This is a genomic window from Mesorhizobium sp. CA5 (assembly GCF_020165105.1).
In the GTDB taxonomy this organism is placed as follows: domain Bacteria; phylum Pseudomonadota; class Alphaproteobacteria; order Rhizobiales; family Rhizobiaceae; genus Mesorhizobium.
Window position 1 is genome coordinate 1 of sequence record NZ_JAIUHJ010000009.1, and the last position, 55,903, is coordinate 55,903.

At 63.5% G+C, this 55,903-nt stretch carries 54 protein-coding genes and 1 pseudogene (1 of these 55 cut by a window edge); 27 read left to right on the top strand and 28 right to left on the bottom strand.

Going from position 1 to position 55,903, the window contains the following annotated elements:
• Positions 1-143: 143 nt before the first annotated feature.
• Entirely contained in the window at positions 144-956 is an 813-nt protein-coding gene (locus LB529_RS13455; RefSeq protein ID WP_224711347.1) for a VOC family protein, read from the bottom strand.
• Between the two features lie 199 nt (positions 957-1,155).
• Between LB529_RS13455 and LB529_RS13460 the strand changes: the two genes are divergently transcribed.
• Positions 1,156-1,713 carry an RBBP9/YdeN family alpha/beta hydrolase gene (locus LB529_RS13460; RefSeq protein WP_224525665.1) on the top strand — a complete coding sequence of 186 codons (558 nt, stop codon included), beginning with the start codon at positions 1,156-1,158 and terminating at the stop codon, positions 1,711-1,713.
• A gap of 150 nt (positions 1,714-1,863) precedes the next feature.
• Here LB529_RS13460 and LB529_RS13465 read toward each other — a convergent pair whose 3' ends face one another.
• Positions 1,864-2,637: an HpcH/HpaI aldolase family protein gene (locus LB529_RS13465; RefSeq protein ID WP_095765209.1), complete on the bottom strand. Its 774-nt coding sequence runs from the start codon at positions 2,635-2,637 to the stop codon at positions 1,864-1,866.
• Positions 2,638-2,856: 219 nt separating this feature from the next.
• Positions 2,857-3,177 (bottom strand): DUF1476 domain-containing protein, encoded by a 321-nt coding sequence (locus tag LB529_RS13470; protein WP_095765208.1) that lies wholly within the window; start codon positions 3,175-3,177, stop codon positions 2,857-2,859.
• Between the two features lie 274 nt (positions 3,178-3,451).
• On the opposite strand from LB529_RS13470, the gene purC reads away from it, so the two are divergent.
• The 5 genes from purC (at position 3,452) to LB529_RS13495 (ending at position 6,325) form a co-directional block, all read left to right on the top strand.
• Positions 3,452-4,246, top strand: a complete 795-nt coding sequence (gene purC / locus LB529_RS13475; protein ID WP_040995384.1) for a phosphoribosylaminoimidazolesuccinocarboxamide synthase — start codon at positions 3,452-3,454, stop codon at positions 4,244-4,246.
• 63 nt (positions 4,247-4,309) lie between these two features.
• Positions 4,310-4,549: a phosphoribosylformylglycinamidine synthase subunit PurS gene (gene purS / locus LB529_RS13480; RefSeq protein ID WP_040995386.1), complete on the top strand. Its 240-nt coding sequence runs from the start codon at positions 4,310-4,312 to the stop codon at positions 4,547-4,549.
• Positions 4,550-4,551: 2 nt separating this feature from the next.
• The gene (gene purQ / locus LB529_RS13485; RefSeq protein ID WP_224543855.1) at positions 4,552-5,220 is read left to right on the top strand and encodes a phosphoribosylformylglycinamidine synthase subunit PurQ; all 669 of its coding nucleotides are present in this window, start codon (positions 4,552-4,554) and stop codon (positions 5,218-5,220) included.
• Between the two features lie 39 nt (positions 5,221-5,259).
• A complete protein-coding gene (locus tag LB529_RS13490; RefSeq protein WP_224602529.1) occupies positions 5,260-5,670 on the top strand; it encodes a hypothetical protein in 411 nt (136 codons plus the stop codon).
• Positions 5,671-5,677: 7 nt separating this feature from the next.
• Positions 5,678-6,325 carry a Pr6Pr family membrane protein gene (locus tag LB529_RS13495; RefSeq protein WP_224543853.1) on the top strand — a complete coding sequence of 216 codons (648 nt, stop codon included), beginning with the start codon at positions 5,678-5,680 and terminating at the stop codon, positions 6,323-6,325.
• Positions 6,326-6,329: 4 nt separating this feature from the next.
• Here the strand turns inward: LB529_RS13495 and LB529_RS13500 are convergent, their stop codons facing one another.
• On the bottom strand, positions 6,330-6,671 hold the full coding sequence (locus tag LB529_RS13500) for a DUF1127 domain-containing protein (RefSeq protein WP_411962496.1): 342 nt from the start codon (positions 6,669-6,671) through the stop codon (positions 6,330-6,332).
• On the opposite strand from LB529_RS13500, the gene LB529_RS13505 reads away from it, so the two are divergent.
• The 4 genes from LB529_RS13505 (at position 6,670) to LB529_RS13520 (ending at position 11,417) form a co-directional block, all read left to right on the top strand.
• Positions 6,670-8,079: a PLP-dependent aminotransferase family protein gene (locus LB529_RS13505; RefSeq protein WP_224711348.1), complete on the top strand. Its 1,410-nt coding sequence runs from the start codon at positions 6,670-6,672 to the stop codon at positions 8,077-8,079. The two genes, LB529_RS13500 and LB529_RS13505, sit on opposite strands and share 2 nt — an antisense overlap.
• A 149-nt stretch (positions 8,080-8,228) precedes the next feature.
• Positions 8,229-10,460 (top strand): phosphoribosylformylglycinamidine synthase subunit PurL, encoded by a 2,232-nt coding sequence (gene purL, locus LB529_RS13510; protein ID WP_224711349.1) that lies wholly within the window; start codon positions 8,229-8,231, stop codon positions 10,458-10,460.
• A 93-nt stretch (positions 10,461-10,553) separates the two neighbouring features.
• Entirely contained in the window at positions 10,554-11,081 is a 528-nt protein-coding gene (locus tag LB529_RS13515) for a hypothetical protein (RefSeq protein ID WP_224525647.1), read from the top strand.
• 102 nt (positions 11,082-11,183) lie between these two features.
• A complete protein-coding gene (locus tag LB529_RS13520; protein ID WP_040995401.1) occupies positions 11,184-11,417 on the top strand; it encodes a BolA/IbaG family iron-sulfur metabolism protein in 234 nt (77 codons plus the stop codon).
• Positions 11,418-11,714: 297 nt separating this feature from the next.
• Here the strand turns inward: LB529_RS13520 and LB529_RS28985 are convergent.
• Positions 11,715-12,028: pseudogene (locus LB529_RS28985) on the bottom strand (DJ-1/PfpI family protein); the annotation flags it as partial.
• 460 nt (positions 12,029-12,488) lie between these two features.
• Here LB529_RS28985 and grxD point away from each other — a divergent pair.
• Positions 12,489-12,824 carry a Grx4 family monothiol glutaredoxin gene (gene grxD / locus LB529_RS13530; RefSeq protein WP_059185116.1) on the top strand — a complete coding sequence of 112 codons (336 nt, stop codon included), beginning with the start codon at positions 12,489-12,491 and terminating at the stop codon, positions 12,822-12,824.
• A 188-nt stretch (positions 12,825-13,012) separates the two neighbouring features.
• Entirely contained in the window at positions 13,013-14,236 is a 1,224-nt protein-coding gene (locus LB529_RS13535) for a multidrug effflux MFS transporter (RefSeq protein ID WP_411962504.1), read from the top strand.
• 45 nt (positions 14,237-14,281) lie between these two features.
• Here LB529_RS13535 and LB529_RS13540 read toward each other — a convergent pair whose 3' ends face one another.
• The 3 genes from LB529_RS13540 to rpsD form a co-directional block, all read right to left on the bottom strand.
• Positions 14,282-15,109: an inositol monophosphatase family protein gene (locus tag LB529_RS13540; protein ID WP_224711350.1), complete on the bottom strand. Its 828-nt coding sequence runs from the start codon at positions 15,107-15,109 to the stop codon at positions 14,282-14,284.
• Positions 15,099-15,983: a tRNA 2-thiocytidine(32) synthetase TtcA gene (gene ttcA, locus LB529_RS13545; RefSeq protein WP_224525720.1), complete on the bottom strand. Its 885-nt coding sequence runs from the start codon at positions 15,981-15,983 to the stop codon at positions 15,099-15,101. Before ttcA ends, LB529_RS13540 begins: the two co-directional genes overlap by 11 nt.
• A gap of 112 nt (positions 15,984-16,095) precedes the next feature.
• Positions 16,096-16,713: a 30S ribosomal protein S4 gene (gene rpsD / locus LB529_RS13550; RefSeq protein WP_140840172.1), complete on the bottom strand. Its 618-nt coding sequence runs from the start codon at positions 16,711-16,713 to the stop codon at positions 16,096-16,098.
• Between the two features lie 364 nt (positions 16,714-17,077).
• On the opposite strand from rpsD, the gene LB529_RS13555 reads away from it, so the two are divergent.
• Positions 17,078-17,281, top strand: coding sequence for a hypothetical protein (locus LB529_RS13555; RefSeq protein WP_140542642.1), 204 nt, complete (start codon positions 17,078-17,080; stop codon positions 17,279-17,281).
• A gap of 64 nt (positions 17,282-17,345) precedes the next feature.
• Here LB529_RS13555 and LB529_RS13560 read toward each other — a convergent pair whose 3' ends face one another.
• On the bottom strand, positions 17,346-17,528 hold the full coding sequence (locus LB529_RS13560) for a DUF3008 family protein (RefSeq protein WP_224711351.1): 183 nt from the start codon (positions 17,526-17,528) through the stop codon (positions 17,346-17,348).
• A gap of 162 nt (positions 17,529-17,690) precedes the next feature.
• Here LB529_RS13560 and LB529_RS13565 point away from each other — a divergent pair, with 162 nt between their 5' ends.
• A complete protein-coding gene (locus tag LB529_RS13565) occupies positions 17,691-19,082 on the top strand; it encodes an RNB domain-containing ribonuclease (RefSeq protein ID WP_224711352.1) in 1,392 nt (463 codons plus the stop codon).
• A 3-nt stretch (positions 19,083-19,085) separates the two neighbouring features.
• Here LB529_RS13565 and murI read toward each other — a convergent pair whose 3' ends face one another.
• The 3 genes from murI to LB529_RS13580 all read right to left on the bottom strand — a co-directional run bounded on the left by murI (position 19,086) and on the right by LB529_RS13580 (position 21,596).
• Positions 19,086-19,886, bottom strand: coding sequence for a glutamate racemase (gene murI, locus LB529_RS13570; RefSeq protein ID WP_224636376.1), 801 nt, complete (start codon positions 19,884-19,886; stop codon positions 19,086-19,088).
• 174 nt (positions 19,887-20,060) lie between these two features.
• Positions 20,061-20,666: a hypothetical protein gene (locus tag LB529_RS13575; protein WP_224711353.1), complete on the bottom strand. Its 606-nt coding sequence runs from the start codon at positions 20,664-20,666 to the stop codon at positions 20,061-20,063.
• 81 nt (positions 20,667-20,747) lie between these two features.
• Positions 20,748-21,596 carry an RNA methyltransferase gene (locus LB529_RS13580; RefSeq protein ID WP_224525623.1) on the bottom strand — a complete coding sequence of 283 codons (849 nt, stop codon included), beginning with the start codon at positions 21,594-21,596 and terminating at the stop codon, positions 20,748-20,750.
• A gap of 207 nt (positions 21,597-21,803) precedes the next feature.
• Between LB529_RS13580 and LB529_RS13585 the strand changes: the two genes are divergently transcribed.
• Positions 21,804-23,015, top strand: a complete 1,212-nt coding sequence (locus LB529_RS13585) for an NADP-dependent isocitrate dehydrogenase (RefSeq protein WP_095765188.1) — start codon at positions 21,804-21,806, stop codon at positions 23,013-23,015.
• Between the two features lie 79 nt (positions 23,016-23,094).
• Positions 23,095-23,721: a glutathione S-transferase family protein gene (locus tag LB529_RS13590; protein WP_224711354.1), complete on the top strand. Its 627-nt coding sequence runs from the start codon at positions 23,095-23,097 to the stop codon at positions 23,719-23,721.
• Positions 23,722-23,998: 277 nt separating this feature from the next.
• On the opposite strand, the gene alaS is transcribed toward LB529_RS13590, so the two are convergent.
• Positions 23,999-26,668, bottom strand: a complete 2,670-nt coding sequence (gene alaS, locus LB529_RS13595; protein ID WP_224711355.1) for an alanine--tRNA ligase — start codon at positions 26,666-26,668, stop codon at positions 23,999-24,001.
• 426 nt (positions 26,669-27,094) lie between these two features.
• Complete coding sequence (gene recA, locus LB529_RS13600; RefSeq protein ID WP_095765184.1) at positions 27,095-28,192, bottom strand: recombinase RecA; 1,098 nt, start codon at positions 28,190-28,192, stop codon at positions 27,095-27,097.
• Between the two features lie 282 nt (positions 28,193-28,474).
• Here recA and LB529_RS13605 point away from each other — a divergent pair, with 282 nt between their 5' ends.
• Both LB529_RS13605 and LB529_RS13610 read left to right on the top strand, forming a co-directional pair.
• Positions 28,475-29,413 (top strand): carbohydrate kinase family protein, encoded by a 939-nt coding sequence (locus tag LB529_RS13605; RefSeq protein ID WP_224711356.1) that lies wholly within the window; start codon positions 28,475-28,477, stop codon positions 29,411-29,413.
• A gap of 42 nt (positions 29,414-29,455) precedes the next feature.
• Entirely contained in the window at positions 29,456-30,373 is a 918-nt protein-coding gene (locus LB529_RS13610) for a pseudouridine-5'-phosphate glycosidase (RefSeq protein ID WP_224711357.1), read from the top strand.
• Positions 30,374-30,455: 82 nt separating this feature from the next.
• On the opposite strand, the gene LB529_RS13615 is transcribed toward LB529_RS13610, so the two are convergent.
• Positions 30,456-30,779 (bottom strand): TfoX/Sxy family protein, encoded by a 324-nt coding sequence (locus tag LB529_RS13615; protein ID WP_224711358.1) that lies wholly within the window; start codon positions 30,777-30,779, stop codon positions 30,456-30,458.
• An 89-nt stretch (positions 30,780-30,868) separates the two neighbouring features.
• Between LB529_RS13615 and LB529_RS13620 the strand changes: the two genes are divergently transcribed.
• Together LB529_RS13620 and LB529_RS13625 are read left to right on the top strand one after the other, a co-directional pair.
• Positions 30,869-31,366, top strand: a complete 498-nt coding sequence (locus LB529_RS13620) for a GFA family protein (protein ID WP_224711359.1) — start codon at positions 30,869-30,871, stop codon at positions 31,364-31,366.
• Between the two features lie 78 nt (positions 31,367-31,444).
• Entirely contained in the window at positions 31,445-31,903 is a 459-nt protein-coding gene (locus LB529_RS13625; protein WP_140647786.1) for a RidA family protein, read from the top strand.
• Between the two features lie 20 nt (positions 31,904-31,923).
• Here the strand turns inward: LB529_RS13625 and sufA are convergent, their stop codons facing one another.
• The 7 genes from sufA to LB529_RS13660 all read right to left on the bottom strand — a co-directional run bounded on the left by sufA (position 31,924) and on the right by LB529_RS13660 (position 39,133).
• On the bottom strand, positions 31,924-32,304 hold the full coding sequence (gene sufA / locus LB529_RS13630) for a Fe-S cluster assembly scaffold SufA (RefSeq protein ID WP_224602555.1): 381 nt from the start codon (positions 32,302-32,304) through the stop codon (positions 31,924-31,926).
• A 96-nt stretch (positions 32,305-32,400) separates the two neighbouring features.
• Positions 32,401-32,793 (bottom strand): SUF system Fe-S cluster assembly protein, encoded by a 393-nt coding sequence (locus LB529_RS13635; RefSeq protein ID WP_140840200.1) that lies wholly within the window; start codon positions 32,791-32,793, stop codon positions 32,401-32,403.
• Between the two features lie 5 nt (positions 32,794-32,798).
• The gene (locus LB529_RS13640; RefSeq protein WP_224711360.1) at positions 32,799-34,040 is read right to left on the bottom strand and encodes a cysteine desulfurase; all 1,242 of its coding nucleotides are present in this window, start codon (positions 34,038-34,040) and stop codon (positions 32,799-32,801) included.
• Positions 34,041-34,138: 98 nt separating this feature from the next.
• Complete coding sequence (gene sufD, locus LB529_RS13645; protein WP_224706601.1) at positions 34,139-35,410, bottom strand: Fe-S cluster assembly protein SufD; 1,272 nt, start codon at positions 35,408-35,410, stop codon at positions 34,139-34,141.
• Positions 35,411-35,435: 25 nt separating this feature from the next.
• Positions 35,436-36,191, bottom strand: coding sequence for a Fe-S cluster assembly ATPase SufC (gene sufC, locus LB529_RS13650; RefSeq protein ID WP_224711361.1), 756 nt, complete (start codon positions 36,189-36,191; stop codon positions 35,436-35,438).
• A 26-nt stretch (positions 36,192-36,217) separates the two neighbouring features.
• Positions 36,218-37,735: a Fe-S cluster assembly protein SufB gene (gene sufB, locus LB529_RS13655; RefSeq protein WP_224706602.1), complete on the bottom strand. Its 1,518-nt coding sequence runs from the start codon at positions 37,733-37,735 to the stop codon at positions 36,218-36,220.
• A 237-nt stretch (positions 37,736-37,972) separates the two neighbouring features.
• Positions 37,973-39,133 carry a cysteine desulfurase family protein gene (locus LB529_RS13660; RefSeq protein ID WP_224711362.1) on the bottom strand — a complete coding sequence of 387 codons (1,161 nt, stop codon included), beginning with the start codon at positions 39,131-39,133 and terminating at the stop codon, positions 37,973-37,975.
• A gap of 267 nt (positions 39,134-39,400) precedes the next feature.
• Between LB529_RS13660 and LB529_RS13665 the strand changes: the two genes are divergently transcribed.
• The gene (locus tag LB529_RS13665; RefSeq protein ID WP_095765174.1) at positions 39,401-40,075 is read left to right on the top strand and encodes an alpha/beta hydrolase; all 675 of its coding nucleotides are present in this window, start codon (positions 39,401-39,403) and stop codon (positions 40,073-40,075) included.
• 26 nt (positions 40,076-40,101) lie between these two features.
• Here LB529_RS13665 and LB529_RS13670 read toward each other — a convergent pair whose 3' ends face one another.
• Positions 40,102-40,965 (bottom strand): phosphatase PAP2 family protein, encoded by an 864-nt coding sequence (locus LB529_RS13670; protein ID WP_224711363.1) that lies wholly within the window; start codon positions 40,963-40,965, stop codon positions 40,102-40,104.
• A 42-nt stretch (positions 40,966-41,007) separates the two neighbouring features.
• Positions 41,008-42,651: an ArnT family glycosyltransferase gene (locus LB529_RS13675; protein ID WP_224711364.1), complete on the bottom strand. Its 1,644-nt coding sequence runs from the start codon at positions 42,649-42,651 to the stop codon at positions 41,008-41,010.
• Between the two features lie 289 nt (positions 42,652-42,940).
• Here LB529_RS13675 and tyrS point away from each other — a divergent pair, with 289 nt between their 5' ends.
• Positions 42,941-44,194, top strand: coding sequence for a tyrosine--tRNA ligase (gene tyrS / locus LB529_RS13680; RefSeq protein WP_224711365.1), 1,254 nt, complete (start codon positions 42,941-42,943; stop codon positions 44,192-44,194).
• Between the two features lie 11 nt (positions 44,195-44,205).
• Here tyrS and LB529_RS13685 read toward each other — a convergent pair whose 3' ends face one another.
• A complete protein-coding gene (locus tag LB529_RS13685; protein ID WP_224525569.1) occupies positions 44,206-47,628 on the bottom strand; it encodes a DUF3971 domain-containing protein in 3,423 nt (1,140 codons plus the stop codon).
• A gap of 95 nt (positions 47,629-47,723) precedes the next feature.
• Here LB529_RS13685 and LB529_RS13690 point away from each other — a divergent pair, with 95 nt between their 5' ends.
• Positions 47,724-48,191 carry a peroxiredoxin gene (locus LB529_RS13690; RefSeq protein WP_140840217.1) on the top strand — a complete coding sequence of 156 codons (468 nt, stop codon included), beginning with the start codon at positions 47,724-47,726 and terminating at the stop codon, positions 48,189-48,191.
• A 41-nt stretch (positions 48,192-48,232) separates the two neighbouring features.
• Here LB529_RS13690 and LB529_RS13695 read toward each other — a convergent pair whose 3' ends face one another.
• Together LB529_RS13695 and LB529_RS13700 are read right to left on the bottom strand one after the other, a co-directional pair.
• Complete coding sequence (locus tag LB529_RS13695) at positions 48,233-49,369, bottom strand: GNAT family N-acetyltransferase (protein WP_224711366.1); 1,137 nt, start codon at positions 49,367-49,369, stop codon at positions 48,233-48,235.
• Entirely contained in the window at positions 49,366-50,367 is a 1,002-nt protein-coding gene (locus tag LB529_RS13700; protein ID WP_224711367.1) for a sterol desaturase family protein, read from the bottom strand. The genes LB529_RS13695 and LB529_RS13700 overlap by 4 nt, the downstream gene beginning before the upstream one ends.
• Before the next feature lie 298 nt (positions 50,368-50,665).
• On the opposite strand from LB529_RS13700, the gene LB529_RS13705 reads away from it, so the two are divergent.
• A complete protein-coding gene (locus tag LB529_RS13705; protein WP_224711368.1) occupies positions 50,666-51,946 on the top strand; it encodes a M23 family metallopeptidase in 1,281 nt (426 codons plus the stop codon).
• Between the two features lie 89 nt (positions 51,947-52,035).
• Here LB529_RS13705 and LB529_RS13710 read toward each other — a convergent pair whose 3' ends face one another.
• Positions 52,036-53,214, bottom strand: a complete 1,179-nt coding sequence (locus LB529_RS13710; RefSeq protein ID WP_224711369.1) for a M24 family metallopeptidase — start codon at positions 53,212-53,214, stop codon at positions 52,036-52,038.
• Between the two features lie 182 nt (positions 53,215-53,396).
• Between LB529_RS13710 and LB529_RS13715 the strand changes: the two genes are divergently transcribed.
• The 3 genes in view from LB529_RS13715 to LB529_RS13725 are tightly spaced (at most 2 nt apart) and all read left to right on the top strand, a layout consistent with a single transcriptional unit that may run on beyond the window.
• Positions 53,397-54,833, top strand: a complete 1,437-nt coding sequence (locus LB529_RS13715; protein WP_224711370.1) for an FAD-binding oxidoreductase — start codon at positions 53,397-53,399, stop codon at positions 54,831-54,833.
• Positions 54,830-55,564 (top strand): FadR/GntR family transcriptional regulator, encoded by a 735-nt coding sequence (locus LB529_RS13720; protein WP_140840225.1) that lies wholly within the window; start codon positions 54,830-54,832, stop codon positions 55,562-55,564. The genes LB529_RS13715 and LB529_RS13720 overlap by 4 nt, the downstream gene beginning before the upstream one ends.
• 2 nt (positions 55,565-55,566) lie before the next feature.
• Positions 55,567-55,903, top strand: the 5' portion of a protein-coding gene (locus tag LB529_RS13725; protein WP_224711371.1) for a VOC family protein. Its footprint extends 98 nt past the window's final position; the window shows 337 of its 435 coding nt (coding positions 1-337); it begins with the start codon at positions 55,567-55,569; the stop codon falls past the right edge of the window.

Here is a 55,903-nt window from a genome sequence, read left to right on the forward strand (position 1 = left end):
CCAAGCACAATAGACTTCGCGGCCAAAACCCCTCTGCGAGCCTGTTCTCGCTAACTGCGCAACAGGCCCCTTGTGGGAGAAGGTGGATCGGCGCGCTAGCGCCGAGACGGATGAGGGGTGCTCCAGCTTGACGCAGGCGTCGCTCAAGCCTTCCCAGGCACCGTCCTGATCACCGTGCCCCAGGGATCCTCACGGCTCGTCTCCTCCTTCACATTGTCCGAGCGCATCTCGATCCAGGCGAGGCCCGAGCGCGACGGATCGCGGCGGCCGGCGCCGGCGCTCTGCCAGGCATTGGCGCCGATATGGTGGTGGTAATGGCCGGACGACAGGAACACCGCCTGGCCGCCATATTTGGCGACGGTGTCGAAGCCGAACTGGTCATGCCACCAGGCCTCCGCGTCCTCCGGCCGACCGACGCGCAGATGCACATGGCCGACAATGGTGTTTTCCGGCGCGCCCTGCCAGCCGGCATCGCCCGCCGGGACGCTGCCCACCACCGCCTGCAGGTTCAGCCGCTCGGTCGCCATGGCAATTCTGTCGCCGTTCCATTTCCAGTCCTGCGGGCGACGATCCGCATAGATCTCGATGCCGTTGCCCTCTGGGTCGGTAAGATAAAGCGCCTCGCTGACCAGATGGTCGGAGGCGCCCTCGATGCCGATGCGATTAGCGGCGGCGTGGCTGATCCAGCGGCCAAGGTCCGCACGAGACGGCAAAAGGAAAGCGGTGTGAAAAAGGCCGGCGCTACGCGGATCGTCGGGCTTGGCCGACGAATCCTGTTCGAGCACCAGCAATGGCCGATTGGCTGCGCCGAGCGTGATCGCGCCGTCGGCGCGGCTCAGTTCCTGCAGGCCGACGACGGCGCGGTAATAGGCCGCCAGGCTTTCGGCATCGCGCGCCTTTAGCCCGACACGCGACACGCTGACCGGGGTGGTCGCGGCAAAAGGCAGTTCGCTCATCAAACTCTCCGTTCGGGCAGCGCTTATCCCAGCATGGGATTGTCGTGGCCGCCAGCCATTGTTCCTTGTTCCCCTCCAAATCGTCGATTGCGATCGTTCACACAAGAGAGCAAGAATCGAACAAGTTGTTCACAATTGTGATCGCCCCGAATTTTCCGACAGGGTTGCAGCCAAGAAGGCCGCTCGCTACATCGGCGCCATGAAAGTCAAAGACGCAGATATCCTGATCGTGCCGGGCTACACCAATTCCGGCCCCGAGCACTGGCAGACCCGCTGGCAGTCGAAACTGTCGACGGCGCGCCGGGTCGAGCAGGCGGAATGGACCAAACCCGTGCGTGAGGACTGGACGGCGAGCGTGGCCAACGCCGTCAACGAGGCAGAGCGGCCGGTGGTGCTTGTTGCGCACTCGCTGGGCGTGACGGCGGCGGTGCAGGCCATCCCGCAATTCAAGAAGCCGGTCGCCGGCGCGTTCTTCGTCGCGCCGCCCGACGTCTCCAATCCGGAAATCAGGCCAAGGCATTTGATGACCTTCGGCCCCTATTCGCGCGATCCCCTGCCCTTTCCGTCCATCGTGATCGCCAGCCGCAACGATCCGTTCTGCGCCTTCGAGGTCGCCGAGGACATTGCCGCCGCCTGGGGATCGCTCTTCATCGACGCCGGCGAGGCAGGCCATCTCAACCACGACGCCGGCTTCGGCCCGTGGCCCGAGGGTTCGATGACTTTCGCCAAATTCCTGACGGAACTGAAGCAGCCCTGAGACGGCCCAAGGTGTGTTGAGATTCAGGTCAGGCTGAGTCGAAAATGGTGGATTCCGAGAACCGGAGCGGAGCGTACTTAAAGTACGTGAGCACCGGAAGCGCAGGAAACCGCCATTTGCAGGCCGGCCTCACCTGAATATCAGCACACCTTAGGAGCCGATTGAATCCCGCATGCTTTTCAGCAGCGTTTTCGCGCCGAGCGAGATCAGCGTGTGGTCCGAGCCCATGGCGAGCAGCCGAAAACCCATCGACACGACGCGCCCGGCAATCGCCGGTTCGATGACATAGATCGCCGCATGCTTGCCGGCCTTGCGGGTCCGCTCGGCGATCGACGCGACCGTCTCCATCATGCTTTCCAGCGTCGAGTTGATGGTGGTGCCGTTCGACCAGGCGATCGAGAAATCCGACGGACCGACGAAGATGCCGTCGATGCCGGGCGTATCCAAAATACCGTCCAGCGCCTCGAGGGCAGCCCGCGTCTCGACCATGGCGAAAGCCATGGTGCGCTGGTTCGTGTCGCGCAGCCATTCGGCATGGTCGCCCTTGCCATGGCGCGGGAAAGCATAGGTCGGGCCCCAGGAGCGTTCGCCCAGCGGCGGATATTTCATCGCGGCGGCGAACTGCCTTGCATCGGCAACGGAGTTCACCATCGGCGCGATCACCGCCTCGGCGCCGAAATCGAGCGCGCGGCTCGCCATGTCGAAGCGTCCGACCGGAATGCGCACCAGCGCCGGCTTGTTGGCGGCGAGCACCGGCACCAGGCCGCGCAGCACGCTGTCCTCATGATGGCCGCCATGCTGCATGTCGAGGGTGACGGCGTCAAAGCCCTGCTTGGCGATGATTTCGACCGTCAGCGCGTCCGGCACGCCCGACCAGGCAGTGAACAGCGTTTCGTCGGCGGCCAGGCGGGACTTGAGCGACATCGAAAGTTTCCTTGTGAACAATCCGCAGTTTTGGCCGGAAACGACGCGAAGGCAAAGAAAAACCGCCCGGTTGGGCCGGGCGGTCGATTGGTCCAGTCAGAGCAATTCCAGGAAAAGTGTGTAACGGTTTTCCGTCCGGAATTGCGTAAAAACAAAGAGATAGGGGATGATGCCGAAACGCGCAAAGCGGTTCTCGGACGACACCATGTCCGCACAGCCTCAGCTGTTCTTGATCTCCTCGATCGCCTGCGCCATCAGCTCGTCCATGGTGCGGCGGATCTGATGGTCGGACTGGGCGACGCCGGCCGCGTCAAAATCCGTGCGTATCTTGCGGAAAACATCGTGGTCGCCCGCTTCCTCGATATCGGAGACCACCACTTCCTTGGCATAGGCTTCGGCATCGGCGCCGGATTTGCCCAGTTTCTCGGCGGCCCACAGACCAAGCGCCTTGTTGCGGCGCGCCGCGGCCTTGAAGCGAAGCTCCTCGTCGAAGGCGAATTTGCGCTCAAAACCCTCTTCGCGGTCTTTCATGCTGCTCATGACGTCCCTCCGATCAATCCGATTCGCTTGGCGGTGAATATGTGTGGTGGGCAAGCACAAACCAAAAGGCCGCGGGCCGGTCAATATGCTTCGTCGCATGCTGCGCTGCGGCATTTCAGTCCCGAAAGCGGTTGATTCGCGGGATTTGCGGATTGAGCAAACAAGACGATTGCGATAACACCGGCATTGAACGCCGCCTTCGCCATACTAATTTAGGCAGACGGGCAGGAACCGGTCACTCGCCGCTTGCCCGCAGATCCAGAGAAAAAATCAAATGAAAAATCGCCGCCGCATTTACGAAGGCAAGGCCAAGATCCTCTATGAGGGCCCTGAGCCGGGGACACTGATCCAGTTTTTCAAGGACGATGCCACCGCTTTCAACAAGAAGAAGCATGAAGTGGTCGATGGCAAGGGCGTGCTCAACAACCGCATTTCCGAGCACATCTTCAACCACTTGAACCGGATGGGCATCCCCACCCACTTCATCCGCCGGCTCAACATGCGCGAGCAGTTGATCAAGGAAGTCGAGATCATCCCGCTCGAGGTGGTGGTTCGCAATGTCGCCGCCGGCTCGCTATCCAAGCGCCTCGGCATCGAGGAAGGCACGGTGCTGCCGCGCTCGATCATCGAATTCTACTACAAGGCCGACGCGCTCGACGACCCGATGGTGTCGGAAGAGCACATCACCGCCTTCGGCTGGGCAAGCCCCCAGGAAATCGACGACATCATGGCTTTGGCCATCCGCGTCAACGACTTCCTGTCCGGCCTGTTCCTCGGCGTCGGCATCCAACTCGTCGACTTCAAGATCGAATGCGGCCGCCTGTTCGAGGGCGACATGATGCGCATCGTCGTCGCCGACGAGATCTCGCCGGATTCCTGCCGCCTGTGGGACGTCGCCACCCAGGACAAGCTCGACAAGGACCGTTTCCGCCGCGACATGGGCGGTCTGGTCGAAGCCTATCAGGAAGTTGCCCGCCGTCTCGGCATCATCAACGAGAACGAGCCGCCGCGCCCCACGGGCCCCGTGCTCGTCGCCTCTTCCGAGGCGCCTAAGGGCCTGAAGCACTGAATATTGACGGGCCTGCCGGACAATGGCAGGCCTCCCTAACTGACGATCTGCCCAGGAGCATCGATGAAAGCCCGTATCACCGTGACCCTCAAGAACGGCGTCCTCGACCCGCAGGGCAAGGCGATCGAGCACGCGCTCTCCGGGTTGGGCTTCGACGGCGTCGGCCAGGTGCGGCAGGGCAAGGTGTTCGACATCGAACTCACCGGAACCGACAAGGCCAAGGCCGAAGCCGACCTCAAGGCCATGTGCGACAAGCTTCTGGCGAACACGGTGATCGAGAACTACGCGGTGGAGATCGCCTGACAATGAAATCAGCCGTCGTCCTCCTGCCTGGCCTCAACCGCGACCGCGACATGATCGCGGCGCTGACCAAGATTTCCGGCCATGCGCCGGCGACCGTCTGGCAGACCGACACTGAAATCCCCGATGTCGACCTGATCGCTATCCCGGGCGGCTTCTCCTTCGGCGACTATCTGCGCTGCGGCGCCATCGCGGCGCGCATGCCGGTGATGCGCGCGGTCGCCGAAAAGGCGGCCAAGGGCGTGACCGTTATCGGCGTCTGCAACGGCTTCCAGATTCTCGTCGAGGCGGGATTGCTGCCCGGCGCTCTGATGCGCAACGCCTCGCTGAAATTCGTCTGCCGGCAGGTGAAGCTCGAGATCGCCAACGCCAACACCATGTTCACCCGCGGCTACCAGCCTGGACAGGTGATCCGCTCGCCGGTGGCGCATCATGACGGCAACTATTTCGCCGATGCCGAGACGCTTGCCCGGCTCGAAGGCGAAGGCCAGGTGGTGTTCCGCTATGCGGAAAACACCAACCCCAACGGCTCGATCAACGACATTGCCGGCATCGTCAACGACAAGGGCAATGTGCTCGGCCTGATGCCGCATCCGGAAAACCTGATCGAGGCGGCGCATGGCGGCAATGACGGACGGGCGCTGTTCGAAAGCGCGCTCGGCATCGCTGCCTGATCCTTTAACATCCTATCGGAACGCGGGGGCGGACTGACCATGAGACTGACGATCGCTCGCCTTGCTCTCCTGGCCGCCGCCGGGCTCGCCTTGGCTTCCTGCCAGTCCAGCCCCAAGACGACGCCGATTCCCTCGGGCAAGAGCGCCTCGCTGCTCGCGATGGAACAGGTTGCCATCGCAGCGCATAAATGCTGGATCGCCAGCAAGGACCCGGCCTTCAAGCCCTACCAGATGGCCAATGAGCTCAATTCCTACAGCGGCACGCCGCGCTTCCTGCTGGTGCCCGCCAAGCATTATGGCGGCAAGCCGCTGCTGGTCGTGCAGGCGCAGGGAAATTCCCGCCGGGTCGACGTGTTCGGGCCGCTGATGAACGAGCCGCTCGGCGCGCGCATCGGTTCCGACATCGCCCGCTGGCAGGCCGGCAATCCGTCCTGCGCGGCTGCCGCCTGAGGTTGTCATGGCCCGGTTCCTGCAGACCGCGGGACTGGCTGTCGGGCTGATTGCGCTTGTTCTGCAATTCGCCATCACTATCCCGGCATCGATGGCCGCAGGCCGCGGCCTGCTCAGCTCGATCGTCTTCTATTTCAGCTTCTTCACCGTCCTTACCAACATCGCCGCTGTGATGGTGCACGCCTCGCTGCTGTCACCCGCCGGCTATGCCTGGTTCCCGGCCTTTGCCGGACCGCGGACGCGGACTGGCGTCGCCGTGGCCATAACTTTGGTTTTCATCGTCTACACCACAGTCTTGGCGAAGCTCTGGCAGCCGCGGGGTTTGTTCCTGCTCTGCGACGTCCTCTTGCACTATGTGACGCCGGCGCTGTTCGTGCTGTGGTGGCTGGTGGCGGGCGCCGATGGCAGGCGGCAGTGGAGCGACATCGCCTGGTGGATGATCTATCCGGTCGCCTATCTCGCCTACGCGCTGGTACGCGCGCCCTTCGCCGGCGAAGTACCCTACCCATTCCTCGACGTCGCCAAGAACGGCGCCGCCAACGTTGCCGTTTCGGCGCTTGGCGTCACGGCCCTGTTCATCGCATTGAGCGTGCTCGCCGTGCTTGTCGATCACGGTATCGGCCGGTTGCGAAGAAAGCCCGCAACCCGAAGATAGACCATCATTCCCAAAATGGCCTGATGCCTTCGCGATGGGCGTCGCAGCGCGAGACGCCGATATCCTTGAGCTGCTCGTCCGTCATCTCCATGAGCGCGAGGCGGCCGCGCCTGCGCTCCAGCATCCGGTCGATCTGCCTTACGAGGGAACGGAGCACAACCGCCGTGCGGCCGACGAAGCCACGATGGGCCAAGGGATCGACCTGCGCGCCAGAAGCCGGGCGAGCATAGCGAATTGTCTCGATTGTATCCATTGTCATTCTGCCTTGTTCCGATTGTACCTTCCCAATCGCGAGATCGATATGAATTGACTCATCGCGCGGTGCAATATAGAAAATTGTCACCATGACAAATTGGCTCCCCGATCTTTCCTCTGGCTCCGGTCCGCTCTATCAGCGCCTTGCTGACAGCATTGAGTCAGATATCGACAAGGGCGTTATCGACGCCGGTGCAAAACTGCCGCCGCAACGCGACCTCGCCTACGACATCGGCACGACCGTCGGCACCATCGGCAGGGCCTATCAGCTGCTGCGCGAGCGCGGTCTGGTCAGCGGCGAGGTCGGCCGCGGCACCTATGTGCTCGGCCAGCGCGCCGCAGACCCGAAGCCGGAATTGGAACCTGCCATCCAGGGCACGCGTCCCATCGATGCGCCGAGCGGCAAGCTGCGCTTCGACAGCACCGCCGCGCCCGATGTCGGCCAGGGCGCGGTGATTGCCGACATGCTGGCACGCACGGCGCAGGAGCATCCGCACGACATTTCGAGCTATACGCGGGACTTTCCCGAACGCTGGTACGAAGCCGGAAGCCGCTGGCTGGCGCGCAATGCCTTCCGCCCCCCGCTCGATTCGATCGTGCCGACGCTGGGCACCCATGCTGCGGTCATGGCGGCGATCGCGGCGCTGACCATGCCCGGCGACTACGTGGTCTTCGAGCACCTCACCTATTCGCAGATCGCGCGCAGCGCCGGGCTGATCGGCCGCCGCACGGCGCTGGTTTTGACTGATGAGGGCGGTATCGACCCGGATGATTTCGAGCGCGTCTGCGCTCAGAAACATCCAAAGCTGATGTTCCTGATGCCAACCGCTAAGAACCCGACGCTGGTGACGTTGTCGGCGGAGCGGCGGCAGGCGATAGCCAAGATCGCACGTGAGTACAATGTCGCGCTGATCGAGGACGATCTCTACGGCGAACTCACCGACGACCCGACACCGCTGCTGGCCGAATACGCGCCCGAGCGCACGATCGTCGCCGGCGGCCTGTCAAAGTCGGTCGCGGCAGGTGTGCGCGGCGGCTGGCTTTCCTGCCCACCGGCCTATCGCCACCGCATCCGTGTCGCGCACAAGATGATGACCGGCGGCCTGCCCTTTCTGCTGGCCGAGGTCGGCACGAGGCTGGTGATGTCGGGCCAGGCGGGCGAGATCCGCAAGCGCTGCATTGGCGAAATCCAGGCGCGCCTCGCTATCGTGCGCGAAGTGTTGGCAGGTTTTGATTTCAAGGCGCGGGACAACGTGCCCTTCGTCTGGCTGACCTTGCCGGACCCGTGGCTGTCCGGCACTTTCAAGAACGCCTGCCTGGCGCAAGGCGTGCTCATCGACGACGAGGACGAGTTCAAGGCCGGCCGCTCCGAGCAGGTCTTTCACGGCGTGCGCTTTGGCGTGTCGCAGCCGCGGCAAAGCAAGGATGTCGCCGGCGGCGTCGCCGTCATTCGCCGCCTGCTCGACGAAGGCCGCGCCGGCTACGACAGTTTTTCCTGATCAAGCTGGCGAGCTCTAGGCCCTGGCCTCCGCCGGCAGGGGCCGTTTTCCGGCTTTTTTCGTCATCCGGTGGGGTGTATCGCGCGAAAGCTTGCGATAAGAGGAGACTCAAAGAAACTCCCCTCTTCCACGGACAAAAATCGCCGCTCATGACCATTTCCAATTCCGTGCCGATCACTCCCGAGCTCGTAGCCGCGCATGGGCTGAAGCCGGACGAATACCAGCGCATCCTCGATCTGGTCGGCCGCGAGCCAAGCTTCACCGAGCTCGGCATCTTCTCGGCGATGTGGAACGAGCACTGCTCCTACAAGTCCTCCAAGAAATGGCTGCGCACGCTGCCGACCAGCGGTCCGCAGGTCATCCAGGGTCCAGGCGAGAATGCCGGCGTGGTCGACATCGGCGACGGTGACTGCGTCGTCTTCAAGATGGAGAGCCACAACCACCCCTCTTACATCGAACCTTATCAGGGTGCCGCGACCGGCGTCGGCGGCATCCTGCGCGACGTCTTCACAATGGGCGCCAGGCCGGTGGCGGCAATGAACGCGCTTCGCTTCGGCGCGCCGGATCATCCCAAGACCCGGCACCTTGTCGCGGGCGTGGTTTCGGGCGTCGGCGGCTACGGCAATTCCTTCGGCGTGCCGACCGTCGGCGGCGAAGTCAATTTCGATGCTCGCTACAACGGCAACATTCTGGTCAATGCCTTCGCGGCGGGTCTTGCCAAGACCAACGCCATCTTCCTGTCGCAGGCCAAGGGCGTCGGCCTGCCGGTCGTCTATCTCGGCGCCAAGACCGGGCGCGACGGCGTCGGCGGCGCCACCATGGCCTCGGCCGAATTCGACGACAAGATCGAGGAGAAGCGTCCGACCGTGCAGGTCGGAGATCCCTTCACCGAAAAATGCCTGCTGGAGGCCTGTCTCGAGCTGATGGCGTCGGGCGCCGTCATCGCCATCCAGGACATGGGTGCGGCCGGTCTCACCTGCTCGGCGGTCGAGATGGGCGCCAAGGGCGACCTCGGCATCGAGCTCGACCTTGACAAGGTGCCGGTGCGCGAGGAGCGCATGAGCGCCTATGAGATGATGCTGTCGGAAAGCCAGGAGCGCATGCTGATGGTGCTGCGCCCCGAGAAGGAAGAGGAAGCCGAGGCGATCTTCCGCAAATGGGGCCTCGACTTCGCCATCGTCGGCAAGACCACCGATGACCTGCGCTTCCGCGTCATCCACCAGGGTGACGAGGTCGCCAATCTGCCGATCAAGGAACTGGGCGACGAGGCGCCGGAATATGACCGCCCCTGGATCGAGGCGAAGAAACCAACGCCGCTTGCCGCGAACGACGCACCGAAGGCCGACGTCGCCGACGCGCTGCTCAAGATGCTGGGGGGGCCGGATCTCTCCTCGCGCCGCTGGGTGTGGGAGCAGTATGACACGCTGATCCAGGGCAATTCGCTACAGCTTCCAGGCGGCGATGCCGGCGTCGTGCGCGTCGAAGGTCACCCGACCAAGGCGCTGGCCTTTTCCTCCGACGTCACGCCGCGCTACTGCGAGGCCGATCCTTACGAAGGCGGCAAGCAGGCTGTGGCCGAATGCTGGCGCAACCTGACGGCAACGGGCGCCCTGCCGCTTGCTGCCACCGACAATCTCAATTTCGGCAATCCGGAGCGGCCGGAGATCATGGGTCAGCTCGTCGGCGCCATCAAAGGCATCGGCGATGCCTGCCGCGCGCTCGGCTTCCCGATCGTGTCGGGCAATGTCTCGCTCTACAACGAAACCAATGGCCGCGGCATCCTGCCGACCCCGACGATCGGCGGCGTCGGCCTCATCGCCGACTGGTCGAAGATGGCGCGCCTCGGCTTTGCTGCCGAGGGCCAGATGATCGTGCTTGTCGGCGCGCCACCGACATGGGGCAGCCATCTCGGCCAGTCCGCCTATATGCGTGACATCCATGGCCGCGCCGACGGTCCGCCGCCGCCCGTCGACCTCGCGCATGAGAAGCGCGTCGGCGACCATGTGCGCTCGCTGATCGCTTCCGGCATCGTGACATCGGCCCACGATGTCTCCGACGGCGGCCTGGCGGTAGCGCTGGCCGAAATGGCTATGGCCTCCGGCATCGGCGCCACCATCCCCGGCCTCACCGGCACCGACCCGATTCCGGTCTGGTTCGGCGAGGACCAAGGCCGCTATCTATTGACGTTATCGATCGACCCGCAAAGCGGCGAATGGGACAGGATCCGCGAGGAGCAGAGCAAGCTCGGCATCTTCGCGCCATGGATCGGCACCACCGGCGGACGTGAATTGAAGCTAGGTGACGCACGGCCGATCCCGGTCAGTGAATTGACCGCCGCCCATGAGGGCTGGTTCCCGCGCTTCATGGATCAGGCCAGTTGACCAGAAGCATGTCTCCCGAAAGTGTGCAGCGGTTTCGGGAAAAAGACATGCCTACGACAAAAGACCTAAATCATGTCGCATAAATCCTTTTTTATGCGACATGATTTAACCGCCAGGGCGCTGGTCGCAGTCGTCTTCTGGCCGTCTCTGTTCTTCTTCTGGTTTCTCGGACCGTTCGCCCTGTTCCTGCTGTCGACGACCTCGAGCGAGGTCTGCCCCCGGCTAGAAACCCGCGCCGAGTTCCTGGCGGCGGCAAACGGCACGCTGCCGATGCTCATCGTGCAGAGCCTGATCTACGCGGTTCCAATCGCCTGCCTCGTGCTGTGGAACAGGTTTTCTCCGGAGCCGGCGCGGGCAAAGCACATCGCGACCTGCATCAAGCTCTTTGCCGTTGCCGCCGCGGTCGGGGCGGTTTGGGACTATGGCTCGTCCTTGATCTGCGACGGCTACGGTCAGGCCTTCTTCTCAACTGCATGGCGGATGACGAGCTATCTTCCCATCGTCGGCCTGCTGATCAACGTCCCGCTCTACGTGCTGGTCTTCAGCCTCGGCCGCGCCTATTCGACGCGCGATGACATCAGCGAGGACGGTGTGGTTCATCCGAGCCCGGATAATTCCTAGGCTTCCTTCTGCGACGGAACGGCTTCAATCCGGGCTGGAAAGGTTCTAGGCTCTACCCCGAGTCACACCACACAGCCTGCCCGCTTGAAACAGGATTTTGCCATGGCAATGGATGCCCACGACATCGAAAAACTGATCAAGGAAGGCATTCCCGACGCCAAAGTGACCATCCGCGACCTGGCCGGCGACGGCGATCATTATGCGGCCGAAGTGGTGGCCGAGAGTTTCCGGGGCAAAAGCCGCGTCCAGCAGCACCAGATGGTCTATGACGCGCTGAAGGGCAAGATGGGCGGTGTCCTGCATGCTCTGGCGCTGCAGACCAGCGTTCCGGACTAGTGCTTGAAATCTGACGGCTCGTATTGGAGTTGTAGGTCCCTTAGCGCGGAAATTTGCCGGGATGACCAATTTTTTGAGTCCTTCGCGAATCCCCGTGTAGGCCTTTTCGTTGCGTTGAACCATGAGCGCGATGGCCGCCTCGGATGCCTTGTCAGGGTGACCTGAATCAAAGGGAGGAGACGGGTCGTACTCGATCCCGAGTTGGATGGCTTGCGCGACCTCCGGTCCAGCAAGTTCGGCGACGATGCGGAATGCGAAGTCAATCCCCGAAGTGACGCCGCCCGAGGTGAAGACATTGCCGTCGCGCACTACCCGGCCCTTTTCGTGACTGGCGCCGACCAAGGGGAGCAGATCGACGTAGGCCCAATGTGTCGCAGCCCTACGTCCCTTCAACACCCGGCTGCACCAAGAAGAAAGGCGCCCATGCAAACAGAGGTTACATATTCTGCCTGCTCGCCCTGGCGGCGAATGAAATCGATCGTCTCGAAATCGGCGAGAGCTTCTACGACGCCTGCGCCACCGGGCAGGCAAATCAGGTCTAGTTGGGGACAGCTCTGAAACGTGCAGGTGGGCATGATGCCGAGACCGCGGTCGCTCGAAACCGGTAGCATGGTCTTCGCGACAACGTGGGTTCTCGATTGAGGGAACTTGCTGGCCGCAGAGATCGAGGCAGCGTTCCAAGCCGGCTCAAGACTTCAAACGGGCCAGTAAAGTCGAGTTGCGTGATTCCAGGGAAGATCACGAAGCCGATATCGAAACCGGACATGCCGCATTCGCCTCCAAATGCCCACACGCCGGCTTGGCGCAGTGGAGATCATCGCGCTTGGTGAAGATATGCGCAACGGGTCACAGCTCCGAGGGGGCAGATCTGGGCCGGGAGACGTCTTCCGCATCGGGCACCAAGCTCAGATTCATCACTACGAATCCACCGTCACTCGGTTTGGCCCAAACCGCGCCGACTTTTGCGCCATTGGGCCAGCGTCACGGCTAACGTCTTGTTTCAGCCAACCTATGGGTTTATTTGAAGGACATGCTTCGAGCCTGACTCCCACAGGCATGAAAGGATTGTCCATGACCGGCATCAACGACTACATCGATAATGAAGTGAAGAGCAACGACGTCGTGCTCTTCATGAAGGGCACCCCCGGCTTCCCGCAATGCGGGTTCTCCGGCCAGGTGGTGCAGATCCTCGACTATATCGGGGCCGACTACAAAGGCGTCAACGTGCTCGACTCGGCCGAATTGCGCCAGGGCATCAAGGATTATTCCAATTGGCCGACCATCCCGCAGCTCTATGTGAAGGGCGAATTCGTCGGCGGTTGCGACATCGTGCGCGAGATGTTCCAAGCCGGTGAATTGCAGGACTTCCTGGTCGAAAAGGGCGTCAGCGTCAAAGGCGCCGCCTGATCGGATTGCGTCGGCGACCGGCCGGCGGACACTAGCTTCCGGGGCTGCCCCCACCTCGGCATTGTAGTTCTCGGATTCGAGAACGAGACGAATGGATGCGCCGGTAATCCGGCGCATGTTCGTTTGAAGAATCGGATTTCGCGGTGGACAAGCAGGCAGCAGCGCAGCAATCGGCAACAAGCTTGCCCATTCCGCGCTGGGAATTCATCGCGCTCTGCGCGGCGCTCATGGCGCTCAACTCCCTGGCCATCGACATCATGCTGCCGGCGCTTCAGCAGATCGGCGCCTCGCTCGGCGTCGAGAGCGAGAACCATCGCCAATATGTCATCACCGCCTATATGCTTGGCTTCGGCGGCGGACAGCTTTTCTTCGGACCCATTTCGGATCGCTTCGGGCGCCGTGCGCCATTGGTCTTCGGCCTGGTCGTCTACGTCGCCGCCGCGGCTGCCGCCGCCGTCGCGCCGAGTTTCGCCCTGTTGCTGACCTGCCGCCTGATACAAGGCTTCGGCGCGGCGGCGACCCGCGTCATCGCCGTCTCGATCGTGCGCGACACGTTCGAAGGGCGGCGCATGGCCGAGGTGATGTCCCTGATCTTCATGGTGTTCATGGCAATTCCGGTGGTCGCGCCCGGCATCGGCCAGTTTGTCATGCTGTTTGCCAGTTGGCATTGGATTTTCGTCACCATGGCCATCGGTGCGCTGGTCGTGTCGGCGTGGGCGCTGTTGCGCCTGCCCGAGACGCTGCATCCGGAATATCGCCGACCGCTGACGGTAAGCTCCGTCGCCGGCGGCTTCCGCATCGTGCTCACCAACCGCCTCACGCTTTGCTACGCCTTTGCCAGCACCTTCATCTTCGCGGCCATGTTCGGCTTCATCAGCTCGGCCCAGCAGATCTATATCGACATCTTCCATGTCGGCGAATTGTTCCCGCTGATCTTTGCCGGCGTCGCCGGCGTGCTGGCTTTCTCGAACTATCTGAATTCGCGGCTGGTCGGACAGATCGGCATGCGCCGCCTGTCGCAAGGCGCGCTGCTTGTCTTCCTGTGCATCAGCCTTGCCTGGCTCGTCGTCTCGCTCGAAATGAAAATGCCGCTCTGGCTGTTCATCGCGTTTTTTGCCGGCGCGATGCTGCCCTTCGGCGGACTTGGCGCGAATTTCAACGCTTTGGCCATGGAGCCGCTCGGCGAGCTCGCCGGCACCGCCGCGTCCATCCTGGGCTTCATGCAGACCTTCCTCGGCGCCATCATCGGCGCGCTGATCGGCCAGGCCTATAACGGCACGGTGACGCCTCTGGCCGCCGGCTTCTGCACCGTCTCGGTCGCGGCTCTGCTGATGATCCTGATCGCCGAGCGGGGCAGGATGTTCCAGCCTCACAATCCCCCTGTTTCGGGGCACATCACCGATCTGCATTAAATGCTGTATGGCCGGCAGCTTTGCCGGCCAGAGCCGGCACGGCCCCTATTCCGCCCAGAGCTCGCGTCGCAACTCGTCCCAGCTTTGCTTGTCCGGCGCCACCAGCAGGCCGCCATCGACATGCGAGGGAAGGTAGGCGCTGCCGTCGACGCGCGCAACATGGCCGCCGGCTTCCTGGTGGATCAGCGCCCCGGCGAGATGATCCCAGGGCATCAGCTTGTTGTAGAGCACGAAATGGGCGTGGCCGCTGGCCAGAAGCCGGTATTCATGCGCCGCGCAGCGATAGGCGAATTGCGACAGCGTCTTGGTCTGGTTGCGGGCGAGCCGCGAGCGTTCGGGTTCTTGAAGAAACTGCCAGGAAACGGAACCGGTCATCTGCGACATCGGCACCGGCGCCGCGACGCGAACCTTCTCCAGCGCGCCATGCGCATGGCGGATATGGCTGCCGGCGCCCTTGGTCCCGATCAGCCAGTCCTTGCCGACTGGGTCATGGATGATGCCGGCGACGGTCTCGCCATTGACGACGACGCCGGCCATGACACCGAACAGCGGCACGCCGGAAGCGAAATTGAAAGTGCCGTCGACCGGATCGATAACGAAGGCAAGCGCAGCATCGCCAAGGCCAGACAGCAGCGCCGGGTTCTCGGAGCAAGCTTCCTCGCCGACCACCATGGCGTCCGGATAACGTTCAAGCAGCCTGGCGGTGATCAGCCTCTCGGCGTTGACGTCCGCCTCGGTGACGAGGTCGGCGGCGGATGTCTTCTGGCGCACGTCGCCCTCGCCCAGCCGGCGGAAGCGCGGCATGATTTCGGCGTTTGCGGCACCGGCGAGAAGCTCGGCCAGCCAGTCGATCGCATTATCGTCAAATCGCATCGGAAATGTCTTGTCCTGGGTTTGCATCGAGGCCCGCGAAGTCGAACAGCTTCCTGTCCAGGAGATGCGAGGGCCTTACATTGGCCATGGCGCGGATCATCGTGTCCTTGCGGCCCGGCATGCGCTTCTCGATGTCGTCGAGCATCGCCTTCATGGCGTTGCGCTGCAGCCCTTCCTGGCTGCCGCACAGATCGCACGGGATGATCGGGAATTTCATCGCGTTGGCGAATTTTTCGAGGTCGGCCTCGGCGCTATAGGCGAGCGGCCGCAGCACCATGACGTCGCCTTCGTCATTGAGGAGCTTGGGCGGCATAGCGGCGAGACGTCCGCCATGGAACAGATTCATGAAGAAGGTCTCGAGAATATCCTCGCGGTGATGGCCAAGCACCAACGCCGAGCACCCTTCCTCGCGCGCGATGCGATAGAGATGGCCGCGCCGCAGCCGCGAGCAAAGCGAGCAATAGGTGCTGCCCTGCGGCAGCTTGTCGGTCACCACCGAATAGGTGTCCTGGTATTCGATGCGGTGGGCGATGCCGTTGGCGTTGAGATAGTCGGGCAGGATGTGCTTCGGGAAATTCGGCTGGCCCTGGTCGAGATTGCAGGCAAGCAGTTCGACCGGCAGGAGGCCGCGCCATTTGAGGTCGAGCAAAAGGGCCAGCAGGCCGTAGGAATCCTTGCCGCCCGACAGCGCCACCAGCCAGCGTTCGCCCGGCTTCACCATGGCGAAATCCTCGATCGCCTGGCGGGTGAGCCTCAACAGCCGCTTGCGCAGCTTGTTGAACTCGACCGAGGACGGCACGTCGCGGAACAGCGGGTGGAAACCGCCGTCGGTCTCATCGTCGATCGCCTCGAGGGATTTGACATCTGGCAGCATATTCATGGCGCCGGCCCCATGGTTCTGTTGGCGCCCGGCTTAGCGGACCTGACCGCCAAAGAAAAGGCCGCCTCGAAAGGCGGCCTTGGATGCACCGGCTGATTGATGTCGATCAGCGCGAGTAGAATTCGACGACCAGGTTCGGTTCCATCTGCACGGCGAACGGAACGTCCGAAAGGCCGGGAACGCGAGCGAAGGTCGCGGTCATCTTGTTGTGGTCGGCTTCGATGTAATCCGGCACGTCGCGCTCGGCGAGAGCGACCGATTCCAGCACAATCACGAGCTGCTTCGACTTCTCGCGCACCTCGATGACGTCGCCCGGCTTGCAGCGATACGAGCCGATGTTCGTGCGCTTGCCGTTGACGTTGACATGGCCGTGGTTGACGAACTGACGGGCGGCGAAGATGGTCGGCACGAACTTGGCGCGGTAGACCACCGCGTCGAGACGCGACTCGAGCAGGCCGATCAGGTTCTCGGAGGTATCGCCCTTGCGGCGGTTGGCCTCTTCATAGACCTTGCGGAACTGCTTTTCCGAAACGTCGCCATAGTGACCCTTCAGCTTCTGCTTGGCGCGCAGCTGCAGGCCGAAATCGGAAAGCTTGCCCTTGCGGCGCTGGCCGTGCTGGCCGGGACCGTATTCACGCTTGTTGACCGGGGACTTCGGACGGCCCCAGATATTTTCGCCGAGACGACGGTCGATCTTGTATTTCGCGGATTCGCGCTTGCTCATCGCATTCCCTTTCAAAACAATATACCCGGAACCCCATGGCTCCGGGCGAAGGAAACGCGCCCTCCTCTGGCCTCCGTTTTCGAGACCTGACAGGGTTTTCCACGCAAAGCGACGGAAACCCACGGGACACGTCAAAAGAAACCACCGGGCGTCGCCACCCGGTGCTGGTGGGCCTGTTAAACAGAGATTTAACCGGTGTCAAGCTTACGGCTGGCAGCGCGGGTCGCAACCCGATAATTTCCCCGTGGCGTGCGGTGCCGGTTGTGGCGAAGGCCGTCGGCAGCAGAGCGGCTTGTGCTTTCAAGGAGCTGCCCTGCTCTGCCATCTTAAATGAAGGGACTGGAGCAGAGGAGTCCGAATTCCCATGAAGAAGTTCTTCCTTACCCTGACCGGGGCCGCTGTATTGGCGGGATCCATGGCGGTCATGACGCCGGAACCTGCCATGGCCAGGCATTGGAGCGGCCACAGGCAGATATGCCGCGTCGTGGTGACGAAAAGAGTGGTCTGGCGGCACGGCCATCGCCACGTCATCCGCTACAAGACCAAACGCTGCTGGTGGCGCCGCTAGCTCATCTTGCGCCAAAAGAGGTTGACGGGGGCCCGCGGCCGGCGCTGCGGGCCTTTCATTCGACCTATGACTTCTTGCTGGGCAGACTTTTGCGCTTGGTCTCGGCGAACTCCTCGAGCTGCTTTTCGCTCATCGATTCACACATTTCGCGCGAAGCGCCTTTGAGTTCGCTCTTCTTCGTCTCGCCGCGCTTGGCGGAAAGCGCTGCGCCGGCGGCCTTTTGCTGGGCTTGCGATTTGGCGGGCATGGCGATTTCTCCTTTGCTGCGGGAGAAACGCCGGGCTGAAGCGGCAGTTCCAGCAGTAGCGGCTCGGCTCGCCGGCCTGCTTGAGCCGGCCATTGGGCGGCCGACCTTGGCGGGATCCTGGCAAGCCTTCCCGCGTCCGGAATGCCAGTGTAGGACGGTTGCATGAAATCCCTGAATGATCCCTCACAGGCGCTTTCCACCGGCCTTGCGAAAATCCGCGCAGAATTCCACGTGCCGGATGGATTTCCGCCTGCGGTAACGGCCGCGGCGGAGGCGGCGGCAAAGCGTGTGCCCGACCAGCATGCCGACCGGACGGCAATGCCCTTCGTCACGCTCGATCCGGCGAGTTCCACCGATCTCGACCAGGCCTTCTCGATCGAGGCCAGCGGCGGCGATCTTCTCTTGCACTATGCCATTGCCGACGTGGCCTGGTTCGTCGAGGACGGCGACGCGGTCGATCTCGAAGCCTGGAACCGGGGCGAGACGCTTTATTTGCCGGATGGCAAGGCCGGGCTCTACCCGCCCCTACTTGCCGAAGCCGCGGCGAGCCTGTTGCCCGATGGACCGCGCCCTGCGGTCATCTTCACGATCCGCGTTGCCGGGGACGGTGCGGTGAAATTGGATGGCGCTGAGCGCGCCATCATCCAAAGCCGCGCCAAGCTCGCCTATGACAGCGTGCGGGCCGCCGACGTTCCGGCCGGCTTCGCTGAGCTGGCGCGGCGCATGGCGGCAAACGAAGAGCGCCGCGGCGCTTCGCGCGTCGATCCGCCCGAGCAGGAGGTGGAAAGGCTCGCCGACGGCACGTTCCGGCTTTCGTTCAGGCCGCTGCTGCAATCCGAGCAGGACAATGCGGCACTTTCGCTGGCCGCCAATATGGCGATCGCCGACGCCATGCTGGCCCACAAGACCGGACTGTTCCGGGTGATGTCGGGGCCGGACGCCTCCAAGGTGCAACGGCTGCGCAACGCGGCACAGGCGCTCGGCCTGTCCTGGCCGGCCTCCACCAGCTTGCGCGACTATCAACGCACGCTCGATCCGGCCGACCCGAAACAGGCGGCGCTGATGCTGGAAATCCGCCGCGCAGGCAACGGCGCATCCTACCAACCCTATCAGGAGGGCGTCGTCCCCTGGCATGAGGCGATGGCCGCGACCTATGCCCACGCCACCGCGCCGCTCAGGCGGCTGGCCGACCGCTACGTCCTGCGCTGCGCGCTGGCGATCGCCAATGGCCAGCCCGTGCCGCAGGCCGTCACCGACGCCTTCGCCAGACTGCCGAAGGTGATGGGGCGCGCGGATGCCCGCGCCTCGCAGATCAGCCACGCGGCAATCGACCTTGCCGAGGCGGTGATGCTCAAGGGACATGAGGGCGAGACGTTCGAGGCCGTCGTCACCGACTTCGTCGAGCGTGGCGTGCGCGTGCAGCTTGCCGACATGCCGGTGGTTGCCAGCGTGAAGGCTTCAGGGCTCAGACAGGGCGACAATCTCAGTCTGAAGCTTGTCTCGGCCGATCCGGATCAACGCAGCATCGTTTTCGAGACCGCTCAGCCGCTTTGAGCACTAAGGTGCGGTGAGTCCAAAACCCTGGATCAGCCGCCTCGTGGCGAAATCCACCTTGCCCGAGGTGAAAACGGCAAGATCCGGCTCGCTTTCAGCGGATGTCTCCCCAACGGGTTCAAGCAGCGACATGGCGCGCCGCGCGATCGCCTCGGCGGGATCTATCCAGTCGACCGGCCAGGGCGCGGTCTTGCGCATGCGGTTGGCGAGAAACGGGTAGTGCGTGCAGGCAAGCACGACGATGTCGGTGCGGTTGCCGTCGCGCTCGATGAAGCAGGGCGCAATTTCGGCGCGCACGGCTTCCTCGTCGACGAAACCCTGGCGCATATAGATCTCGGCGAGCCCCGCCAGCCGGTCGCTGCCAACCAGGCGCACATGGCATTTCTGCGCCCATTTGCTGATCAGGTCGCGCGTGTATTGGCGCTTCACGGTGCCCGGCGTCGCCAGCACCGACACCAGGCCGGAGCGGGTGCGTTCGGCCGCCGGCTTGATTGCCGGAACGGTGCCGACAAAGGGATGGCCGGGGAATTTATCGCGCAGCGCATCGATCACCAGCGTCGAGGCTGTATTGCAGGCAATGACCGAAATCGCCGGCTGGAGCCGGTCGAGCAATTTGCCGAACAGTGCAAGGATGTGTTCCTGGAGCGCCGGTTCCTCCCAAGCGCCATAGGGAAAAGCCGCGTCGTCGGCGACATAGACGAAGCGGCGGTCGGGCATCAGCACGCGCGCCTCGCGCAGCACGGTCAGCCCGCCGACGCCGGAATCGAACATCAGGATCGGGCGCTGGCTTGATCGATCGCTCATTGTCATCCGGTTATGAGAAACGACAGGCCCGGAATTGGACCGACGCGCTTCTATCGCGAATGATCGTGGTCTTGAAGAGGCGAATGCGAGCAGCTTTTGCGCAGTCGCTAGAACATGATGCCGAAAAGTGCCAAGCGGCTTTCGGACGACATCATGCCCTATCTCTAAAATCACTCATATGCCGCGCTTGCCGAAACCGGCCGGGCGCGGTCTGCCGAAAGGCTGCGGCGCAGGCGGGATGAGTGCGGCTGAAGCGCCAACCGCGGCGCGTGGAGCGGCCGGCACAGCGGTGCGTGCAGCGCGCGTCGATGCCGGCAGCGGGCCATCGAAGTCGAAAACATCGGTCAATTCATCGATGTTGCTGCCCGCGACGGGCTTCGCCCACCAAATCGTGCACCAGAGTCCGAATACCGAAAACCCAAGCAGGTTCAGCCCGCCCGGAATGCTCTCGGGGTCGCCGAATTTGACGACCAGCAGCACGCCTGCCTGCAGAAGGGCATAGACAGCCGAAAGGGCGATGTAGGCCCACAGGATCCAGCGGCGTCCGTTGGCGTCGCGGGTGCGGCGCGAGGCGATGTTGCCGCGCAGCGCGACAAAGATGAGGGAGGCGATGAGGACCGCGCCTGCCATGCCCTGGCGCGCCGGGCCGGGTCCTGAATTGAGCAGCCCTTCGAAGCCGATCGTGCTGACAATGCAGATGACGATCACCACGGTTTCGGCTACGGCGAGACCGAGAGAGTAAAGGAAAAAGCGCAGTCGACCAATATTGGACGTAAACATGTGCCACCCCCACTATTGCAGCAAGGATGATGCGCAACCGAATAAAATTCGGTTACTTCAAATGCTCACAGCTTACCGATCTTAACTTTCTTCGTCTTTGGCGCGACTGCGCGCGCCGGCCGGCAATCGTCTCGGATCGTCCCCGGGCGAGCCGTCGCCGCGCGGCATGGCCGGCGAAAACCTGTCGAGCGAGGAAATGATTCCGCGCAGCACCTTGAGCTCGGGCTCGGCGAAGCCCGGGCGCGTCAGCACTGCGCGCAGATTGTCGACCATCTTCGGCTTCTTTTCTTCGGGGCGAAAATAGCCGCGCGCTTCCAGCGCGTTCTCGAGGTAGGCGAACAGGCTGTGCAGCTGCTCCTTGGGCGCCGGCGCCAGCTCCGGCCCGGAGAAGTTGGTCTGCGTCTCGTCGGCGAGGCCGGACTTCATCCATTCATAGGACATCAAGAGCACCGCCTGGGCGATGTTGAGCGAGGAGAAGCCGGGGTCGACCGGGAAGGTGACGATCTCGTCGGCGAGGCCGACCTCGTCATTATAGAGGCCGAAACGCTCGCGGCCGAACAGGATACCGGTGCGCAGCCCGGCCTCGCTGCGCGCCCTTAGCGCCCTGCCTGCTTCCACAGGACCGCGCACCGGCTTGAAGCCGTCGCGCTCGCGCGCTGTCGTGGCGAAGACGAAGTTCAGGTCGGCGACCGCCGAGGGCAGATCGTCGAACACCCTGGTAGCGTCGATGACATGGTCGGCGCGACTGGCGGCCGCGCGCGCCTTCTCGCTCGGCCAGCCGTCGCGCGGGTTGACCAGCCTGAGCTCGGACAAGCCGAAATTCGCCATCGCCCGCGCGACCATGCCGATATTCTCGCCGAGCTGCGGCTCGACCAGGATGATCGCCGGTCCGGCGGAAGCGGTCTTGGTTGTGTCTTCTGTGGCTGGCATGGCTATGGGTAACCGGGGTTTGCGGCGTTTCGGCGTCCCCTGCCACATCCGGACCGGAAAATGAAGCATTCACAACAGCGGCACCCGTCTGCCCGGCGCGGATCGCGGTTTGCGCGCTGAAAAAGCCTTTGATATACGCTCCGCATCCCCGGCCGAAGCCATGTGGGCAAGGCCGTTCAGATCCCCCAGCAACGAGGCATTCTTTTCATGGCGAAGATCAAGGTGGCGAACCCGGTCGTCGAGCTCGACGGCGACGAGATGACCCGCATCATCTGGCAGTTCATCAAGGACAAGCTGATCCACCCCTATCTCGACCTGAAGCTGGAATATTACGATCTCGGCATCGAGCACCGCGACGCCACCAACGATCAGGTGACGATCGATTCCGCCAATGCCATCAAGAAATGGGGCGTCGGCGTGAAATGCGCGACGATCACCCCCGACGAGGCGCGCGTCGAGGAATTCAAGCTGAAGAAGATGTGGAAGTCGCCCAACGGCACCATCCGCAACATTCTCGGCGGCACCATCTTCCGCGAGCCGATCATCATGAAGAACGTGCCGCGCCTGGTGCCGGGCTGGACCAAGCCGATCGTCGTGGGACGTCATGCCTTCGGCGACCAGTACCGCGCCACCGACTTCCGCTTCCCCGGCAAAGGCAAGCTGACGATCAAGTTCGTCGGCGAGGACGGCCAGGTGATCGAGCATGACGTCTATGACGCGCCGGGCGGGGGCGTGGCCATGGCCATGTACAATCTCGACGAGTCGATCCGCGAGTTTGCCCGCGCCTCGCTGAACTACGGCTTGCTGCGCAATTTCCCGGTCTATCTGTCGACCAAGAACACCATCCTCAAAGCCTATGACGGCCGCTTCAAGGACATCTTCCAGGAGGTCTACGAGAAGGAGTTCGAGGCCGAGTTCAAGGCAAGGAAACTCTGGTACGAGCACCGCCTGATCGACGACATGGTCGCTTCCAGCCTGAAATGGTCGGGCGGCTATGTCTGGGCCTGCAAGAACTATGATGGCGACGTGCAGTCCGATACCGTGGCGCAAGGCTTCGGCTCGCTCGGCCTGATGACCTCGGTGCTGATGACGCCGGACGGCAAGACGGTGGAGGCGGAAGCCGCGCACGGCACCGTGACGCGCCACTACCGGCAGCATCAGAAGGGCGAGGAAACCTCGACCAATTCGATCGCCTCGATCTTCGCCTGGACGCGCGGCCTCGCCCACCGCGCCAAGCTCGACGACAATGCCGAGCTCAAGCGCTTCGCCGAGACGCTGGAAAAGGTCTGTATCCAGACCGTCGAGAGCGGTTTCATGACAAAGGACCTGTCGCTGCTGATCGGTCCCGACCAGCCCTGGCTCTCGACCACCGGCTTCCTCGACAAGATCGACGAGAATTTGCAGAAAGCGATGGGGTAAACCCACATTCGGCATACCGAAGGCTCCGGAAGGAGCCTTCTTTTTTGGTACTCCGACGAGCGGAGGGGAGCGCTGATCGATGGCCAAGCCAACTCTCTACGGCGCTGACTACAGCGTTTATGTGCGCATCGCACGCATGGCGCTGGAGGAGAAAGGCGTCAACTACGAGCTGGTGCCCCTCGACATCTTCGCCGCCGAAGGCATCCCGGCCTGGTATCTGGAACACCACCCTTTCGGCCGCATCCCGGCCTTCGAGCACGACGGTTTTCGACTGTTCGAGACCGGTGCGATCACGCGCTATGTCGATGAAGCCTTCGACAGTCCAGCGCTACAGCCGGCGGATGCGCGTGGCCGCGCCAGGATGGGCCAGATCACCGGCATGCTCGACGCCTATGGCTATCACGCCATGGTCTGGGATGTTGCGGTGGAGCGGCTGGAGAAAGCGGCACCGGATGAGGCGCTGATTGCCAGCGGGTTCCGCCAAGCTGAGACGGTGGTCAAGGTTTTGACATCGCTGAAGGCAAAAGGGCCTTGGCTGCTAGGCGACCAGCTGACACTGGCCGACCTGCACGCGGCACCGATCATCGCTTATTTCGTAAAGGTCGCGGAAGGACGCGATTTGTTGGCGCGGTTTGCGGATATGCGCGATTGGTATCAGCGCATCGCCGCTCGTCCGAGCTTTGCGCGGACTGAGAAGGTCGGTTGACTGGCGTTCGTCATCTCGGCGTGCGATGGCCTCGTAGATGATAATTATTGGCGCTGGCGCCGCCCCTCATTGCCCTGCCGGGCATTTCTCCCCGTAAACGGGGAGAAAGAAGCTGGTCGCGACGCCGGCGCTTTTCCTGCCCGTTGGTGATTGGCGAAAGCCTATGTGACAGCGCCCTTCTCCCCGTTCAACGGGGAGAAGATGCCGGCAGGCAGATGAGGGGCAGCGCCGCCTTTGGCAGACTGGAGTCGGCTCGAACTGGGCCGGTCTCGCTCCCTTAAGCCGCTTCCAGCGCCGCCTTCACCGCCGCAATGGCATCATTGGCCTTGGACGCGTCGGGGCCGCCGGCCTGCGCCATGTCGGGCCGGCCGCCGCCGCCTTGACCGCCAAGCGCGGCGGACGCGACGCGCACGAGATCGACGGCGCTGAAGCGGCCGGTCAAATCGTCGGTGACGCCGACGACCACGCTCGCCTTGTTGTCCTCGCCGGCGCCGACAAAGACGACCACGCCGGAGCCGAGCGTCTTCTTGCCGGCGTCCGCCAGCGGCTTCAGGTCCTTCGGCGCGACCCCGCTGACCGCCTTGCCGAGAAAGCCGACGCCGGCGACCGTCTCGTTGGCGGCCGGAGCATCGGCAACGGCCGAACCGCTGCCCAGCGCCAGCTTCTTGCGCGCTTCGCTCAATTCCTTCTCAAGCTTCTTGCGTTCTTCAAGCAATGTTTCGACGCGAGCCGGCACATCGGCCGGCGCGATCTTCAAGGTCGCCGCCGCGGCTTTCAGCCGCCTGTCCTGCTCGTCCAGATGCCTGCGCGCCGCCTCGCCGGTCAGCGCCTCGATGCGGCGCACGCCGGCCGCCACCGCGCTATCCGACAGGATGCGCACTAGGCCGATATCGCCGGTCGATTTCACATGCGTGCCGCCGCAAAGCTCGACGGAATAAGGCCGGTTTGCCTTGACGCCATGCAGGCCGGTGCCCATCGACACGACACGCACCTCGTCGCCGTATTTCTCGCCGAACAGTGCCATGGCGCCCTCGGCGATCGCGTCGTCGACCGACATCAGCCGCGTCGTCACCGGGCTGTTCTGCACGACGATCTCGTTGGCCATGCGCTCGACCTCTTCGAGCTCGTCGGCCGAGATCGGCTTGTTGTGCGAGATGTCGAAGCGCAGCCTTTCGGGCGCAACCAGCGAGCCCTTCTGCGCGACATGGGTGCCCAGCACCTCGCGCAGCGCCTCGTGGATGAGATGCGTCGCGGAGTGGTTGGCGCGCAGCCTCGAGCGGCGGGCATGATCGACCTTCAGCTCCACGGCATCACCTGTCTTGACCGTGCCTTTGGCCACCTTGCCGAGATGCACGAACAAACCATCGGCCTTCTTCTGCGTGTCGGAGATCTCGATTGAAAAACCCTCGCCGGAAATCACCCCGGTGTCGCCCATCTGGCCACCGGATTCGCCGTAGAACGGCGTCTGGTTGACGACCACGGCGACCGCATCGCCCTGGCTCGCGCTGTCGATGGTCTTGCCGTCCTTGACCAGGGCCTGGACAATGCCTTCCGCCTGCTCGGTCTCATAGCCGAGGAATTCGGTCGCGCCGGTCTTTTCGCGCACGGAAAACCACACCGTCTCGGTCGCGGCTTCGCCCGAGCCAGCCCAATGCGCGCGCGCCTCGGCCTTCTGCCGCTCCATCGCGTCGGTGAAGCCGGCGATATCGACCGAGATGCTGCGCTGGCGCAGCGCATCCTGCGTCAGATCGAGCGGGAAGCCATAGGTATCGTAGAGCTTGAAGGCCGTCTCGCCATCCAGCATGTCGCCGGCGTGCAGCGTCTCGGTCGCGTCCGAAAGCAGGCCGAGGCCGCGCACCAGTGTCTTGCGGAAGCGTGTTTCCTCAAGCTTCAAGGTTTCGGTGATCAGCGCCTCGCCGCGCACGAGCTCGGGATAGGCCTGGCCCATCTCGCGCACCAGGGCCGGCACCAGCTGCCACATCAGCGGCTCCTTGGCGCCCAGCAGCTGCGCATGGCGCATGGCGCGGCGCATGATGCGGCGCAGCACATAGCCGCGCCCCTCATTGGACGGCAGAACCCCGTCGGCCACCAGGAACGAGGTTGAGCGCAGATGATCGGCGATGACGCGGTACGACGCTACGTTCTCCTGGCTTGGCCCCTGCCCGAGCGCGGAGGACGCGGCGTCGATCAGATGCTTGAACAGGTCGGTCTCGAAGACGCTTTCGACGCCCTGCAGGATAGAGGCCATGCGCTCCAGGCCCATGCCGGTGTCGATCGAGGGACGCGGCAGGTCGATGCGCTCTTCCTTGGTCACCTGCTCGTATTGCATGAACACCAGGTTCCAGAATTCCAGGAACCGGTCGCCATCCTCTTCCGGGCTGCCGGGCGGTCCGCCCCAAATGTGCTCGCCGCGATCGATGAAGATTTCCGAGCACGGGCCGCAGGGGCCGGTATCGCCCATTGCCCAGAAATTGTCCGAGGTCGGGATGCGGATGATGCGATCGTCCGAGAAGCCGGCGATCTTCTTCCAGTAAGCCGCCGCCTCGTCGTCGGTGTGATAGACGGTGACGAGCAGCTTGTCCTTCTTGAGGCCGAAACCCTTGGTGATCAGGTTCCACGCAAGCTCGATCGCGCGCTCCTTGAAATAGTCGCCGAACGAGAAATTGCCGAGCATCTCGAAGAAGGTCAGATGGCGCGCGGTGTAGCCGACATTGTCGAGGTCGTTATGCTTGCCGCCGGCGCGCACGCTTTTTTGCGCCGTAGAGGCCCGTGTATAGGGACGCTTCTCCAGGCCGGTGAAGACGTTCTTGAACTGCACCATGCCGGCGTTGGTGAACATCAGCGTCGGATCGTTGCGCGGCACCAGCGGGCTGGAGGCGACGATCTCGTGGCCCTCCTTGCGGAAGTAGTCGAGGAATGTCGACCGGATGTCGTTCACGCCACTCATTGCATACTGCCTTTTTCGCAAGAACCGCCGGCCCGGCCGGCGGCAAATGGGCTTTGGTGTTTCAGAAGATAGATTGGCCTTTTAGCGATAGCTCTTGTGCCTGTCCAGAAACACGCAAAACAGGCGTGTCGCTCAAAACCGCGCAAGCGGTTTTGGGAAAACGACAGGCACAAGCATGGACCAAAGCGCATTGCCTGAATTCATTGCAGTGCGGCCAATCGGCCGACGAGCGGCGGCTCAACATCGCCCGCAAAACGCAAAACCGCCGGCGCGAAGGCCGGCGGTTCGGGTACGCAGTACTCAAGAACTCAATTACATAAGCACAAGCCGATAAACCAGGATTGTGGCCGAACTCCGGCTAAGCAAACCAACTGCTCTCGGGCGCCCTCGGACCACGCGGACCCCAAAATCCCCGGGGCACGCCCTTTACAAGGCGCCGGCCTCGTCCTCGAAACCGTCGTCGCCGCCTTCGGAGCCGCCATTCTCGAGGAATTTCTCGGCGATCAGCCCGGCATTCTGGCGCAACGCAAGCTCGACCTCACGCGCCGTGTCGGGATTGTCGCGCAGGAACAGTTTTGCGTTCTCGCGACCCTGGCCGAGGCGCTGGGAATTGTAGGAGAACCAGGCGCCCGACTTCTCGATGACGCCGGCCTTGACGCCGAGATCGATCAGCTCGCCTGTCTTCGACACGCCCTCGCCATACATGATGTCGAACTCGACCACCTTGAAGGGCGGGGCCAGCTTGTTCTTTACCACCTTGACGCGGGTCTGGTTGCCGACGACCTCGTCACGGTCCTTGACCGAGCCGATGCGGCGGATGTCGAGGCGCACCGAGGCGTAGAATTTCAGCGCGTTGCCGCCGGTGGTCGTCTCGGGCGAGCCGAACATGACGCCGATCTTCATGCGGATCTGGTTGATGAAGATGACCATGGTGTTGGAACGCGAGATCGAGGCGGTCAGCTTGCGCAGCGCCTGGCTCATCAGGCGAGCCTGAAGACCGGGCAGCGAATCGCCCATCTCGCCTTCGATTTCAGCGCGCGGCGTCAGTGCCGCCACCGAGTCGACGACCAGCACGTCGATGGCGCCCGAACGCACCAGCGTGTCGCAGATCTCCAGCGCCTGCTCGCCGGTGTCGGGCTGCGAGATCAAAAGGTTCTCGAGGTCGACGCCAAGCTTGCGGGCATAGACCGGATCGAGCGCGTGCTCGGCATCGACGAAGGCGCAGATACCGCCCTTCTTCTGGGCTTCCGCCACCGTGTGCAGCGCCAGCGTCGTCTTGCCCGAGCTTTCCGGCCCGTAGATCTCGATGATGCGGCCGCGCGGCAGGCCGCCGACGCCGAGCGCGATGTCGAGGCCGAGCGAGCCGGTCGGCACGGTTTCGATCTCGACCACCTGCTCGTTGGCGCCGAGCCGCATGATCGAGCCCTTGCCGAACGCGCGCTCGATTTGCGACAGCGCCGCGTCCAGAGCCTTTGATTTGTCCACTGCCTTATCCTCTACAAGCCGCAAAGAATTCTGAGCCATGATACATCACCCCTTGGTCGTCAATGAAGGCCGGACAATCCGTGATCCCTGCTTGTTTTGTACCTTTTTTGTTCTCATTTGGCAAGGGGCAACAAATATCTGAAAAATAATCAATATCTGGATTTGTTCTATTTTTGTCTCACCAGGGCTGGTGCGGAGTGCAACCACGGGTCCAGAAGAGATTTCGATACCCAGCCGTCCGAATCGCGACCCCGATTGCAGGGCGACGCGCAGAAACCTAGTGTGCGCGGCCGCACGATCAACGAAAGTCATCGACCCGAAATGCCGACATCCCCAACAATCCTGGCGCTTGGCGGCGCCCATATCGACCGGCGCGGCCAGGTCTCGGGCGTCTATGTGCCCGCGGCTTCGAATCCCGGCATCATGCGCGAAGACGTCGGCGGCGTGGTTTTCAACGCGCTGCGCAGCGTGGTGAAGCGCGGCGTGTCGGCCTCGCTGATCTCGGTGCGTGGCGGTGACGCTGCGGCGGACACAGTCGCCTCGGCGATCGACAACGCCGGGATAACCGACCTTTCGGTGGTGTTCCTCGACCGCACGACGCCGAGCTACACGGCGCTGATCGATGCCGAAGGCGAGTTGATCGTCGGGCTGGCCGACATGGCGCTCTACGACCTAGCCTTCCCCAAACAAATAAGGCGCGCCAAGGTGCGCGAGGCGATCGCCGCCGCCGACGCCATCCTGTGCGACGCCAACCTGCCGACGGCGGCGCTGGAGCGCCTGGTGGCGTTGGCCGGCGACCGGCCGGTCTTCGCCATCGCCGTCTCGCCGGCCAAGGTCGTTCGCCTGGCGCCGCTGCTCGACGATCTGTCGCTGCTCTTCATGAACCTTCGCGAGGCCGCCGCGCTGGTCGGCGCCGAGCCATACGGCAAGACCCTTGTCGACGCGCTCAGGCGGGTTGGCCTGAATGCCGGCGTGGTCACGTCCGGCAGCGCTCCGGTGCTGGGCTTCGACGATACCGGCATCTTCGAGATCGACCCGCCCGCGCCGCGCAAGGTGGCCGACGTGACCGGCGCCGGCGACGCCTTGACCGGCGCAACCGTCGCCGCCTTGCTGCGCGGCCTGCCGCTGCGTGCAGCACTACGCGAAGGCCTTGCCGCGGCGATGCTCGCCATAGAGAGCCCGCAGGCCGTGCCGTCCTTCACGATCGCCACCTTCACGCAGACGCTTGCCCTTGTGCCGGAGCCGCGGGAAGTGGCATAGGGCCACCACTGCCGAAGCAATCCCTTCGGATCGGAGACAGCCATGACGCCTGACACCGCCCGCCCCTTCGTCGATATCCATCCGCCGGTGTCCGAGGCGCTTGCCGCCGGCCGGCCCGTGGTGGCGCTGGAAAGCACCATCATCACCCACGGCATGCCCTACCCCGACAATGGCGCCATGGCGGCCAAGGTCGAGCAGATCATCATCGACTGCGGCGCGGTACCGGCGACGATCGCCGTGGTCGAGGGCCGCATCAAGATCGGCCTCTCCGACGGCGAGCGCGAATCGCTTGCCATGACGGGCGACGCCATGAAGCTGTCGCGCGCCGATCTCGGCTTCGCGGTCGCTCAAACGCGCACCGGCGGCACCACGGTTGCGGCGACCATGATCGCCGCGCATATGGCCGGCATAAAAGTGTTCGCCACCGGCGGCATTGGCGGCGTCCACAAGGGCGCTGAGAAAAGCTTCGATATCTCGGCCGACCTCGACGAACTGGCGCGCACGCCGGTCATCGTCGTCTCGGCCGGCGCCAAGGCGATTCTCGACATCGAAAAGACGCTGGAAGTGCTGGAAACGCGCGGCGTACCGGTTATCGGCCATGGCTGCGAGACGATGCCCGCCTTCTGGTCGAGGCAGTCGCCCTTCCGCGCACCGCTGACCCTTCATGCGCCGGAAGACATCGCGCATTTCTACCGAACGCGCCAAGCGCTGGGCCTGGGCGGCGGCATCCTCGTCGCCAACCCGGTGCCGCAGAATGACGAAATCCCGGCCGCCGAGATGGACGGCTACATCCAGGCCGCGCAAAAGGCGGCCGAGGCGCTCAACGTCACCGGCAAGGCGGTGACGCCGTTCCTTTTGTCGAAAATCCTTGAGCTGACCGGCGGCCGCAGCCTCAAGACCAACATCGCGCTGGTCGAGAACAATGCGCGGCTGGCGGCGGAGATCGCCAAGGCGTTGTAGAGCGTTCAGGTTGCGGCAGCTCGGCCAACTGCAATGGCCGAGTTCCTTCACACCCCCTCTGTGCCGCCACCATTTCTAACTTTCACTTCCCCGCCCTTCGTCCCGCTTCATAAGCCCGCCGCGCCCACACCGCCATTTCATCGGGATCGTCGAAGGCATCGTCCGGCACGCTCCAATAGGGCATCGCCACCTCCTTGCCGTGGCGCGAGCCGGTATAGGTCCACTGGCGGCAGCCCGCGGCCTCGAAATCGGGGACGGTTTCCTCATCCGCCTTGAGCATCAGCTCGCCACGCACGACGACCGCGACAATGACGCCGTCGCAATAGATGCCCTTGCCGCCGAACAGTTTTCGGATGGCGATCGGTCCAAGGCTTTCGAACAGTTCTTCAAGACGCGCATTATCCATGCCGCGATCATCTCATCGGTCTCCGGCCTTGTCATCGCCGCAACCAAAAGCATGCTGACAGGTTGAAACCTGGAAACGGAGTTCCCGCCATGCCTGTCCTGCTCAAAGGCTCCTGCCGCTGCGGCGCCGTCCGCTTCGAGGTGGAGAGCCACACGCCCGTGCCGTTCATGCTCTGCTACTGCTCGATCTGCCGCAAGCAGCAGGGCGGCGGCGGCTTCGCCATCAATCTCGGCGCCGACTACGAGACGCTTGATATAAGGGGCAAGCGCAGCCTCGGCGTCTATCGCGCCGAAATCGAGGATGACGAGCATCCGCATTGCGAGGTCTCGACCGGCGAGCGCAATTTCTGCCGGAAATGCGGCGCAGCACTCTGGCTCTACGACCCGACGTGGCCGAACCTCGTTCACCCCTTCGCTTCGGCGATCGACACCGACCTGCCGAAACCGCCGGAGAAAGTGCATCTGATGCTGAAATACAAGGCGAACTGGGTCGAGCCGGTCGTCGGCAAGAACGACAAGGCATTCGACGTCTATCCGGAGGAATCGATCGCCGACTGGCACAAGCGAACCGGCATGTGGGTTGATTAGGGCAATTCCAGCAAAGCTGCGCAGCAGTTTTCCGCCCGGAATTGCATCAAGACAACCATTTGGCGACAGGAGGCAGAAATGAACCTCACGACGCACAAGAAATTCAAAGGCGATCGTTTGATGCCTTGGGGCAAGGGCACGGTTGTCTCGGACGCCAAGGGATATGTTTTTCTGTCCGGCAACACCGCCACCATCGACGACTACGATCCATCGAAGCACCAGGGCGGCGCTGTCGGCGACGCGGCAACGCAGTGGCGCGAAATCCTAGCCAACATCAAGTCGGACCTGGAGGAACTTGGCAGCTCACTCGACCATCTGGTCAAGGTGACGTTCTACGTCAAAGGGCCTTTTCCGTCCGGCGGCGTCCTCAGCTCACCAAACTTCCGCCTGGACGTGCTGGACGAATTCTTTGCCGAACATTGCCCGAAACACTGCAGCTACAACAACCCGCCGCCATCGGAAGTGATCGGTGTCGCCGCCCTGGCGCAGCCTGACCTCGTCGTCGAGCTTGTTGTCATCGCCGCGCTGCCGGACTGAGCGGAAGCGTTGGCGCCTGATCAGGCCGAGGCGCGTGCCTCGGCAAGCGCCTTGAGGTCGGCAGGCTTCAGCTCGACGGATTCGCCGCAGCCGCAGGCCGAGCTCTGGTTCGGATTCTTGAAGGTGAAACCGGTGCGCAGCGTGGTCTGCTCGAAATCCATCTCGGTGCCGAACAGGAAGAGCGCGGCTTCCGGCGCGACATAGACATGCGCGCCGTCGCGTTCGATATGGTCGTCCTTGGGATTCGGCTCGGTCACAAGGTCGACCGTGTACTCCATGCCGGCGCAACCGCCTTTCTTGATGCCGAGCCGGATGCCATGCGCGCTATCGCGCGCAGCCACGATCTCGCGCACGCGGTCGGCGGCCTTGTCGGTCATGGTGATGACGGCGAAGCGTCCCATATTTTTTTCCTTCTCCATTCCATGCAGGTTCAAGGCCTGCCGAATGATTCTCACCTAAAATGGTGAAGTTTTACGACTGGCGCAAGGCCATCGGCCTCAATACCACCCGACCGCGACCTGCGCTTCTTCCGACATGCGGTCGGGCGTCCATGGCGGATCGAACACCATGGCGACCTCGACACCGGACACGCCCTCGACGGCGCCGACGGCGTTCTCGACCCAACCCGGCATCTCGCCGGCCACCGGGCAGCCCGGCGCGGTCAGCGTCATGTCGATCTTGACTGACCGGTCGTCCTCGATGTCGATCTTGTAGACGAGGCCGAGCTCATAGATGTCGGCCGGAATTTCCGGGTCGTAGACGGTCTTCAGCGCCGAAACGATGTCGTCGGTCAGCCGCGCCAGCTCGTCGGCGGGGATCGCCGAGGCCGAAACGATGCCGTTGGCGACCGTTTCCGGCGCTTTTTCTGCGGTGGTGCTCACGTCGTCCATCATCGTCACCCGAAGAACTTTCGCGCCTTTTCCAGCGCCTCGGCCAAAGTGTCCACTTCGGCCCTGGTATTATACATGCCGAACGATGCCCTGCATGTGGAGGTGACGCCGAAGCGTTTCAACAGCGGCTGAGCGCAATGCGTTCCGGCCCGGACCGCGACACCTTGCCGATCGATCACCATCGACACGTCATGCGCATGGATACCCTGCAATTCGAACGAGATGATGGCGCCCTTGCCGGGCGCGTCGCCGAAGATGCGCAGCGAGTTGATCGCCCGCAGCCGCTCATGCGCGTAAGCCTTGAGGTCCGCCTCGTGCGCGGCGATCCGCTCACGGCCGACCTTCTCCATATAGTCGAGCGCGGCGCCCAGGCCGATCGCCTGGACGATCGGCGGCGTGCCGGCCTCGAAGCGGTGCGGCGGCTCGTTGTAGGTGACGATGTCTTCCGTCACTTCCTCGATCATTTCGCCGCCGCCCATGAAAGGCCGCATCTCTTCCAGCCTGTCCTTCTTGCCGTAGAGCACGCCGATGCCCGACGGGCCATAGACCTTGTGGCCGGTGAAGACGAAGAAATCGCAGTCGAGGTCCTGCACATCGATCGGCATGTGCACCGCGCTCTGGCTGCCGTCGACGAGGACAGGAATTCCACGCGCATGCGCGATGCGCACGATCTCCTTGATCGGCGTCACCGTGCCCAGCGCATTGGACATATGGGTGATGGCGACCAGCTTGGTGCGGTTGCTCAGGCGCTTCTCGAATTCCTCGATGTGGAAGACGCCGAGATCGTCGACCGGCACCCAGACGAGCTTCGCGCCCTGCCGCTCGCGGATGAAATGCCAGGGCACGATGTTGGAGTGATGCTCCATGATCGACAGCACGATCTCGTCGCCCTCGCCGATCCGCGGCATGCCCCAGCCATAGGCGACGGTGTTGATCGCCGATGTGGTGTTGGAGGTGAAGACGATGTTATCGGTGCTCGGCGCATTGAGAAACCGCCGCACCGACTTGCGCGCATTCTCATAGGCGTCGGTCGCGGCGTTCGACAGGAAATGCAGGCCGCGATGCACGTTGGCGTATTCCTGGGAATAGGCGTGCTGGATGGTGTCGAGCACCACCTGCGGCTTCTGCGCCGAGGCGCCGTTGTCGAGATAGACCAGCGGCTTGCCATAGATCTGGCGCGACAGGATCGGGAAGTCGCGGCGGATCGCCTCGACATCATAGGGAGTGGTTTCGATCTTCTGGTCCATCTCGAAGTCCTTGTCGGCCGAAGCCGCGATCCTTCCAACACCCCTCATCCGTCTTGGCGCTTCGCGCCACTTCTCCCACAAGGGGAGAAGGTTAGGCGCTAGCCGTGCGTCGAAAACCAGCCGTCGAGCCGCGCTTCCAGCGCTTCGACCAGCGCCTCGTCGTCCAATTCCTCGATCACTTCGGCGACGAACGCCTTCACCAGGAGACCCCGCGCCGACTTCTCGTCGATGCCGCGCGCCATCAGGTAGAACAGATGGTTGTGGTCAATCTCGGTCACGGTGGCGCCATGGCCGCAGACGACGTCGTCGGCGAAGATCTCTAGCTCCGGCTTGGTCGAGAACTCGCCGTCATCCGACAGAAGCAGCGTGTTGCAGGCCATCTTGGCGTTGGTCTTCTGGGCGTATTGATGCACATTGATGCGGCCCTGGAAGACGCCGCGCGCCTTGCCGGTCACCACGTTGCGGATCACTTCGGTCGACGTGGTGTGCGGCACGGCATGGTCGAGCACCATGGTCACGTCGGTGTGGGTGTCGCCGGCGAGAAGATTGATGCCGCGCAATTTGAAGTCGGCGCCCTCGCCCGTCGTCCTGACGACGACCTCCTGGCGAACAAGCCTGCCGCCGGCGTTCATGACGAACAGCGTCAGCTTGGCGTCCTTGCCGATATGCGCCTTGAACTGGGCGAGATGCGTGGCCGTGTCCGGCTGCTCCTGCACGATGAGCCAGGTCACCTCGGCGCCGTCGCCGATCACGAGCTGGCTGACCGAAGAGACGAGCGCCTCGTCGCCCTCGCCTGCCTGACGCTCGACGACAATCGCCTTCGCGCCGGCGCCGACACGCGCCAGCAGCCGCACATGCGACTGGCCGCCGGCCTGCAGGTTCTGCAATTCGACCGGCTTTTCCAGCTCGGCGCCGTCGGCAATATCGACGAAATAGCCGTCGGCGACGAAAGCCGTGTTCAGCGCGCCGATCGCGTCGTCGCTGCCATAGGGATCCAGGCCGGGCGCGACGCTGCCGTCGGTCAGCTTCTCCGACAGGCGCTGCACCGTCACGCCGTCGATCTCCGTTAGCTTCATCTGCGAGACGCCGTTCAGCACCGGCAGCACGGCCGAGCCTTCAAGAACGGGCGCAAGCGCCTTGACGACGGCGCCGGCCTCGAAAGCCGGCACCGACGTCAGCAGCCGGCGCAGGTCCGTATAATGCCAGGATTCGACGCGGCGCGTCGGCAGGCCGTGCTTGATCGCCTCGATCGCATCGTCGCGCTTGACCATCACCGCGCCGTCGCCGGGCAGCAGCGACAGCCGCTCGCCGAAGGCGTCGATCAGCGCCGTCTCGGCCAAGGTCCGCTGGGGCTGTGCATGCATGTTCATGACTTTTGCCTCGACCGCTGCCATGTCACGCGGCTTGCCCGATCACGCCGGCATAGCCATTGGCCTCGAGATCGAGCGCCAGCGACTTGTCGCCCGACTTGATCACCTGGCCCCTGTAGAGCACGTGCACCGTATCAGGCACGATGTGCTCGAGCAGGCGCTGGTAGTGGGTGATGACGACGATGGCCCGGTCCGGCGAGCGCAGCGCGTTGACGCCGTCCGAGACGATCTTCAGCGCGTCGATGTCGAGGCCGGAATCGGTCTCGTCGAGCACGCAGAGTTTTGGCTCGAGCAGCTTCATTTGCAGGATCTCGGCGCGCTTCTTCTCGCCGCCCGAGAAGCCGACATTGAGCGGCCGCTTCAGCATGTTCATGTCCATGTTGAGCGAGGCGGCGGCGTCCTTCACCCGCTTCAGGAACTCCGGAACCTTCAGCGGCTCCTCGCCGCGCGCCTTGCGCTGCTCGTTCATTGCCACCTTCAGAAATTCCATGGTCGCCACGCCCGGTATCTCCATCGGATACTGGAAGGCGAGGAAGATGCCGGCGGTGGCACGCTCGGCCGGGTCCATTTCGAGGATCGACTGGCCGTTATAGAGGATGTCGCCTTCCGTCACCTCATAGTCCTCGCGGCCGGCGAGGATATAGGACAGCGTCGACTTGCCCGAACCGTTCGGCCCCATGATGGCGGCGACCTCGCCGGCTTTCACCGTCAGGTTCAGCCCGCGGATGATCTCGGTGCCGTCGTCGACGATGCGGGCATGCAAATTCTTGATCTCAAGCATGATTTCTTCCTGAATGTCTTTTGCGGTCAGCCGACCGAACCCTCGAGGCTGATGCCGATCAGCTTCTGCGCCTCGACGGCGAACTCCATCGGCAGCTGCTGGATGACGTCCTTGACGAAGCCGTTGACGATCAGCGCGATCGCCTCTTCCTCGGGGATGCCGCGCTGCATGACGTAGAACTTCTGGTCCTCGGAGATCTTCGAGGTCGTCGCCTCGTGCTCGAACTGCGCCGTCGAATTCTTGGCTTCCATGTAAGGCACGGTGTGCGCGCCGCACTGGTCGCCGATCAGCAGCGAATCGCAATTGGTGAAGTTGCGCGCGTTGGTCGCCTTGCGATGCGCCGAGACCTGGCCGCGATAGGTATTCTGCGAGAAGCCGGCGGCGATGCCCTTGGAGATGATGCGGCTCGACGTGTTCTTGCCGAGATGGATCATCTTGGTGCCGCTATCGACCTGCTGATAACCGTTCGACACCGCGATCGAATAGAATTCGCCGCTGGAATCGTCGCCGCGCAGGATGCAGCTCGGATATTTCCAGGTGATCGCCGAACCGGTCTCGACCTGCGTCCACGAGATCTTCGAGCGGTCGCCGCGGCAGTCGCCGCGCTTGGTGACGAAATTGTAGATGCCGCCCTTGCCCTCGGCGTCGCCGGGGTACCAATTCTGCACCGTAGAATATTTGATCTCGGCATCGTCGAGCGCGATCAGCTCGACCACCGCGGCGTGCAGCTGGTTCTCGTCGCGCTGCGGCGCCGTGCAGCCCTCGAGATACGAGACGTAAGCCCCCTCCTCGGCGATGATCAGCGTGCGCTCGAACTGGCCGGTGTTCTTCTCGTTGATGCGGAAATAGGTCGACAGTTCCATCGGACAGCGAACGCCCTTGGGCACGAAGACGAACGAGCCGTCGGTAAACACTGCCGAATTCAGCGTCGCGTAGAAATTATCGGAGGTCGGCACGACCGAGCCGAGATATTTTTTCACCAGCTCCGGATGCTCGCGGATCGCTTCCGAGATCGAGCAGAAGATGACGCCCGCCTGCGCCAGTTCCTTCTTGAAGGTGGTGACCACCGAAACGGAATCGAACACGGCATCGACCGCGACGCGGCCGGACTTGTAAACGTTGTCGCCGATCTCGTCCTCGTCCGTGACCGCGGTCTTCTGCACGCCGGCCAGGATTTCCTGCTCCTTGAGCGGAATGCCGAGCTTCTCGTAGACCTTGAGCAATTCGGGGTCGACCTCGCTCAGCGACTTCGGCCCCGGCGTGCTCTTCGGCGCGGCGTAGTAGTGGATGTCCTGGAAATCGATCTTCGGATAGTGGACGCGCGCCCAAGTCGGCTCTTCCAGCGTCAGCCAGCGGCGATAGGCTCCCAGACGCCATTCCAGCATCCAGTCCGGCTCATCCTTCTTTGCCGAGATGAAGCGAATGATGTCTTCGCTCAGGCCCTTGGGGGCCTTGTCCATCTCGATCTCTGTCTGGAATCCATATTTATACTGGTCGACGTCGATCTTTCGAACCCGATCGATCGTCTCCTGCACAGCAGGCATAAGCGTTCTCCATCCACGCCGGGGTCAAGGCCCGGCAGTTTTCAAACTATGGCACCGCCGAAATCGCGTCCCAGGGAGGGACTCGCGGCGGAGTAAGTTTCATATAGTGCGTGTCCGCCGGAAATTCACCCGGCCAGGACAAAACGCACGGCTCTACCAGGCCCTAAAGCCTGAATTCTTGTTCAGGCAGCGGAAATCCGAGAACCGCAAGGCGTTTCTCGCTCCGATGCTCCGCCGTCAGGCGGCTTCTTCCTTGCCCGCGCGGCGGGCGACGATGCCGGCCAGTGCCGCCCGAAACGCCGCGATATCGTCGGCGCCGGTCGCACGGCCGATCGAGACGCGCAAGGCGCCCAGGCTGTCGCCATGCCCCATCGCCTTCAGCACATGGCTTGGCCCGACCTTCCCCGACGAGCAGGCTGAACCCGCCGACAGCGCGACGCCGGCGAGATCGAAAGCGATCTGCGCCGTTTCGGCCTTGACGCCGGGAATAGCGAAGAATGTCGTGTTGGCAAGCCTGGGAGCGCCATTTCCGAAAATTTCCGCGTCTGGCGCGAGGTCGCGCACGATCGCCTCGACCTCGTCGCGCCGGCTCGCGATGGCGTCCATGTCGGCGAGACTGGCCAGCGCGGCACGCGCCGCAGCGCCGAAACCGGCGATCCCGGCGACGTTTTCCGTGCCGGCGCGGTGGCTCTTCTCCTGGCCGCCGCCATTGATCAGCGGGCGCGGCATCATCAGGTCGGATGCGGCCACGATCGCGCCGACGCCCTTCGGGCCGCCGATCTTGTGCGAGGACAGGATCAGATAATCGGCATAAGGAATTGACATATCGAGCGGAATCCGCCCGGCAGCCTGCACGGCGTCGACGACCAGCACCCCGCCGGCGGCCTTGACGATCTCGCCGATGCGCCCGATCGGCTGGATAACGCCGGTCTCGTTGTTGGCGGCGTGGATCGCCACCAGCGGCAGACCAATGGCCTTGTCATGCGCGGCGAGCGCGGCGGCCAGCGCCTCGAGATCGGCAATGCCGTGCCGATCGACGCCGATCTTCGTCACCTGCGCCGCCGCGAAGCGTCCACCATTCAGTATGCAGGGATGGTCGGCTTCGGAGACGAAGAGATGGCTCATGCGGATCGATCCGCGTCCCATCTGCCAGTCGGGCGTAAGCAGCGTCGAGGCGGCTTCGGTGGCGCCGGAGGTGAAGACAATATGTTCAGGCTTGGCATTGACCAGCCGCGCCACGTCGCGGCGCGCGTCCTCGACCAGCCGGCGCGAGGCGCGCCCTTCCGTGTGGACCGATGACGGGTTGGCGGCATCGAGCGCGGCGACCATCGCTGCCCGCGCTTCCGCAATGAGCGGCGCGCTGGCGTTGTAGTCGAGATAGGCGCGGATTGCGGCCATTTTCGCTCAGTTCGTCCTTCCGCCGACTATCCCGCTAGGATAGCGCGTTATTTCCTTGAAATTGCAAGGCAAGCCGTCCTATTTACCCGGCTTGCGGCGCGGGCGGCCGGACCATCGGGTTTCGGCCTCCCAGTTTTGAACAATTCTAAACTAGCTTCTAGGAACACGCTCGCCCGGCGTCAAGGCCACAGAAGATGTGGGGCCGCGGGTGAGTCGGGATCAGGAAAGTTCCGGGCGAGCGCATTCATATGCCATGTGGAGTATTTTATGCCTGAGGTCATTTTCGCCGGTCCGGCTGGTCGCCTGGAGGGACGTTATCAGCCCTCGAAGGAAAAGAGCGCCCCGATCGCCATCGTGCTGCATCCGCACCCGCAATTCGGCGGCACGATGAACAACAAGATCGTCTACGACCTCTTCTACATGTTCCAGAAGCGCGATTTCACCACGCTGCGTTTCAATTTCCGCGGCATCGGCCGCAGCCAAGGCGAGTTCGACCATGGCACCGGCGAATTGTCGGACGCGGCCGCCGCGCTCGACTGGGTGCAGTCGCTGCATCCGGATTCGAAGAGCTGCTGGGTCGCCGGCTATTCCTTCGGCGCATGGATCGGCATGCAGCTCCTGATGCGCCGGCCCGAGATCGAGGGTTTTATTTCGGTCGCGCCGCAGCCCAACACCTACGACTTCTCGTTCCTGGCGCCCTGTCCGTCGTCCGGCCTCATCATCCATGGCGATGCCGACAAGGTGGCGCCGCCGAAGGATGTGCAGGGCCTGGTCGACAAGCTGCACACGCAAAAGGGCATCACCATCACGCAGAAGACGATCCCAGGCGCCAACCATTTCTTCGCCAACGATTCCGAGCTGCTGATCCAGGAGTGCGCCGACTATCTCGACCGTCGCCTGGCCGGCGAGTTGGCCGATCCGAGGCCGAAGCGGCTGCGCTAAGCGCGGAAGGCCGCCAGTCAGGCGTCTTAAGGAATCTGGGTTTGATCGACTCCGGCCTCGACCGTATCGGCTGTCGAAGCCCTGCCTCTTGGCGCGCGGGACGGTACCAACCGGAACGTCCGCTTGCGCACCGGCAGCTTCGAACCGGTCTGGCCGAAGATGAAGCCGAGCCGGGCAAACACCAGCCCCGATAGCACCGCGAACGCCAGTCCGAGCCCGAAGCCCGCGACCGTGTCGCTGGGATAGTGCGCGCCGACGAAGATGCGTGTCGAAGCGATGCAGGCCGTGACCGCCAGCGCGATATACCAGCGCCGCGGGAACAACAGCAGCAGGATGCCGAAGACGGCGCCCATCGTCGTGGCATGGCCGGACGGGAAACCGGCAAAGCGCGCGTCCATGGCGAAAGGATGCAGCGACAGGACGCCAAAGCTGTCGAAATAAAGCGGCCTGGCGCGGCCGATTCCGTATTTCAGCACGTTGACCGCAAGACCGGAAAGGCCGACGGCGCATAGCACCAGGAACGCGAAACACGTCCAGTTGTAGACGATCATCCGGCCATGCCGGGACAGGCCGCGCCAATCCGTCAGATTGGCGGCGACGAGGCAGAGTGCCGCTGGAATGAGATACCAGCCGCCGAGGCCGAATTGCGTGAAGAAATCGGTGAAGCGCGCAAAGCCGGAGGACCATTCGCCGCGCATCTCGCCCGCTCCGGCGTCGAGGCGCAGGAAGATCGCCACGGTGAGCAGCGCCCAGGCCATGAGCCAGACGCTCCACAGAATTCTCGGATAGCGCGCCGGACGCACGGCAAAGCGTCGCCTCACGATCGACATCGTGTCGCGGAAATTGCCGAGCGAGCGGCGGTAGAGGGCAAGGGGCGGCGCGGCGGACATGGCTGGGCGCTTATAGGGACATTCGATGCCCGACGCTATTCATCACGGCGCCACCCGGTAAAGCCCGAGCGACAGCTTGTCTCCCGACGAATAGTTGATGCCGTCGATCTCGGTCAGCCGCTTTGCCGACTTGCCCTGAGCGGCCAGCACGTCGGTAAGCTTCTGCTCGTCCTTGATCGGCGCCAGCCCGAGCGCGCAGGATGGATCGGCGAGCAGATGTTGCCCCACGCCCTCGATGTCGGTCAGCACGGTCTTGGTGCCGACCAGGAAGACCAGGCTTGGCTCCTGGAACTTCGCCGAGGCAAGCACCGTGGTGTCGCAAGGGCGGTTGGCGTCGACGGCGGCCTTGACGGCGGGGCTCAGCCAGATCGGTTTCAGCGACGGCGCGATCACGCCGAACAGCAGGCTGAAGGTGATGCCGGCGCCGACCGCGATGGCCGCGATGCGCGGCAGCGGCACCTGCAACTGCCTGGGGAAGGCAAGATAGCCGGTGACCAGAGCGGCGATCGCCGCCGGTATGCTCCACCAGGAGAAGGTCTTGGCGAGGTAAAGCGGCGCGCCGACGCAGACCACGGCAAGGCCGATCGCCACCACGGCAAGGCCGAAGGCTGTCGCCCACCACAGCCATGTCTGCCAGCACTTCAGCGGCGCGTTGGCCTTGTCCGCCGGCAAGGTGAGCAGCCAGCCGACCAGAAGCGCCATGCCCGGATAGGCCGGCATGACATAATGCGGCAGCTTGGTCGGGATCGCCTCGAAGACCAGCCAGAACGGGATGTACCAGGCCAGGCAGAAGCGCAGGCGCGGATCGTCCCAAAACCGGTTGATAGCCTGGAGCCCGGCGCCGACCGCGATCAGCCCGAAGGGCCACATGAACAGCGAATAAGTCAGCATGTAGAAGCCGGGCGGCAGGCCGTGCGATTCCTCGCCCTGCGCCACCTTGTTCAGCATGTCCTTGCCGACCGCTTCCTGGAAGAAGGCCCCGCCGCTCTTCCAGGTGATGAGGATAAGCCACGGGAGCACGATCGCCAGCACGATCAGGACGCCGCGCACCAGCTTCATCTTGAGGAGCCAGCGCCAGTCGCGGTCGAAGGCAAAGAGGGCAGCGGCGGTCAGCAGCGACAAAAGCGGTGAAACCGGGCCCTTGATGAGGATACCGAAGCCTTGCGCGATCCAGAAAATCCACGGCAGATGCCCGGGAACCGGTTCGTTGCGCTTGGCTGCCCAATACACCTGCGCCAGCGCGCCTTGCGCCATCACGCAGCAGGCGAGAAGCATGGCATCGGTCTTGGCGTCGCGCCCTTCGAAGGCGGTGGCGAAGATCGCCGCCATCATTAGGCCGGCGGCCAGCCCGGCATTGGCGCCGAAGAGTTTTGTCCCGGTCCAGCCGATGCCGACGACAGCGAGCGCGATGCCCAGCATCGAGACCAGGCGATAGACCCAGATCGGCGCCGCGGCCCCCTCGCCGCTCAACGCCACGGCGGCTGACTGCAGCCAGTAGATGCCGATCGGCTTCTTGTAGCGCGTGACATCCTGCAGGCGGATATCGACATAGTCGCCGGTCTCGACCATCTGCTTGGTCGACTGGACGAAACGGGATTCATCGCGGTCGACCGGCGGCAGGCTTGCCAGCCCGCTGACGGTCATGACGATGCTGAACAGAAAGAGGAAGAGGGAGTTCCTGTTCATCGCGGGAGCTTTTCCGATCTGAAACTGCGGGATGGCCCCGTCGCGGTGCATGGCGCCGTGTCTTTGCGCGGCGCCTCATTACGCCAGCAAAAAGGGCGAAGCAAGGACGCGCCGCGCCGTATGCGATTCCAAGCAAAACCGGAAACCACTTTTGCTGATCGCGTGTTTGTTGGTTGAAGCGCGATCGGACGCAAAACCGGAAACCACTTTTGCTGATCGCGCTTGGATGCTAAACGCGCGCCTTCATATCAAGCATGGCCAAGCGCCCGGCGACCTCCAGGAAGAAAAAATGTCCGCCTTCAAATCCGATTTCCTGCGCATCATGAGCGAGCGCGGCTTCATCCATCAGATTTCGGATGAATCCGCCCTCGACCAGCTCTTCGCCAAGGAAACGGTGAGCGCCTATATCGGCTTCGACGCCACCGCCAAAAGCCTGCACGCAGGATCGCTGATCCAGATCATGATGCTGCATTGGCTGCAGCAGACCGGCCATCGGCCGATCGCGCTGATGGGCGGCGGCACCTCGATGATCGGCGACCCGTCCTTCAAGGACGAGGCGCGCAAGCTGCTCACCCCGCAGGACATCGACGACAATCTCGTCGGCATCCGCCGCAATTTCGCGCCTTACCTGAAATTCGGCAGCGGCCCGGGCGACGCGGTCATGGTCAACAACGCCGACTGGCTGATGCAGATCAACTACGTCAATTTCCTGCGCGATGTCGGCCGGCATTTCTCCGTCAACCGCATGCTTGCCTTCGATAGCGTGAAGCTGAGACTCGATCGCGAACAGTCGCTGTCCTTCCTCGAATTCAACTATATGATCCTGCAGGCCTACGACTTCGTCGAGCTCTACAAACGCGTCGGCTGCCGGCTGCAGATGGGCGGCTCGGACCAGTGGGGCAATATCGTCAACGGCATCGACCTCGGCCACCGCATGGAGGGCGTGCAGCTCTTCGCCATGACCACGCCGCTGCTCACCACCTCCTCCGGCGCCAAGATGGGCAAGTCCGCCTCGGGCGCGGTCTGGCTCGATGGCGACATGCTCTCGCCTTACGAATTCTGGCAGTACTGGCGCAACACCGACGACGCCGATGTCGGGCGCTTCCTGAAGCTCTACACGACCCTGCCGCTCGACGAGGTGGCGCGCCTTGAAAAGCTCGGCGGCTCGGAGATCAACGAGGCGAAGAAGATCCTCGCCACCGAGATCACCGCCATGCTGCATGGCCGCGAGGCGGCCGAGACCGCAAGCGAGACGGCGCGCAAGACTTTCGAGGAAGGCGCGCTCGCAGACACTCTGCCCAGCGTCGAGGTCGCCAAATCGGACCTTGAGTCAGGCGTCGGCATCCTGGCGCTGTTCGTGAGCGCCGGGCTGGCCGGCTCGAACGGCGAAGCGCGCCGGCATGTCCAAGGCGGCGCCGTGCGCATCAACGATCAGCTCCTGACCGACGACCGCCGCGTCGTCACGCTTCAGGATCTCGGCCCGGAAGGCGTCGTGAAGCTTTCGCTCGGCAAGAAAAAGCATGTGCTGGTACGGCCGATCTGATCGGCCGAACCTTACTGCGCAGTTTGGGACGGTTGCTGCCTGTACTCGAAGATCGAGCGGAATATGCCCGGCGCCACCACCGATAGCGGATTGATGTTGAGCGTCGGCTTGTTGGCATTGCCGCGCAGCCGGTAGGTGACGCCGATCAGGCCGCGGTCGCGTCCGTTGCCCAGCAACGGCCCGAACAGCGGCAGTTCGCCGAAGATGCGGTTGAGCCCGTAGACCGGCATGAAGGTTCCGGTCATGTCCATGTTGTTGTTGGGATCGTAGAGCGTTCCCTGGAAGGTCGTGCCGATGCGCGGACCGCGCAGCAGGCCGTTCGCCAGTTTCAGATAGCCGGAACCCTTGTCGATCTCGGCAAAGCCGCGCTCGAACTGCACCCTGGACGTGTCGATGTTGCTTTTGACGGCCTGGTTCAGGCTGCGTGTATCGCCAGCCGGCGTCGTCGACACGATCGAGGCCAGCTTGGGCTCGTTGACCACATAGAAATTGCGGGCATCCACCTGTCCCTTCATCGGCCCGTCGCCGGCGCCTGAGAGCGACAGCGTGATCGCGCCGCCTTGCATGTGCTCGTAGACATTGAGGAAACGCAGGATCGCGCCGGCATCGGCAGACTTCACCCTGAGCACGCGGCCGCCTTCGCTGGTGGTGTTGTTGATCGCGATCGCGGCCCCCGAGCTTGCCGCGGCGGTGACGTTTAGCCCATTCACCCGCGATCCGGCGGCACTGTATTCGAGCTTGAGATTGGAAAGCACCTCGTCATGAAAACCGGTCAGCGATGCCACATCGGCGCTCACCGAGATCGCGTCGCTGCCGGCGCCCTTCGTGGCTGTATCGACATCCGAGGTGAACTGTTTGATCAGCGAGCGGGCGTCAAGCGACGCGCCGCTGACATCGACAGCGTAGCTCTTGCCTGAACGCTTGACCGAAACGGCGATGTCGTCGCCTCTGTTCAACGCGACTTTGCTGAAGCGGGCCGCGGACAGCGAGCCGTTGACCAGCGTCACATTGCCGTCGATCGAGAAGCTTTTTCCGTCGAGAGCGAAATCGGTCAATGTGGTGGTGCTGCCGGACTTCGCCATGTCGAAAGCGACCTTGGCGGGAATGCCGGCGCCCTTGCTCCAGCCCGCCCACGGAATGTCGAGCCTGGCATTGGTCAGGTCCGCCGAAACCTGCTGGGCGCCCTCGCCGCTCTTGTCGATCGCCACCTTGATGGTTCCCGACAGCAGGGCCGACAGTCCAGGCATGCTGGCGTTGCGCGTCTTGTCGTCGAGGACCAGCGTAACCTTGCGGCTTCGCGCCGGCCCGTCGTCGGCGAGCGGCTCGACGAGATCGAGGTCGGCCGGAATGCCGTTGAGCTTGGCCTCGGCGGAAATCACCGCCTGCTTTGGCCCGACGGTGATCGAGCCATCGGCGTCGGTCACGGTCTGGTCCTCGAAAGGCTTCGCCAGCGACAGGTCCCGATAATCGAGCGAAACCAGCCAATCTAGCTTCGAGGTGTCCATGCCCTTGGTCAGCGGAATGTCCGCTCTGACATGGCCGGTGACGGTGCCGGACAGGTCTTCCGGTGCCAGTCCGACATGGCGCATGGCATTGATCGGCTCATAGGAGGCCAGTTCGGCGATCGCCGGCGCCTCGCCCGCCACGTCGATGTCGAGCCCCCCGATGACAATCGGTCGGTTTGCATTCTTGACCGTCAGCGTGCCGCCGCTTGCCGCCACGGTGCGGCCGCTCGGCATATAGACGCTGCCCGAGGAGAGCGCGATATCGACATCGTTACCATGGAACGCAACCGCGCCGACGGCGTCGCGGACCGGCGGGATACGCCCGGCGGTATCGAAGCGCGATCCTTCGATCTGGAAACGGCCGAATACTTCATCGCCGGTAAGCGGCACGCCGTTGCCGAGGCGCCCCGGCGCGACCTGGAACTGCAGATTGGCGTCGGTCACCGTGCCGCCGAACAAGTTGCCCAGCACCCAAAGCCGCGCGTTGCGGGCCGAGAACCACGGCCACAATTGCTTGACATGCGAGACTGGCATGTCATGCACGTTGAGCGACAGCGATACCCCTGGCGGGCCGTGGTCGATGAAGGCGACGGTGGCCGCGCCCAGTACCTCGCCCGGTCCGCCGGAGCGCACGCCGATCTGCTCGGCAACGAGCTTGCGGCTCTTCGGCTGGTAGACACCGGCGATACGGGCCAGGAACTGAAGCGCCGGTTCCTGCGATTCCGAAGGCGCCAGCGTCGAGCCGTCGCTGGTGAGATCATAGCGGTAGGCGGGCTCCTCCCCCGCAGCTGCCGGCTTCGGCCCGATCGATCCGGCAAAGTTGAAGCTGGAGCGGCTGCTCCTGATCAGCAGCCGGTCGACCGAGATCTTGTTTGAACCGGCCACCAGTGTGGCATCGGCTTCGACATCGGTCGGCAGCAGCCCGCGCTCGCCCAGGTCGAGCACCGAACCGTTGAGGGAGAGCGAAGCCGCGAGGCGCGACGGGTTGTCGCCCGACGCTTCCGAGCCCGAAAGCTTCAATGCGATCGAACCCAGCTTGGCGCCATCGGCCGGGGCGGCCTCGGTCGAACTGCCCTTGCCGGGGGCGCCTTCTATCTCGAGATTGGCGTCCAGCGACGAAATGCGCCTTGCCGTCGCATCGCGCGTCGCCGAGGCGGTCAAAGTCGCGTGCCGGCCATCGACATCGGCATCGTAGGAAACCTGCATGCGTCCCGCGCCTGTCTGCGCGACGGTCGCCGAGGCGATGGTCACGCGCTTGACCGGTCCGGCGTCCGGCAGCTTGAACTCGACATTGCGCAGATCGATCTGTCGCATCGAGTCCTCGCGCACGGCATCAAGCGCGCCGTTGACGCCTGAAAACACCGCCGCCGACACTTTCTCCGGGTCGACAAGGCCATCCGCGTTGCGCAGCGCCGCCGTCCAGTCGCTGCCTCCGGAGGGCATGGCCCCCACCACGATATGGGCATCGGAAAATCTGGCGCTCGTCAGCCGGACGTCGCCCGAAAGCAGCGGCAGAAGGCGCATGCCGAAACGTACGCGTCCGATATCGGCCATCGGCTTGCCGTCGGCCGTCTTCAGGCTGACATCGTTCACCTGCAGGGCGACGAAGCTCGACCCGTCGAGCGTCAGCCGAGCCGGGCCGACGGCGACGTTGACATCGATGCCGGCCAGCTTCTCGATGGCTGTCTCCGCCTCAGTCCGCAGGCGCTCCGTGCCGATGCCGGAGGCGCCGAGGACATAGACACCCGCCGCCGCCAGAAGCATGAGCGCGCAAAACCCGGCAAACACCCGGCCGAGGACGCGGAAACGCCGCCGCACGGCTGCCCGGCCGAGCGGCGGCACGCTGCACGCGGACGGAAGCCTCGCCAGGTCGGTGATCTCGTCACGCCTGAACCTGATCTTCTCGTGCTGCGGTTCTTCCTGATCCAAGCAATATTCCGTTGTGACGAACTCGTCGTGGACGAATCCCCGCCTCACGTTATATCGATGATTTCCCGCGCGTAACCGCAAACAAGGGCATCGATATGGCTGACCTCGAGGTGGGCGACGCAGCGCCGCAATTCGATCTTCCGCGTGACGGCGGCGGCTCTCTCAGCCTCGCGGCGTTCCTGGGCAAGCCAGTTGTACTTTACTTCTATCCGCAAGACGACACCACAAGTTGCACCGCCGAGGCCATCAGCTTCTCGCAGTTGAAGCCGGAGTTCGAGAAGGCCGGTGCCGTGGTGATCGGGCTGTCGCCTGATAGCGCGAAGAAACACGACAAATTCAAGGCGAAGCACGATCTCACGGTCGATCTCATCGCTGACGAGGAGCGCAAAGTGATCGAGGCCTACCGTTTGTGGGTCGAAAAGACGATGTATGGGCGCAAATATATGGGTGTCGAGCGCGCCACCTTCCTGATCGGGAAGGACGGGCGGATCGCCCGTATCTGGCGCAAGGTTCGCGTCAAGGGCCATGCCGAGGCCGTGCTGGAAGCCGTTCGCGCGCTCTGAGCGTCGCCAAAGCCCGCCAAAGCAATCGACAATTATGGTCGTTACTCGTCAGATGCCTCAGGCTTCGGCTGCCGCCGCGTCCTCCAGGATTTCGAACGATGGCTCACCTGATCGGCCAGCGCGGCAAGATGGCCACGCAAGCCGCGCGCGCCCATCATGGACGACAGCGTGACTGATTGCGTGGCAAAGCGCCGCTTGAAATCCTCGCCGCCGCAGAGAAAATCAATCGTGGCAAGGCCGCGGTCGAACGACCATTGGATATAGTCCATCATCAGTACCATACCCGGCGAGGCGCGCTCGTATTCGGGATCATAGGTGGTGACGAAAGCCATCATCGTGCCGTGCTGCTCGAAATTGATCGAGACGGCGACGATCGTGTCGTCAAGCTCCAGCACGAAGATGCGCAACAGCCCGAGGTCGGCCAGCACCGAAATAAGCGCGGCGAGAACCGGCGAGCCCTTGTCGAACAGATCCGAGGCACGACCATGGCGAGCGAGCCAGAGGCGCTTCAGCGTCGCGACGCGCTCGAGCACCGGTTCGCGCGGGTCCTCCGCATCCAGCAGCCGGAAACGCAATGCACCGCTTTCTTCCATGAACTTGCGGCCGCGACGATAATTCTGCCGGCCCTTCTTGGACAATGTCTCGAACCATTCCGCGCCACCCTGCCAGGAGCCAGCAACACGATAGCTAAGTTCAGTGCGGTGGTTGGGCCGAAGCGCCTTGCCATGAGCCGGTTCCAGCAGGGCATGAACACCGGCATCCGGCAGCAGGCGGTTGAGATAGATCAGGTCGAAGCCACCGTGGTCAAAAACATACTGCCAGAGGCGGGAGATCGCCCGCGGGTCGCTGTCAGGTGCAACCAGCGCGTCGCCATAGTCACTGTGATCCTTCGCCGCCCATTCGAGGATGCGGATGCCGGAACGCCTGAAGGTCGCGAGCGCTATCACCCCATCGAGCCGGTCGCCGTTCCAGGCGAGCCCAATCCTGAGCGCGCGCCGCTCCTGCTGCGGGGTGGTGCGCCACCAGGCCGCGATCCAGTCCGGGTGCTGGAAGACAAGCCCGCCAGCCCGCTGCCAGAGCGCGGCCCAGGCCGGTGCGATCTCGGCCAGGCGGGCCGCCGTTGTCACGACTTCGAAGGTGCGTGTCCGCGGGATTGCGAGCACAACGGGAGCGTTCATGGCCGTGTCCCCTCCGAGGCTCGCGAGGCGCGTGACCGTGGCCTTCCGGGCCGGATGCGCTTGGCGATATGTCCCCACATCCGCTTCAGCGGCATGACGTAAAGGCCTGCGAGCGACTGATAGTCGCGCACATCGCGGTCGACCAGCCCGAACTTGAAGTCCTCGTCGGGCCTCGGCACACACAATGTTCCGAAGAGCCGGTCCCAGAACGAGAAGAGCAGCCCGAAGTTCTTGTCGTAGTGGCGCGGATCGACGCTGTGATGCAGCTGATGCCAGTGAGGACACAGGATCAAGTTGTTGAGCGGGCCGAACGAGATCTTGAAATGCGTGTGCCTGACGAAATCCATCATCAGGATGTTACGCATGACATAGACGTTGACGCCAAAAACGGTCAGTTCGACAAGGTTCAGCGAAATCAGCGACCAGATGCCGAAGCAGAGCCCCACGACGATGCCGTCCCAAGCTCGGTTCATCAACTCGTCGAGCGGATGGACCCGGTCCTTGGTGATCCCGACCATCACCTCGGCCGAGTGATGCACCTTGTGCAGTTCCCAAAGCAGCGGATAGCGATGCTGGGCGACATGATAGAGGTAATAGGAAATGTCGTAGGCCAGGAGCATGCTGACGGTGAAGATCAGAACCGTCACCGGCCCTGCCGGCCCCTCGGTCAGAGGCGGCTGGAAGTGGAACAGTGTCGAAAACAGCCAGTTGGTCCCGTACCCCACCACCGTGACGAAGACGATTCCGGCGGGCAGCATCAGGAAAGGCATCAGGGCCTTCTTCGTGACCCAGAACAGCAGGTCGGCCTTCGCGGAAGGATGGGTGATGACCTCACGCGGGATGGCGAACTCGAAAAACTCCTTCCAGCTCTTCTCCTCGACCGCGCGCCAATAGGCCACAAGCGCGCTGACAAAGGCAGTCAGCAGCAAAAGCCCGGTCGCCAGCAGACTGGTGCCCGAAATCTTGTCGAGGATCTTGCCAACCAGATCGCCCAGCATTCCCACCGCCACGATGAATCCCAAATACCAACACGCCTTTACTCGAAAAACGTCAACTAAACGCAATCGAAGACAGTTAAGAAACCCGAGCCTTGCTCTGCGAGCTACAGGCTGCTCCTGGCAGAACTTTGGTGCTCATCGCCAACGCGACACGGCGTCCGCGTCCTGAAGATTTTCGCGCTACCTCATGCCCGTACTGCGTGCATCCGGCGCCGCGCGGTCGACACGGCAAAACTTTGTTAACCCTAATAATGTGTAATCAGGCTTGTCGTTAGTCCGTAACGAAAGCTTGGTCCCCGTGAAACCAACCGGTCAGTCAGCTGTCTTCGGCAGGCGTAAGGAACCGCACACGGTCATCATCGCCCGGGGCGACGAGATCAGGCATTTCACCATCCGCCCCTGGCTCGCGGCCTTCATCGGCTCGGCTCTGGCGGCGATCGCCATCGGCTATCTGCTCGCGACTTCCTATCTGGTGCTGCGCGACGACCTGATCGGCGCCACGACGGCAAGGCAGGCGCGCATGCAGCAGGCCTATGAGGACCGCATCTCGGCCCTGCGTGCCCAGGTCGACCGCATCACCAGCCGCCAGCTTCTCGATCAGCAGCTGATGGAGACCAAGGTCAGCGAGCTGCTGGCCAGGCAGACCCAGCTCAGCGAGCGGCACGGACGGCTTGGGCCGATCCTCGAGCGCGCCGAGAACGAGGTCGGTGACGCACCTGCAACGGGCGCAACGGCACCCAAGCCCGACGAGCACGCCGAGGTCACCGGCAGCCTTTCGCAGGCGCCGACCTATTCCGTCGCATCCTTGGACGCCGGCGATACAAGGCCCTTCTCGCTCTGGTCGACACGGTCCGATCCGCTTGACGGCGAAACGGCGGCCGATCGCGCCGACAAGCTGTTCGTCTCGATCAATGCTTCGTTGAAGGCCATCGAGGGCCAGCAGCTTTCGCGCATCGCCACGCTTGCCGACAACGCCTACAAGAATGCCGATGCCATAGCGCAGGCACTGGAAGCGGCCGGCCTGCCGGTCGACGGCGAACTGAACAAGAGCGATGTCGGCGGCCCGCTGGTTCCGCTTGATCCCACCATGGGTTTCGACAGCAAGGTCAAGGAGTTGGACGAGGCGCTCGATGCGCTCGACCAGATCAAGAAAGAGGCGCGCAAGCTGCCGCTCGCCAATCCCGCCCCGGGTCGCACGGTGACCAGCCCCTTCGGCGTGCGCACCGATCCGATCCTGGGCAGCGCCGCCCTGCATACGGGAATGGATTTCAGGGCGCCGATCGGCATGCCGGCCAAGGTCACCGCCGCCGGCGTCGTCACAAGAGCCGGCTGGGCCGGCGGCTACGGCCGCATGGTCGAGGTCGACCATGGCAACGGTTTTGCCACGCGCTACGGGCATTTGAGCGAGATCGACGTCACCGTTGGCCAGAAGCTCGCCGCCGGCGACGTCATCGGCAAGACCGGCAGCAGCGGCCGCTCGACGGGTCCGCACCTGCACTATGAAGTGCGCCACGATGGCGAAGCGGTCGACCCGCTGCGCTTCCTCACCGTTGGCAAGAAGGTCGCGCAGTACCTTTGACCGGCTGATCCAAACCGGCGCCGTGCCCGATCTCGATCATCCGATCGACAATCCCGGCATCGATATCGGCCGCGGCTCGCGCCGGCCAGTCAGGCTTTGACATGGATATCCCGCGGGAATCTCGTCAGCGTCTCGTTGCCGGCATCGGTTACCAGAATGGTTTCGCTGATCTCGATGCCCCAGCCGTCCATCCACATGCCCAGGATGGAATGAACGACATTGCCGGGCTGGAGCACCGTCTTGTCGCCCGGTCTCAGGCTGATCGTATGCTCGCCCCAATCCGGCGGATAGGCGACGCCGATGGAATAGCCGATACGCGATTCCTTCTTCAGCCCGTGGCGCTCAATGACCTTGCGCCATGCAGCTTCGACCGCTTCGGCGGTCGTTCCCGGACGTGCGGTTTCGAGCACCGCATCCATGCCCTCGATCACCGCCTTTGCCGTGTCTGCGACGCGAGCCGGCGTCTTGCCGAGTTGCATCGTCCTGGCGAGCCCCGCCGCATAGCGACGGCAGACGCCGGCAAGCTCGAGCGCGATCGTTTCGTCCTTCCCGAACCGCCTGTCGCTCCACATGATGTGCGGCGCGGACGCGTTTTCGCCGCCGAGGATCGTCGGCGGCAGCGCCGTGATGTCGCCAGCGAAATCCTGGCTGCCGGCGATCTGCGCCGCCTGGATGGCGGCGATCGCATCGCATTCGCGCACGCCCGGCGCGATAACTTCGAATGCTCGCGCGACGGCTGCTTCGGCCAGCATCGAGGCCTTGCGCAGATAGGCGATTTCCGCAGCCGATTTCACCGCGCGGATCCAGTTCACGAGCAGGTCGGCGTCGTGCCATTTCGCGTTGGGCAATCCGGCGACGAGCCGCGCATGTGCCTTCGGCGAAAAATAATAGGCTTCGAGCTCGATGCCGATATGGCGGCTGCCCCATCCCTTGGCGACGATCCAGGCCGCGATCCAGTCCATGGGATGCCGATCGGCGCGCTGAACGTGGTCCTCCGGAAATCCGACCACGTTTTCCGGCTTCATCCAGGCCGTCAGCAACCCGCCGGCCGCATCCATGGCGCGCCCGATCCAGACCGGCTCGGCGTCCTCGATCGGCACGAGCACCACCTGGGGCGTGTAGAACGACCAGCCGTCATAACCGGTGACGTAGTGCTGGTTGGCGACGTCGTTGACGATCAAGAGCTCGATGCCGCGCTTTGCCATCTCGGCGCGGATTCTTGCGAGCCGCCGCTGGTACTCTTCGCGGGCAAAAGGCAGCTCAATCATCTTTTCTCCTCACCGGATCGATCTGGTCGGGACGAAGCCCTGTCGTCCACCATTGCGGTGGTTTTGACCGGCGACAATCGGCCAGGACGATGCATGGGCAGGGCCTAGCCGAACGGGGAGCGATTGACTCGAAGCAAGTTGTAGGATGATATGTATCACCCGATATCCAGACATGAACCTTCATGACCGTTCATCGCCTCTCGCCGGAAATCCTCAGCGCCATGGAAGGTGCCGTCGGCCGAAACGGCATTGCCGTCGAGCCGGCCGGAATGGCGAAATATCTGGGCGACTGGGCGGGCGACTATCAGGGTAACGCTCTTGCCGTGCTGCGACCTGGTTCGGTAGCCGAGGTGCAGGCGCTGATGCGCCTGTGCAATGAGCTCGGACTCGGCGTCGTTCCACAGGGCGGCAACACCGGCCTGGTGTCAGGCGCGATCGACAGCAAAGGCGGCGGCCTGGTTGTCTTAAGCCTGGAGCGGCTGAACGCCATCCGACAGATCGATGCGGATAATTTCACGCTGCGTGCTGATGCAGGCTGCGTGCTGCAGACGATCAAGGACGCCTGCGAGGCGCGGGATTGCCTTTTCCCGCTCGCGCTCGGTGCGCAAGGCAGCTGCCAGATCGGCGGCAATGCGGCCACCAACGCCGGCGGCGTCAACGTGCTGCGCTACGGCATGGCGCGCGACCTGATCCTGGGCCTCGAAGTGGTGCTGGCGGATGGCGAGCTGTGGAACGGCTTCTCCGGTCTGCGCAAGAACAACAGCGGCTATGATTTGAAGCAGCTTTTCATCGGCTCGGAAGGCACGCTGGGCATCATCACCGGTGTCGAGGTCAAGCTGTTTCCGAAGCCGGCCAAGACAGAGACCGCCTATCTCGGCCTGGCCTCGTTCGAAGCGGCCGTCACGCTCTTCAACCGGGCACGCCGCGACTGTTCGGACCTGATCTCCGCTTTCGAGATCATCGGCGCCGAATGCATCGAGCTTGCCCGGCTGGTCGACCCCACAACGAGAGCGCCGGTCCCGGCACCCGTCCAGGTGCTGATCGAATTGTCGTCCAGCGCCGCCATCGATCTCAACGGCCTGCTGGCCGGGTTCCTCGGCGATGCGGTGGAGAGCGGCCTGGTGACCGACGCGGTTCTCGCCGCGAGCACCGCGCAGGCCAGGAGATTTTGGGCGATCCGCGAAGGCCTGGTCGAAGGCCAGGCCAAGCGCGGCTATCATGTGCGCACCGACCTGTCGGTGAAGATTTCCGACATCCCGGCCCTGATCAAGCAGGCCCTCCGCTTCGTCACAAACGATCATCCCGGCTGGCTTCCCCTCGCCTACGGCCACGCCGGCGACGGCAACATCCATTTCAACGTGCTGCCGCCGGCCGAACTTGCCGAGCACGAGGCTCGTGCGCGTGGTGCCGAGGTCATCGCCGGGCTCTATGAAATCGCCGCCGGCCTCGGCGGCTCGATCAGCGCGGAGCACGGCATCGGCCGCAGCCGCCGCAAGGAGTTCTGGGCCGGACTATCGCCGACGCATCGCCGCATGGTCGCGGCGCTGAAGAACGCCCTCGACCCCAAGGGCGTGATGAATCCCGGCTGTCTGCTACCCGCGACGGAGACTTTTCCATGAAGCAGAGACTGGCCGCCATCGGCACCGTCGAGACGCTGCCTCACCGGGTCGCTGCCTTCCTCAGCCGCGAGATCGAATCCGGCGAATTGAACCCCGGCGCGCGCCTGCCGACCGAGCAGGAACTGTCCGAAAAATTCGGCGTCAGCCGCAACGTGGTGCGTGAGGCGATCGCCCAGCTCAGGGCCGACGGCATGATCGAGGCCCGGCAAGGCATCGGCGCTTTTGTGCTGGCCCCCGAGCAGCGGGCGGCGATCCGCATCGACCGCGAGGCGCTCAAGGACACGCACAACATGGAGCGGCTGTTCGAGCTGCGCTGCATCCTCGAGGCCGAATCGGCAGCCCTTGCCGCGGCGCGACGCAATCAGGGCCATCTCGATTCGATCAAGGCTGCGCTCGACCGCATGGGCGGCGAGGAGCGTTGGGAAGAAGGCAGCATCGACGCCGATCTGCTCTTCCACCGCGAGATCGCGCGCGCCACCGGCAACAGCTATATCCACACCTTCATCTCGTTCGTCTGCGAGCAGATCCGCCACTCGATCCACTACGCGCGCATGACCAATCCGCTGCACGATCTCGTCGAGATCAATGTCGGCGAGCATGTGCGTATCTATGAGGCTCTGGTGGCGGGCGATCCGGCGGCGGCGGAAGCGGCGATGCGGGCGCACATCGTCGGCGCCGCCAACCGCGTCGGCGTCAAGCTGCCGCTCTCGAAAGCCAATGGAGCGAAATAGCCATGCCGACGAGCGTCACCCGCATCTCCGATGTCTGCCTGCTGGTCGAAAACATCGAAAGGACGGTCGACTTCTACGTTGAAAAGCTCGGCTTCCGCCTGCGCCGCCGCGCCGAAGGCTTCGCCGATTTCCATGGCGAGGGCGTGACGCTCGCCGCTTGGGAGCTCGACCACATCAACCGGCATACCGGCGTGTCCAACCTGAGATCGCCGCGCCATGCGCACAAGGTCTGCGTCGCCGTGCAGCTCGACACGCCGGCCGATATCGACCGGCTGCATGGCGAACTCAGCGCCAAGGGCGTGCCCTTCTACGGCCCGCCCGAAAACTACGTCTGGAACG

Coding starts and splice junctions, on each gene's coding strand:
- LB529_RS13455 (WP_224711347.1), bottom strand. CDS start 956: ATGAGCGAACTGCCTTTTGCCGCGACCACCCCGGTCAGCGTGTCGCGT.
- LB529_RS13460 (WP_224525665.1), top strand. CDS start 1,156: ATGAAAGTCAAAGACGCAGATATCCTGATCGTGCCGGGCTACACCAAT.
- LB529_RS13465 (WP_095765209.1), bottom strand. CDS start 2,637: ATGTCGCTCAAGTCCCGCCTGGCCGCCGACGAAACGCTGTTCACTGCC.
- LB529_RS13470 (WP_095765208.1), bottom strand. CDS start 3,177: ATGAGCAGCATGAAAGACCGCGAAGAGGGTTTTGAGCGCAAATTCGCC.
- purC (WP_040995384.1), top strand. CDS start 3,452: ATGAAAAATCGCCGCCGCATTTACGAAGGCAAGGCCAAGATCCTCTAT.
- purS (WP_040995386.1), top strand. CDS start 4,310: ATGAAAGCCCGTATCACCGTGACCCTCAAGAACGGCGTCCTCGACCCG.
- purQ (WP_224543855.1), top strand. CDS start 4,552: ATGAAATCAGCCGTCGTCCTCCTGCCTGGCCTCAACCGCGACCGCGAC.
- LB529_RS13490 (WP_224602529.1), top strand. CDS start 5,260: ATGAGACTGACGATCGCTCGCCTTGCTCTCCTGGCCGCCGCCGGGCTC.
- LB529_RS13495 (WP_224543853.1), top strand. CDS start 5,678: ATGGCCCGGTTCCTGCAGACCGCGGGACTGGCTGTCGGGCTGATTGCG.
- LB529_RS13505 (WP_224711348.1), top strand. CDS start 6,670: ATGACAAATTGGCTCCCCGATCTTTCCTCTGGCTCCGGTCCGCTCTAT.
- LB529_RS13500 (WP_411962496.1), bottom strand. CDS start 6,671: ATGGTGACAATTTTCTATATTGCACCGCGCGATGAGTCAATTCATATC.
- purL (WP_224711349.1), top strand. CDS start 8,229: ATGACCATTTCCAATTCCGTGCCGATCACTCCCGAGCTCGTAGCCGCG.
- LB529_RS13515 (WP_224525647.1), top strand. CDS start 10,554: ATGCGACATGATTTAACCGCCAGGGCGCTGGTCGCAGTCGTCTTCTGG.
- LB529_RS13520 (WP_040995401.1), top strand. CDS start 11,184: ATGGCAATGGATGCCCACGACATCGAAAAACTGATCAAGGAAGGCATT.
- grxD (WP_059185116.1), top strand. CDS start 12,489: ATGACCGGCATCAACGACTACATCGATAATGAAGTGAAGAGCAACGAC.
- LB529_RS13540 (WP_224711350.1), bottom strand. CDS start 15,109: ATGCGATTTGACGATAATGCGATCGACTGGCTGGCCGAGCTTCTCGCC.
- ttcA (WP_224525720.1), bottom strand. CDS start 15,983: ATGCTGCCAGATGTCAAATCCCTCGAGGCGATCGACGATGAGACCGAC.
- rpsD (WP_140840172.1), bottom strand. CDS start 16,713: ATGAGCAAGCGCGAATCCGCGAAATACAAGATCGACCGTCGTCTCGGC.
- LB529_RS13555 (WP_140542642.1), top strand. CDS start 17,078: ATGAAGAAGTTCTTCCTTACCCTGACCGGGGCCGCTGTATTGGCGGGA.
- LB529_RS13560 (WP_224711351.1), bottom strand. CDS start 17,528: ATGCCCGCCAAATCGCAAGCCCAGCAAAAGGCCGCCGGCGCAGCGCTT.
- LB529_RS13565 (WP_224711352.1), top strand. CDS start 17,691: ATGAAATCCCTGAATGATCCCTCACAGGCGCTTTCCACCGGCCTTGCG.
- murI (WP_224636376.1), bottom strand. CDS start 19,886: ATGAGCGATCGATCAAGCCAGCGCCCGATCCTGATGTTCGATTCCGGC.
- LB529_RS13575 (WP_224711353.1), bottom strand. CDS start 20,666: ATGTTTACGTCCAATATTGGTCGACTGCGCTTTTTCCTTTACTCTCTC.
- LB529_RS13580 (WP_224525623.1), bottom strand. CDS start 21,596: ATGCCAGCCACAGAAGACACAACCAAGACCGCTTCCGCCGGACCGGCG.
- LB529_RS13585 (WP_095765188.1), top strand. CDS start 21,804: ATGGCGAAGATCAAGGTGGCGAACCCGGTCGTCGAGCTCGACGGCGAC.
- LB529_RS13590 (WP_224711354.1), top strand. CDS start 23,095: ATGGCCAAGCCAACTCTCTACGGCGCTGACTACAGCGTTTATGTGCGC.
- alaS (WP_224711355.1), bottom strand. CDS start 26,668: ATGAGTGGCGTGAACGACATCCGGTCGACATTCCTCGACTACTTCCGC.
- recA (WP_095765184.1), bottom strand. CDS start 28,192: ATGGCTCAGAATTCTTTGCGGCTTGTAGAGGATAAGGCAGTGGACAAA.
- LB529_RS13605 (WP_224711356.1), top strand. CDS start 28,475: ATGCCGACATCCCCAACAATCCTGGCGCTTGGCGGCGCCCATATCGAC.
- LB529_RS13610 (WP_224711357.1), top strand. CDS start 29,456: ATGACGCCTGACACCGCCCGCCCCTTCGTCGATATCCATCCGCCGGTG.
- LB529_RS13615 (WP_224711358.1), bottom strand. CDS start 30,779: ATGGATAATGCGCGTCTTGAAGAACTGTTCGAAAGCCTTGGACCGATC.
- LB529_RS13620 (WP_224711359.1), top strand. CDS start 30,869: ATGCCTGTCCTGCTCAAAGGCTCCTGCCGCTGCGGCGCCGTCCGCTTC.
- LB529_RS13625 (WP_140647786.1), top strand. CDS start 31,445: ATGAACCTCACGACGCACAAGAAATTCAAAGGCGATCGTTTGATGCCT.
- sufA (WP_224602555.1), bottom strand. CDS start 32,304: ATGGGACGCTTCGCCGTCATCACCATGACCGACAAGGCCGCCGACCGC.
- LB529_RS13635 (WP_140840200.1), bottom strand. CDS start 32,793: ATGGACGACGTGAGCACCACCGCAGAAAAAGCGCCGGAAACGGTCGCC.
- LB529_RS13640 (WP_224711360.1), bottom strand. CDS start 34,040: ATGGACCAGAAGATCGAAACCACTCCCTATGATGTCGAGGCGATCCGC.
- sufD (WP_224706601.1), bottom strand. CDS start 35,410: ATGAACATGCATGCACAGCCCCAGCGGACCTTGGCCGAGACGGCGCTG.
- sufC (WP_224711361.1), bottom strand. CDS start 36,191: ATGCTTGAGATCAAGAATTTGCATGCCCGCATCGTCGACGACGGCACC.
- sufB (WP_224706602.1), bottom strand. CDS start 37,735: ATGCCTGCTGTGCAGGAGACGATCGATCGGGTTCGAAAGATCGACGTC.
- LB529_RS13660 (WP_224711362.1), bottom strand. CDS start 39,133: ATGGCCGCAATCCGCGCCTATCTCGACTACAACGCCAGCGCGCCGCTC.
- LB529_RS13665 (WP_095765174.1), top strand. CDS start 39,401: ATGCCTGAGGTCATTTTCGCCGGTCCGGCTGGTCGCCTGGAGGGACGT.
- LB529_RS13670 (WP_224711363.1), bottom strand. CDS start 40,965: ATGTCCGCCGCGCCGCCCCTTGCCCTCTACCGCCGCTCGCTCGGCAAT.
- LB529_RS13675 (WP_224711364.1), bottom strand. CDS start 42,651: ATGAACAGGAACTCCCTCTTCCTCTTTCTGTTCAGCATCGTCATGACC.
- tyrS (WP_224711365.1), top strand. CDS start 42,941: ATGTCCGCCTTCAAATCCGATTTCCTGCGCATCATGAGCGAGCGCGGC.
- LB529_RS13690 (WP_140840217.1), top strand. CDS start 47,724: ATGGCTGACCTCGAGGTGGGCGACGCAGCGCCGCAATTCGATCTTCCG.
- LB529_RS13695 (WP_224711366.1), bottom strand. CDS start 49,369: ATGAACGCTCCCGTTGTGCTCGCAATCCCGCGGACACGCACCTTCGAA.
- LB529_RS13700 (WP_224711367.1), bottom strand. CDS start 50,367: ATGCTGGGCGATCTGGTTGGCAAGATCCTCGACAAGATTTCGGGCACC.
- LB529_RS13710 (WP_224711369.1), bottom strand. CDS start 53,214: ATGATTGAGCTGCCTTTTGCCCGCGAAGAGTACCAGCGGCGGCTCGCA.
- LB529_RS13715 (WP_224711370.1), top strand. CDS start 53,397: ATGACCGTTCATCGCCTCTCGCCGGAAATCCTCAGCGCCATGGAAGGT.
- LB529_RS13720 (WP_140840225.1), top strand. CDS start 54,830: ATGAAGCAGAGACTGGCCGCCATCGGCACCGTCGAGACGCTGCCTCAC.